Origin of the sequence: Noviherbaspirillum sp. (assembly GCF_036563305.1) — a bacterium.
In the GTDB taxonomy this organism is placed as follows: Bacteria; Pseudomonadota; Gammaproteobacteria; order Burkholderiales; family Burkholderiaceae_D; genus Noviherbaspirillum.
Window position 1 is genome coordinate 503,503 of sequence record NZ_DATCMQ010000016.1, and the last position, 55,460, is coordinate 558,962.

58 protein-coding genes and 1 tRNA gene (2 of these 59 only partly in view) are annotated in these 55,460 nt (G+C 62.9%); 32 read left to right on the top strand and 27 right to left on the bottom strand.

The genetic code is table 11. From position 1 onward, the window contains the following. From VIM12_RS18795 to xseA, 7 genes are all read right to left on the bottom strand, one after another. Positions 1–85: the 5' portion of a phosphotransferase gene (locus VIM12_RS18795; protein WP_331943519.1), read on the bottom strand. It extends 992 nt beyond the left edge of the window; 85 of the gene's 1,077 nt are visible here — the first part of the coding sequence; it begins with the start codon at positions 83–85; its stop codon lies off the left edge, out of view. Between the two features lie 70 nt (positions 86–155). After that, complete coding sequence (locus VIM12_RS18800; RefSeq protein WP_331943521.1) at positions 156–929, bottom strand: SDR family oxidoreductase; 774 nt, start codon at positions 927–929, stop codon at positions 156–158. A 24-nt stretch (positions 930–953) separates the two neighbouring features. Then, entirely contained in the window at positions 954–2,132 is a 1,179-nt protein-coding gene (locus VIM12_RS18805; RefSeq protein ID WP_331943523.1) for an acetyl-CoA C-acyltransferase, read from the bottom strand. Positions 2,133–2,145: 13 nt separating this feature from the next. Next, positions 2,146–4,236, bottom strand: coding sequence for a 3-hydroxyacyl-CoA dehydrogenase NAD-binding domain-containing protein (locus VIM12_RS18810; RefSeq protein ID WP_331943525.1), 2,091 nt, complete (start codon positions 4,234–4,236; stop codon positions 2,146–2,148). Between the two features lie 289 nt (positions 4,237–4,525). Then, positions 4,526–5,335, bottom strand: coding sequence for an IclR family transcriptional regulator (locus VIM12_RS18815; RefSeq protein ID WP_331943527.1), 810 nt, complete (start codon positions 5,333–5,335; stop codon positions 4,526–4,528). A gap of 141 nt (positions 5,336–5,476) precedes the next feature. Continuing rightward, positions 5,477–6,055 (bottom strand): superoxide dismutase [Fe], encoded by a 579-nt coding sequence (gene sodB / locus VIM12_RS18820; protein ID WP_331943529.1) that lies wholly within the window; start codon positions 6,053–6,055, stop codon positions 5,477–5,479. Between the two features lie 110 nt (positions 6,056–6,165). Continuing rightward, on the bottom strand, positions 6,166–7,521 hold the full coding sequence (gene xseA / locus VIM12_RS18825; protein WP_331943531.1) for an exodeoxyribonuclease VII large subunit: 1,356 nt from the start codon (positions 7,519–7,521) through the stop codon (positions 6,166–6,168). Positions 7,522–7,837: 316 nt separating this feature from the next. Here xseA and VIM12_RS18830 point away from each other — a divergent pair, with 316 nt between their 5' ends. The 10 genes from VIM12_RS18830 (at position 7,838) to VIM12_RS18875 (ending at position 18,198) form a co-directional block, all read left to right on the top strand. After that, entirely contained in the window at positions 7,838–8,443 is a 606-nt protein-coding gene (locus tag VIM12_RS18830) for a MotA/TolQ/ExbB proton channel family protein (protein WP_331943533.1), read from the top strand. Between the two features lie 9 nt (positions 8,444–8,452). Continuing rightward, entirely contained in the window at positions 8,453–8,887 is a 435-nt protein-coding gene (locus VIM12_RS18835) for a biopolymer transporter ExbD (RefSeq protein WP_331943535.1), read from the top strand. After that, entirely contained in the window at positions 8,884–9,900 is a 1,017-nt protein-coding gene (lpxK, locus tag VIM12_RS18840; protein WP_331943537.1) for a tetraacyldisaccharide 4'-kinase, read from the top strand. Before VIM12_RS18835 ends, lpxK begins: the two co-directional genes overlap by 4 nt. Beyond that, the gene (locus VIM12_RS18845) at positions 9,881–10,075 is read left to right on the top strand and encodes a Trm112 family protein (RefSeq protein ID WP_331943539.1); all 195 of its coding nucleotides are present in this window, start codon (positions 9,881–9,883) and stop codon (positions 10,073–10,075) included. Before lpxK ends, VIM12_RS18845 begins: the two co-directional genes overlap by 20 nt. Positions 10,076–10,110: 35 nt before the next feature. Beyond that, entirely contained in the window at positions 10,111–10,884 is a 774-nt protein-coding gene (gene kdsB / locus VIM12_RS18850) for a 3-deoxy-manno-octulosonate cytidylyltransferase (protein WP_331943541.1), read from the top strand. Positions 10,885–11,005: 121 nt separating this feature from the next. After that, positions 11,006–11,662, top strand: coding sequence for an adenylate kinase (gene adk / locus VIM12_RS18855; protein WP_331943543.1), 657 nt, complete (start codon positions 11,006–11,008; stop codon positions 11,660–11,662). A gap of 302 nt (positions 11,663–11,964) precedes the next feature. Beyond that, positions 11,965–14,109, top strand: coding sequence for a sodium-translocating pyrophosphatase (locus VIM12_RS18860; protein ID WP_331943545.1), 2,145 nt, complete (start codon positions 11,965–11,967; stop codon positions 14,107–14,109). A gap of 122 nt (positions 14,110–14,231) precedes the next feature. Beyond that, positions 14,232–14,990, top strand: coding sequence for a 3-hydroxyacyl-CoA dehydrogenase (locus tag VIM12_RS18865; RefSeq protein WP_331943547.1), 759 nt, complete (start codon positions 14,232–14,234; stop codon positions 14,988–14,990). Between the two features lie 119 nt (positions 14,991–15,109). Continuing rightward, a complete protein-coding gene (gene ggt, locus VIM12_RS18870) occupies positions 15,110–16,903 on the top strand; it encodes a gamma-glutamyltransferase (RefSeq protein WP_331943549.1) in 1,794 nt (597 codons plus the stop codon). Positions 16,904–16,959: 56 nt separating this feature from the next. Next, positions 16,960–18,198, top strand: a complete 1,239-nt coding sequence (locus VIM12_RS18875) for a patatin-like phospholipase family protein (protein ID WP_331943551.1) — start codon at positions 16,960–16,962, stop codon at positions 18,196–18,198. A gap of 53 nt (positions 18,199–18,251) precedes the next feature. Here the strand turns inward: VIM12_RS18875 and VIM12_RS18880 are convergent, their stop codons facing one another. Beyond that, the gene (locus VIM12_RS18880; protein WP_331943553.1) at positions 18,252–18,602 is read right to left on the bottom strand and encodes a hypothetical protein; all 351 of its coding nucleotides are present in this window, start codon (positions 18,600–18,602) and stop codon (positions 18,252–18,254) included. Between the two features lie 243 nt (positions 18,603–18,845). Between VIM12_RS18880 and VIM12_RS18885 the strand changes: the two genes are divergently transcribed. The 6 genes from VIM12_RS18885 (at position 18,846) to VIM12_RS18910 (ending at position 24,314) form a co-directional block, all read left to right on the top strand. After that, entirely contained in the window at positions 18,846–19,223 is a 378-nt protein-coding gene (locus tag VIM12_RS18885) for a ribonuclease (RefSeq protein ID WP_331943555.1), read from the top strand. A 64-nt stretch (positions 19,224–19,287) separates the two neighbouring features. Beyond that, positions 19,288–19,686 carry a barstar family protein gene (locus tag VIM12_RS18890; protein WP_331943890.1) on the top strand — a complete coding sequence of 133 codons (399 nt, stop codon included), beginning with the start codon at positions 19,288–19,290 and terminating at the stop codon, positions 19,684–19,686. An 85-nt stretch (positions 19,687–19,771) separates the two neighbouring features. Further along, positions 19,772–20,413 (top strand): phosphoribosylglycinamide formyltransferase, encoded by a 642-nt coding sequence (purN, locus tag VIM12_RS18895; protein WP_331943557.1) that lies wholly within the window; start codon positions 19,772–19,774, stop codon positions 20,411–20,413. Further along, positions 20,410–21,666 (top strand): RsmB/NOP family class I SAM-dependent RNA methyltransferase, encoded by a 1,257-nt coding sequence (locus VIM12_RS18900; protein ID WP_331943559.1) that lies wholly within the window; start codon positions 20,410–20,412, stop codon positions 21,664–21,666. The genes purN and VIM12_RS18900 overlap by 4 nt, the downstream gene beginning before the upstream one ends. A gap of 48 nt (positions 21,667–21,714) precedes the next feature. After that, a complete protein-coding gene (locus VIM12_RS18905; RefSeq protein WP_331943561.1) occupies positions 21,715–23,052 on the top strand; it encodes a mechanosensitive ion channel family protein in 1,338 nt (445 codons plus the stop codon). A 74-nt stretch (positions 23,053–23,126) separates the two neighbouring features. After that, the gene (locus tag VIM12_RS18910; protein WP_331943892.1) at positions 23,127–24,314 is read left to right on the top strand and encodes a DesA family fatty acid desaturase; all 1,188 of its coding nucleotides are present in this window, start codon (positions 23,127–23,129) and stop codon (positions 24,312–24,314) included. 157 nt (positions 24,315–24,471) lie between these two features. Here VIM12_RS18910 and rpmG read toward each other — a convergent pair whose 3' ends face one another. From rpmG to radC, 3 genes are all read right to left on the bottom strand, one after another. After that, entirely contained in the window at positions 24,472–24,639 is a 168-nt protein-coding gene (rpmG, locus tag VIM12_RS18915; protein ID WP_220810504.1) for a 50S ribosomal protein L33, read from the bottom strand. A gap of 22 nt (positions 24,640–24,661) precedes the next feature. Beyond that, complete coding sequence (gene rpmB, locus VIM12_RS18920) at positions 24,662–24,898, bottom strand: 50S ribosomal protein L28 (protein ID WP_026075705.1); 237 nt, start codon at positions 24,896–24,898, stop codon at positions 24,662–24,664. A 124-nt stretch (positions 24,899–25,022) separates the two neighbouring features. After that, positions 25,023–25,697: a RadC family protein gene (radC, locus tag VIM12_RS18925; RefSeq protein ID WP_331943569.1), complete on the bottom strand. Its 675-nt coding sequence runs from the start codon at positions 25,695–25,697 to the stop codon at positions 25,023–25,025. 127 nt (positions 25,698–25,824) lie between these two features. Between radC and VIM12_RS18930 the strand changes: the two genes are divergently transcribed. From VIM12_RS18930 to maiA, 8 genes are all read left to right on the top strand, one after another. Continuing rightward, positions 25,825–26,277 carry a peptidylprolyl isomerase gene (locus tag VIM12_RS18930; protein WP_331943571.1) on the top strand — a complete coding sequence of 151 codons (453 nt, stop codon included), beginning with the start codon at positions 25,825–25,827 and terminating at the stop codon, positions 26,275–26,277. Between the two features lie 29 nt (positions 26,278–26,306). After that, positions 26,307–27,248, top strand: a complete 942-nt coding sequence (gene ispH, locus VIM12_RS18935; protein WP_331943573.1) for a 4-hydroxy-3-methylbut-2-enyl diphosphate reductase — start codon at positions 26,307–26,309, stop codon at positions 27,246–27,248. A gap of 629 nt (positions 27,249–27,877) precedes the next feature. After that, complete coding sequence (locus tag VIM12_RS18940; RefSeq protein ID WP_331943575.1) at positions 27,878–28,807, top strand: branched-chain amino acid ABC transporter permease; 930 nt, start codon at positions 27,878–27,880, stop codon at positions 28,805–28,807. 22 nt (positions 28,808–28,829) lie between these two features. Continuing rightward, entirely contained in the window at positions 28,830–30,050 is a 1,221-nt protein-coding gene (locus VIM12_RS18945) for an ABC transporter permease subunit (protein ID WP_331943577.1), read from the top strand. 9 nt (positions 30,051–30,059) lie between these two features. Further along, positions 30,060–30,830 carry an ABC transporter ATP-binding protein gene (locus tag VIM12_RS18950; protein ID WP_331943579.1) on the top strand — a complete coding sequence of 257 codons (771 nt, stop codon included), beginning with the start codon at positions 30,060–30,062 and terminating at the stop codon, positions 30,828–30,830. Continuing rightward, on the top strand, positions 30,830–31,555 hold the full coding sequence (locus VIM12_RS18955) for an ABC transporter ATP-binding protein (protein ID WP_331943581.1): 726 nt from the start codon (positions 30,830–30,832) through the stop codon (positions 31,553–31,555). The genes VIM12_RS18950 and VIM12_RS18955 overlap by 1 nt, the downstream gene beginning before the upstream one ends. Positions 31,556–31,717: 162 nt before the next feature. Beyond that, positions 31,718–32,413, top strand: coding sequence for a fumarylacetoacetate hydrolase family protein (locus tag VIM12_RS18960; protein WP_331943583.1), 696 nt, complete (start codon positions 31,718–31,720; stop codon positions 32,411–32,413). A gap of 17 nt (positions 32,414–32,430) precedes the next feature. Beyond that, positions 32,431–33,075, top strand: coding sequence for a maleylacetoacetate isomerase (gene maiA / locus VIM12_RS18965; protein WP_331943585.1), 645 nt, complete (start codon positions 32,431–32,433; stop codon positions 33,073–33,075). Positions 33,076–33,093: 18 nt separating this feature from the next. On the opposite strand, the gene VIM12_RS18970 is transcribed toward maiA, so the two are convergent. After that, a complete protein-coding gene (locus VIM12_RS18970; RefSeq protein ID WP_331943587.1) occupies positions 33,094–33,945 on the bottom strand; it encodes a fumarylacetoacetate hydrolase family protein in 852 nt (283 codons plus the stop codon). A 74-nt stretch (positions 33,946–34,019) separates the two neighbouring features. Further along, positions 34,020–34,187, bottom strand: a complete 168-nt coding sequence (locus VIM12_RS18975; RefSeq protein WP_331943589.1) for a hypothetical protein — start codon at positions 34,185–34,187, stop codon at positions 34,020–34,022. 413 nt (positions 34,188–34,600) lie between these two features. On the opposite strand from VIM12_RS18975, the gene VIM12_RS18980 reads away from it, so the two are divergent. Together VIM12_RS18980 and VIM12_RS18985 are read left to right on the top strand one after the other, a co-directional pair. Continuing rightward, positions 34,601–34,921, top strand: coding sequence for a DUF3135 domain-containing protein (locus tag VIM12_RS18980; RefSeq protein ID WP_331943591.1), 321 nt, complete (start codon positions 34,601–34,603; stop codon positions 34,919–34,921). A gap of 22 nt (positions 34,922–34,943) precedes the next feature. Beyond that, the gene (locus VIM12_RS18985) at positions 34,944–35,429 is read left to right on the top strand and encodes an MgtC/SapB family protein (protein ID WP_331943593.1); all 486 of its coding nucleotides are present in this window, start codon (positions 34,944–34,946) and stop codon (positions 35,427–35,429) included. Between the two features lie 77 nt (positions 35,430–35,506). Here VIM12_RS18985 and VIM12_RS18990 read toward each other — a convergent pair whose 3' ends face one another. Both VIM12_RS18990 and VIM12_RS18995 read right to left on the bottom strand, forming a co-directional pair. After that, complete coding sequence (locus tag VIM12_RS18990) at positions 35,507–36,703, bottom strand: HAMP domain-containing sensor histidine kinase (protein ID WP_331943595.1); 1,197 nt, start codon at positions 36,701–36,703, stop codon at positions 35,507–35,509. 320 nt (positions 36,704–37,023) lie between these two features. After that, a tRNA-Arg gene (locus VIM12_RS18995) sits at positions 37,024–37,098 on the bottom strand. Positions 37,099–37,236: 138 nt separating this feature from the next. Here VIM12_RS18995 and VIM12_RS19000 point away from each other — a divergent pair. Next, positions 37,237–39,150: an ATP-binding cassette domain-containing protein gene (locus VIM12_RS19000; protein ID WP_331943597.1), complete on the top strand. Its 1,914-nt coding sequence runs from the start codon at positions 37,237–37,239 to the stop codon at positions 39,148–39,150. A 9-nt stretch (positions 39,151–39,159) separates the two neighbouring features. Here the strand turns inward: VIM12_RS19000 and VIM12_RS19005 are convergent, their stop codons facing one another. Continuing rightward, positions 39,160–39,999, bottom strand: coding sequence for a SirB1 family protein (locus VIM12_RS19005; RefSeq protein ID WP_331943599.1), 840 nt, complete (start codon positions 39,997–39,999; stop codon positions 39,160–39,162). 65 nt (positions 40,000–40,064) lie between these two features. Beyond that, positions 40,065–41,618, bottom strand: a complete 1,554-nt coding sequence (gene murJ, locus VIM12_RS19010) for a murein biosynthesis integral membrane protein MurJ (protein ID WP_331943601.1) — start codon at positions 41,616–41,618, stop codon at positions 40,065–40,067. A 175-nt stretch (positions 41,619–41,793) separates the two neighbouring features. Between murJ and rpsT the strand changes: the two genes are divergently transcribed. Next, positions 41,794–42,057 carry a 30S ribosomal protein S20 gene (gene rpsT / locus VIM12_RS19015; RefSeq protein WP_331943603.1) on the top strand — a complete coding sequence of 88 codons (264 nt, stop codon included), beginning with the start codon at positions 41,794–41,796 and terminating at the stop codon, positions 42,055–42,057. Positions 42,058–42,220: 163 nt separating this feature from the next. Here the strand turns inward: rpsT and VIM12_RS19020 are convergent, their stop codons facing one another. Both VIM12_RS19020 and VIM12_RS19025 read right to left on the bottom strand, forming a co-directional pair. Beyond that, positions 42,221–42,649, bottom strand: coding sequence for a DUF192 domain-containing protein (locus tag VIM12_RS19020; protein WP_331943605.1), 429 nt, complete (start codon positions 42,647–42,649; stop codon positions 42,221–42,223). 71 nt (positions 42,650–42,720) lie between these two features. After that, positions 42,721–43,305: a pseudouridine synthase gene (locus VIM12_RS19025; RefSeq protein ID WP_331943607.1), complete on the bottom strand. Its 585-nt coding sequence runs from the start codon at positions 43,303–43,305 to the stop codon at positions 42,721–42,723. A gap of 277 nt (positions 43,306–43,582) precedes the next feature. Here VIM12_RS19025 and icd point away from each other — a divergent pair, with 277 nt between their 5' ends. Then, positions 43,583–44,836 carry an NADP-dependent isocitrate dehydrogenase gene (gene icd / locus VIM12_RS19030; RefSeq protein ID WP_331943609.1) on the top strand — a complete coding sequence of 418 codons (1,254 nt, stop codon included), beginning with the start codon at positions 43,583–43,585 and terminating at the stop codon, positions 44,834–44,836. Between the two features lie 55 nt (positions 44,837–44,891). Here icd and VIM12_RS19035 read toward each other — a convergent pair whose 3' ends face one another. The 3 genes from VIM12_RS19035 to VIM12_RS19045 form a co-directional block, all read right to left on the bottom strand. After that, positions 44,892–45,521 carry a response regulator transcription factor gene (locus VIM12_RS19035; protein ID WP_331943611.1) on the bottom strand — a complete coding sequence of 210 codons (630 nt, stop codon included), beginning with the start codon at positions 45,519–45,521 and terminating at the stop codon, positions 44,892–44,894. A 5-nt stretch (positions 45,522–45,526) separates the two neighbouring features. Beyond that, positions 45,527–46,882, bottom strand: coding sequence for a cache domain-containing protein (locus tag VIM12_RS19040; RefSeq protein ID WP_331943613.1), 1,356 nt, complete (start codon positions 46,880–46,882; stop codon positions 45,527–45,529). A 174-nt stretch (positions 46,883–47,056) separates the two neighbouring features. Next, positions 47,057–47,260, bottom strand: a complete 204-nt coding sequence (locus tag VIM12_RS19045; protein ID WP_220810224.1) for a cold-shock protein — start codon at positions 47,258–47,260, stop codon at positions 47,057–47,059. Positions 47,261–47,591: 331 nt separating this feature from the next. Between VIM12_RS19045 and clpS the strand changes: the two genes are divergently transcribed. Both clpS and clpA read left to right on the top strand, forming a co-directional pair. Then, positions 47,592–47,900, top strand: coding sequence for an ATP-dependent Clp protease adapter ClpS (clpS, locus tag VIM12_RS19050; RefSeq protein ID WP_331943615.1), 309 nt, complete (start codon positions 47,592–47,594; stop codon positions 47,898–47,900). After that, positions 47,897–50,194 carry an ATP-dependent Clp protease ATP-binding subunit ClpA gene (clpA, locus tag VIM12_RS19055; protein WP_331943617.1) on the top strand — a complete coding sequence of 766 codons (2,298 nt, stop codon included), beginning with the start codon at positions 47,897–47,899 and terminating at the stop codon, positions 50,192–50,194. Before clpS ends, clpA begins: the two co-directional genes overlap by 4 nt. Positions 50,195–50,271: 77 nt before the next feature. Here clpA and VIM12_RS19060 read toward each other — a convergent pair whose 3' ends face one another. From VIM12_RS19060 to aat, 4 genes are all read right to left on the bottom strand, one after another. Continuing rightward, a complete protein-coding gene (locus tag VIM12_RS19060) occupies positions 50,272–51,315 on the bottom strand; it encodes an aldo/keto reductase (RefSeq protein ID WP_331943619.1) in 1,044 nt (347 codons plus the stop codon). 31 nt (positions 51,316–51,346) lie between these two features. Continuing rightward, a complete protein-coding gene (locus tag VIM12_RS19065) occupies positions 51,347–52,387 on the bottom strand; it encodes a quinone-dependent dihydroorotate dehydrogenase (RefSeq protein ID WP_331943621.1) in 1,041 nt (346 codons plus the stop codon). A gap of 93 nt (positions 52,388–52,480) precedes the next feature. Further along, positions 52,481–53,215 carry an arginyltransferase gene (locus tag VIM12_RS19070; RefSeq protein WP_331943623.1) on the bottom strand — a complete coding sequence of 245 codons (735 nt, stop codon included), beginning with the start codon at positions 53,213–53,215 and terminating at the stop codon, positions 52,481–52,483. Between the two features lie 83 nt (positions 53,216–53,298). Then, positions 53,299–54,021 carry a leucyl/phenylalanyl-tRNA--protein transferase gene (aat, locus tag VIM12_RS19075; RefSeq protein ID WP_331943625.1) on the bottom strand — a complete coding sequence of 241 codons (723 nt, stop codon included), beginning with the start codon at positions 54,019–54,021 and terminating at the stop codon, positions 53,299–53,301. 181 nt (positions 54,022–54,202) lie between these two features. Here aat and VIM12_RS19080 point away from each other — a divergent pair, with 181 nt between their 5' ends. Continuing rightward, positions 54,203–55,405, top strand: a complete 1,203-nt coding sequence (locus VIM12_RS19080) for an ammonium transporter (RefSeq protein ID WP_331943627.1) — start codon at positions 54,203–54,205, stop codon at positions 55,403–55,405. Between the two features lie 20 nt (positions 55,406–55,425). Here VIM12_RS19080 and VIM12_RS19085 read toward each other — a convergent pair whose 3' ends face one another. Then, on the bottom strand, positions 55,426–55,460 hold the 3' end of the coding sequence (locus VIM12_RS19085; protein ID WP_331943629.1) for an NUDIX hydrolase. 538 nt of this gene lie beyond the right edge of the window; 35 of the gene's 573 nt are visible here — the last part of the coding sequence; the start codon falls outside the window, past its right edge; its stop codon occupies positions 55,426–55,428.

Here is a 55,460-nt window from a genome sequence, read left to right on the forward strand (position 1 = left end):
ACTTCGCAAGGCTGGCGACATCGAAAGCATGCTGCGGGGCGACGGGACGGGTGCCGACGAAGCGGTCTTGGTAGGTTTGGCTCATGATTCAGGCTCAATTGTGATGGGTTGGCGCGGCTTCCGCGCCCTCGCCGGCAATAGGGGAACGCGCAGGCTCAAACCGCGCTGACGCCCCCGTCGACCGCGATCGCCTGGCCGGTGATGTGGCGCGACGCTTCCGACGCGAGGAAGACGACGGTGCCCTTCAGGTCCTCGTCGCTGCCGATCCGGTGCAGCGGCGCGCGCGCGATGATCGCCTCGCCCACCTTCTCCAGCAGGCCGGCCGACATCTTCGACGGGAAGAATCCGGGACAGATCGCGTTGACGTTGATGTTGTACTTGCCCCATTCGGAGGCCAGCGCCCGGGTGAAGTTGACCGCCGCGCCCTTGGAGGTGTGGTACGCGATGGTGTTGACGTTGGTGGCGCTGCCGCGCAGTCCGGCGACCGAGGCGATGTTGATGATCTTGCCGGTCTTGCGCGGGATCATCGTCCGCGTCGCCACTTCGCGCGACAGGAAGAACACCGAGTCGACGTTCAGGCCCAGCACCTTGCGCCAGGCCGCATCCGGATATTCCTCGGCCGGCGCGCTCCAGGTGGCGCCGGCATTGTTGACCAGGATGTCGATGGCGCCGAAGCGCTGCAGCACCTGGTCGACCAGCGCCGGGATCTCGTCCGTCTTCAACAGGTCGTTGACGACAGTGAGTACCTCATGGCCCATCTTCTCCAGGTGCGCCTTCGCCTCGGCGAGTTCGTCCGCCTTGCGCGCGCTGATGGCCAGCTTGCAGCCCATCTCGCCCAATGCTTCCGCCATCTGCAGGCCGAGCCCGCGCGAGCCGCCGGTAATCAGCGCGACCTTGCCGTCGAGCTGGAACAGTTGTTTGACGCTCATTGCGATGTCTCCTCTTGTCGTGTTTCAGCAGACCTCGAACAGGCCCGCCGCACCCTGGCCGCCGCCGATGCACATGGTCACCACGACGTACTTCGCGCCGCGGCGCTTGCCTTCGATCAGCGCATGGCCGGTGAGGCGCGCGCCGCTGACGCCGTAGGGGTGGCCGACGGCGATCGCGCCGCCGTTGACGTTCAGCAGCTCGTCCGGGATGCCGAGCTTGTCCCGGCAGTACAGCACCTGGCAGGCAAACGCCTCGTTCAGTTCCCACAGGCCGATGTCGTCCATCTTCAGGCCGTTGCGCTCCAGCAGCCGCGGAATGGCGTAGACCGGGCCGATCCCCATCTCGTCCGGCTCGCAGCCGGCGACGGCAAAGCCGCGGAAGATGCCTAGCGGCTGGATGCCGCGCTTTTCTGCCAGCCGGCCGTCCATCACCACGCAGGCGGAGGAGCCGTCCGAGAACTGGCTGGCGTTGCCCGCGGTGATCACGCCGCCCGGCATCGCCGAACGGATCTTCGATACGCCCTCGAGCGTGGTGTCGGGACGGATGCCTTCGTCGGCGGCGATCGTCACTTCGCGGCGGGTGATGCGGCCGCTTTCCTTGTCGACCACGCCCATCACCGTCGTCATCGGCACGATCTCGGCATCGAACCTGCCGGCGGCCTGTGCCGCCGCCGCGCGCAGCTGGCTGCGCACGCCGTATTCGTCCTGTGCTTCCTTGGAGATGTTGTAGCGCTTGGCCACGGTCTCGGCCGTCTGCAGCATGCTCCAGTAGATCTCCGGCTTGTGCTCCACCAGCCACGGGTCCTGCCGCATGTGGCGGTTGGTCTCGTTTTGCACGCAGGAGATCGACTCCACGCCGCCGGCGACCATCACCGGCACATGGTCGACCATCACCCGCTGCGCCGCCATCGCAATCGCCTGCAGGCCGGAAGAGCAGAAACGGTTGATGGTGACGCCGGCAGCCGTGACCGGCAGGCCGGCGCGCAGCGCGATGGCGCGCGCGACATTGCCGCCCGTGGTGCCTTCGGAAAGGCTGCCGCCCATGATGACGTCCTCGACCTCGGCCGGGTCGACGCCGGCGCGCTCGACGGCGGCGCGTACGGCATGCGCGCCGAGCGTCGCGCCGTAGGTCATGTTGAATGCGCCCTTCCAGGACTTTGCCAGGCCGGTACGCGCGGTGGATACGATGACAGCGTCATTCACGATCGACTTCCTCCTAGTTGAACGATTCGCCGGACTTGGCGAGGCAGACCAGCGACGGCGCCGGGGCCCAGAACGCGGCGTCGCCGCCCGGCTGACCGGCAAACCTGCGCATCTTCTCGACCACATTGGCCAGGCCGAGGGTTTCCGCGTACAGCATCGGACCGCCGCGGTGGGCAGGGAAGCCGTACCCGTGCAGGTAGACCATGTCGATATCGGAGGCGCGCTGCGCGATGCCTTCCTCGAGGATGCGCGCGCCTTCGTTGACGAGCGCGAAGATGCAGCGTTCGACGATTTCGTCGTCGCTCACCTTGCGCGCCTCGATGCCGGCCTCCGCCCGCGCCGCGGCAATGATCTCGTCGACCTCCGCATCGGGCAGCGCGTCGCGCTTGCCTGCCTCGTAGCGGTACCAGCCCTTGCCGGTCTTCTGGCCGAAGCGGCCGAGCTCGCACAGGCGATCGGCGATCAACGAGCGCTTCATCGCCGGGTTCTCCGCGTAGAGCCGCTTGCGGATCGACCAACCGATGTCGAGCCCGGCAAGGTCGCCCATGCGGAACGGCCCCATCGCCATGCCCCATTTCTCGAGGGCGCGGTCGATCTGCAGCGGCGATGCGCCTTCCTCGAGCAGTTCGTTGGCCTGGTTGCGGTAGAACTTCAGCATGCGGTTGCCGATGAAGCCGTCGCATACGCCCGAGACCACGGCCACTTTCTTGATCTTCTTCGCCAGCTGCATGACCGTCGCCAGCACGTCTTTCGCCGTCTGGTCCGCGCGCACCACTTCCAGCAGCTTCATCACGTTGGCGGGACTGAAGAAGTGCAGGCCGACCACGTCCTGCGGACGCCTGGTGAACGAGGCGATGCGGTTCATGTCGAGCGTCGAGGTATTGCTGGCCAGGATCGCGCCCGGCTTCATTACTTCATCCAGCTGGCGGAACACCTGCTCCTTCACGCCCATGTCCTCGAATACGGCTTCGATCACCAGGTCCGTGCCGCCGATGCCCGCGTACGACAGCGTCGTTTCCAGCAGCGCCATGCGCTTGTCGAGCTTGTCCTGCGTCAGCTTGCCCTTCTTGAGCGAGTTCTCGTAGTTCTTGCGGATCGTCGCCACGCCGCGGTCCAGCGCCTCCTGCTTCATCTCCAGCAGCACCACCGGAATACCGGCGTTCAGGAAATTCATCGCAATGCCGGCGCCCATGGTGCCGGCGCCGATCACCGACACCCGCTCCACCTTGCGCAGCGGCGTATCCGAGGGCACGTCGGGAATCTTCGCCGCCGCCCGCTCGCCCAGGAAGGCGTGGCGCAGCGCACGCGACTCCGGGGTATTCATCAGCCACAGGAAAGCCTCGCGCTCGATCTTCATCCCTTCGTCGAAGGGCTTCGTATATGCCGCGGCTACCGCTTCCACGCACTTGAGCGGGGCTGGGAAATGCCGCGCGGCCGCCGCCACGGTATTGCGCGCAAACTGCAGGTAGGCCTCGCCGTACGGATCCTGGATACGCACGTCGCGCGCCCGCTTCAGCGGACGCTTCTGCGCCACCGCCTGCAACGCAAAATCCACTGTCGCTGCGCGCAGGTCGCCGTCCACGATCGCATCGAACAGCGCCGTCTGCTTGAGCTGCAAGGCCGGCACGACATTGCCGGACACGATCATGTTCAGGGCGGTGTCGAGGCCGACCAGGCGCGGCAGGCGCTGCGTGCCGCCGGCGCCCGGCAGGATGCCCAGTTTCACCTCCGGCAGCGCGATCTGCGCATCCGGCAACGCGACCCGGAAGTGGCAGCCGAGCGCCAGCTCCAGCCCGCCGCCCATGCAGGCGCCGCCGATCGCCGCCACCACCGGCTTGGCCGACGACTCGACCGCCCGGATGACCGTCAGCAGGTTGGGTTCCTGTCCCGATTTCGGCGTGCCGAATTCCTTCACGTCCGCGCCGCCCGAAAACGCGCGGTCGGAGCCGATCAGGACAACGGCCTTGACCGCGTCGTCGGCGCCCGCCTGCTCCAGCAGCGCAATCAACGCGCGGCGCAGCGCCAGTCCGAGTCCGTTGACCGGCGGGTTGTTGAGGGAAATGACGGCAACGCCGCGATCGATTTCGTAGAGTGCGCTTTCCATTGGATGTCCTGCTGGTGAGGAGGAGGATGAAAGATGGCCGGTAGTTCTGCAGAGTGAAACATCGTTTCACTTATGTCGCCGGACGATAGTAGCAGGGCGAGCAGGCTGTGTAAATGGCAAGAACGCCGTAACGGAAGAGGAAAGAAGAACGAGAAGTAAAGAATGAGAAGCGGAGCGAGAACGGCAGGCGCAGGTGTGAAGCGGCTTCGCAACCGCCCCATGCAGGGCCGCGATGTTTTAAATCGAGTCGAGAATGTTTCGCTAAGCGAAACATTCAGGGCGGGTCAGGTCAGGGGAGTGCCGAGCTTTCCAGGCGCCGGGCCAGCGCCAGCAGGCGCGGCCGCACATCCTCGAGCAGGAATTCCCGTGACAGGCTGGACGAGGGGCCGCCGCAATTCATCACGTGCACGCCCGCGCCCGGGGCGCGGAAGGTGACCGCAATGCCATTGACATCTCGCTGCCACTCCCCGAACGAGGTTGCGCAGCCGTATTGCTGGTAGTCCTCGAAGCCGCGCCGTATGCCCTCGCGCACCGCGTCGGCCGCCGATTCGTCGAGATCGTTGGCGAGCCGCAGGATGGCATTGCGCTCCTGCTCGGAGGCGCCGGCGAGATAGGCGCGGCCGATCGCCGAGCTGGCGATCGGAATACGCGAGCCGACCTGCAGGCTGAGGGTAAGCGTGGCCATGCTGCGCACCACCTCGGTGTAGATGATGGAAAGCCGGTCGCGCACGCCGAGGGCGAGGGTGGCGCCGGCGAAGTCCGCGACTTCCTGCATCAGCGGGCGCGCGTACTGCCGGATGTCCATGCGCGCCAGCATGGAGCTGCCGAGCGACAGGGTGGCGCTGCCCAACGCATACCGTCCGCCCTCGATCTGCGTCAGGTAGCCGCGTTTGGACAGGGTGTAGACGATGCGGGTCACCGTGGATTTCGGCAGGCCGCAGCGCTCGGAGATCTGCTGGTTGCTGAGGGAGGTATCGCCGGAACGGAAGCACGCGAGCACATCGAGCCCGCGCGACAGGGCGGTGATGAAGTAGCGGTCTTCACCGCTCCTCGGCAGGTCGGGCTGCGGCATCGTGGTATCGCGTTTAGTGACGGTCATTGCTCGGGGCTGGACAGGTTGGGCGGCGCAGGCGCCATTCTAGCCCAGCGAGGCCGGCCGGCAACGCATTTTGACGGCGCGGCGGAAGCAGGCATGAAAAAGCCCGCGATGTCGCGGGCCTTGGGCAGAGCGGGAGCGGGATCAGGCGAAATTCTTCGCGACGAAGTCCCAGTTGACCACGTTCCAGAATGCCTCGACGAACTTCGGGCGGGCATTGCGGTAATCGATGTAGTACGCGTGTTCCCAGACGTCGCAGGTCAGCAGGGCCTTGTCGGCGCCGGCCAGCGGCGTGTGCGCGTTCGAGGTGTTGACGATGTCGAGCGCGCCGTCGGCCTTCTTCACCAGCCAGGTCCAGCCGGAGCCGAAATTGGTGACGCAGGACTTGGTGAACTCTTCCTTGAACTTGTCGAAGGAGCCCCACTTGGCATTGATGGCGTCGGCCAGCGCACCGGTCGGCGCGCCGCCGCCGTTGGGCTTCATGCAGTTCCAGAAGAAGGTGTGGTTCCAGACCTGGGCGGAGTTGTTGAATATGCCGGCGGAGGACTTGCGCACGATGTCCTCGAGCGACGCGTTTTCGAATTCGGTGCCCTTGATCAGGTTGTTCAGGTTGGTGACATAGGCCTGGTGGTGCTTCCCGTAGTGGAACTCCAGCGTTTCCTTGGAGATGTGCGGCTGCAGTGCATCCATTGCATAGGGCAGGGGCGGCAGGGTGTGTTCCATGGTCTTCCTTTCGGTTCTCGCGGTTGATGTTGTTTTCGAAAGACGTCAATTGTATGTCGGATGCGCCGGCGATGCATGCGCGGCGTCAGAACGCGAGGCCGGCCCGCCGGCTACTCCAGCGCCTTCTGCACGCTGGCGATCCCGACTTCCGCACTTCCCGCGGCAAGCCGTATCGTCACCGTCTGGCGCGGCTGCAATTCGTCGGGCGCCCGGAGGATGCGCCCCTTCGCGTCGGTCACCATCGCGTAGCCGCGCTCCAGGGTGCGCTGCGGATTCAGCAGCTCCAGCTGCGCCGCGAGGGCCGCAAGCGACTGCCGTCGGGTGGCGGACGCTCCGGTCATGCGCAAGGCAAGGCGTTGCGCATCCCGGGCCAGGCGCAGCCTCGCGGCGCCGGTATCCGGCAACCGGGCGCCAAGCCGTGTCTGCAATTGCACGACCGCATGCCTGGCCTGCGCGAGCGGTGTCCTGGCGGCGTGGCCGAGAGCGACATGCATCGTGCGCAGGCGCAGCCGCTCGTGGCCGATGTGGGCAGACGGGCTGACCAGCCGCCGCGACATCCAGTCCAGGGTCTGCGACTCTTCCGCCAGCCGGCGGCGCAAAGCGCGGGTCAGGTCGCCGGCGTGCGCGGAAAGCATGGCCATCCAGTCCGCGCGCGGCGCCGCAGCCATCTCCGCGGCCGCTGTCGGGGTCGGGGCGCGCAGGTCGGCGGCAAAATCCGCGATCGTAAAATCGGTTTCATGCCCGACGCCGGAGATGACCGGGATCGCACACCCGGCAATGGCGCGCGCCACCACTTCCTCGTTGAAGGACCACAGGTCCTCGATGCTGCCGCCACCCCGGCAGACAAGCAGCACGTCGCATTCGGCACGCGCCGACGCCGTCGCGACCGCCTGCGCGATTCTTGCCGCCGCGGCTTCGCCCTGCACCGGCGTCGGGTAAAGGATGACGCGCACGTGCGGCGCGCGACGCCGGAGCGTTGTCAGCACGTCGCGCAGGGCAGCGGCCTGCGGGCTGGTGACGATGCCGACGGTGCGCGCGAACAGCGCAAGCGGGCGCTTGCGGGCGGGATCGAACAGCCCCTCGGCGTTCAGCCGGTCCTTCATCCTCAGGAAGGCTTCGTACAGGTTGCCGACACCGGCCCGCCGGATCGCCTCGACGCTCAGCTGATAGTCCCCGCGGGGCGCGTACAGCGTGACCAGGGCGCGCACCTCCACCTTGTCGCCTTCGCGTGGCATGAAGCCGGCATGCTGCGCGCGGCCGCGGAACATCACGGCGCGCACCTGCGCGGCGTCGTCCTTCAAGGTGAAATACCAGTGGCCCGACGCGGCGCGGGTGAAGTTGGAGATTTCGCCCGATACCCAGGCCAGCGGAAAGCTGCGCTCCAGCAGGCGCGACACCGCCTGGTTGAGCGCGGAGACCGTCAGCACCTGTTGACCGCCGGTCGACGCTGCGCCGGACACATCCATGTTTTTACCTCTTTACGAAAGCTGTCCACAGTGCGCAACCGCCGTCACTGGGACGTCACAATTTATTACATGCTGTAAGAAGAAGTGCTAAGTCCTTGATTTACTTGACAAATACCTTATCGGAGGTTTTCCGGTAAGAAAATAAAAACCGTTAAGAATCAAGTACTTTGCGACATGCTCACAGACTTGCCCACAAAGTTATCCACAGGGTTGGGCCATGTCGGCTTGCCATCGCCGGGGCGGAAGGGCGCTTGCTCGCGCAGTCTCAACACGATACATTCTGCATCCCGACTGAAACCAATCCCAGGAGTCTGTTTTGCTCGCCATTATCCAAGCTGCCGGATGGCCCATCTGGCCGCTGCTGATCGCATCCGTTATCGGCCTGGCACTGATCATCGAGCGGCTATTGTACCTGCGCCGTTCCCGCATTCTGCCGCCCGACCTCCTCGACGAGGTCATCCGGGTCTACCACAACGGCAAGATCGGGCCAGAAGTGATCACCAACCTCGAACAGAACTCGCCGCTCGGGCGTGTGCTCGCCGCCGGCCTGCGCAACGTCAACTCGCCGCGCGACGCAATGAAGGAGTCGATCGAGGAGGCCGGCCGCGGCACCGCGCACGACCTGGAGCGCTTCCTCACGACGCTCGGCACGATCGCCACGCTGGCCCCGCTGATGGGCCTGTTCGGCACGGTGGTCGGCATGATCGAGATCTTCGGCTCGCAGAACGCCGGCGGCACCAATCCCGCCCAGCTCGCCCACGGCATTTCGGTCGCCCTCTACAACACCGGCTTCGGACTCGCGGTCGCCATGCCGGCACTGGTGTTCTACCGCCATTTCCGGGCCCAGGTCGACAGCTTCATCGTCGACATGGAGCAGCAGGCGGTTCGCTTCGTCGATACCGTGCACGGCAACCGCAAGTAAGGATCACCGATGGACTTCCGCAAAGGCACCCGCCGCGACGATCCGGATATCAACCTGATCCCGTTCATCGATGTGCTGCTGGTGATCCTGATCTTCCTGATGGTCACGACGACCTACAGCAAGTTCACGGCCCTGCAGATCACCCTTCCGACCGCGGACGCCGAAAAGGCGATGGAACAGCCGGCCGAAATCAACGTCGCGGTTGACGCCCAGGGCCGTTATGCACTGGACAATCGCCAGACGGCGGCGCGCGATGCCGCGGCGCTGGCCGAGGAACTCAAGTCCGCCGTCGGCAATCGCGGCCAGGGCGGCAAGGATGCCGTCGTGATCATCAACGCCGACGCCATGGCCGCTCACCAGTCGGTCATCAACGTGCTCGAAGCGGCACGCATCGCAGGACTCGAAAAAGTCACCTTCGCCGCCCAGACCAGCGGCAGGAAATGACGGGCAGCGCGGAGCTGCGGCTGGCCCGCGCCTGGTTGCGTCGCGGGCCGCTAGCCTGTGCGCTGTGGCCGCTGTCACTGCTGTTCGGCCTGCTCGCAGCACTGCGCCGCACGCTCTATCGTTTTCGCCTGCTTCCCGTGGAGAGGCTGCCGGTGCCGGTCGTCGTGGTCGGCAACATCTTCGTCGGCGGCACCGGAAAGACGCCACTCACCATCTGGCTGGTCGAGGAATTACGCCGCGCCGGATTCCGGCCCGGCGTCATCTCGCGCGGCTACGGTACCGCGCAGTCCCGTCCACTTGCCGTCGAAGCCGGCGCTCCCGCCGCCGCGGTCGGCGATGAGCCGGCGCTGATCGCGATGCGCGCACGTTGCCCCGTGGTTGTCGGCCGGGACCGGGTCGCGGCGGCACGCCTGCTCCTTGCGCTGCATCCCGACGTCGACCTGGTCCTGTCCGATGACGGCCTGCAGCACTACCGGCTGGGGCGCGACGTCGAGATCGTCCTTTGCGACGACCGCGGCAACGGCAACGGCTGGCTGCTCCCGGCAGGACCGCTGCGTGAACCCGGGCGTCGCCAGCGCGACTTCACCGTCGTAAACGGCAGCGCCATTCCAGCCGGAATTCCGGCGGACGCGTGGCAAATGCAGCTGGCGGGGGAGGTCGCGCATGCACTGAACGACGGCGCGAAGCAGTTGCCGCTGGCGGCGCTGGCGGGTCGGAAGCTGGTCGCATCGGCAGGGATCGGCAATCCAGGCCGCTTCTTCGCCATGCTGCGCGACGCCGGCCTGGCATTCACTGAACTGCCGCTGCCCGACCACTACGACTTTTCCGTCAATCCTTTCGCGCGGGTGGACGCCGAGATCATTCTGGTGACGGAGAAGGATGCAGTAAAATGTATGCACATTGATACGATCAGGAACGATCCGCGCGTGTGGGTGGTTCCGGTGGCGGCATGCATCGATCGCATGCTCGCACAACGAATAGTGGAGAAATGTCGTGGACGCCCGACTGCTTGATATCCTGGTTTGCCCGCTTTGCAAGGGCCCGCTCGACTACGACAAGGCCGCGCAGGAGCTGATCTGCAATCCGGACAAGCTGGCCTTCCCGATCCGTGACGGCATTCCCATCATGTGGGCCGACCAAGCGCGCGACCTGAACGCGCCGTCCGACGGCGTTCCCGCCACCCCGTAGTTGCCGTCGACGTCCGCTGCCGCTCCGTCCTTCCCATGTCCTTCACCGTCATCATTCCGGCGCGTCTCGCATCCACCCGACTGCCGCGCAAGCCGCTTGCCGACATCGGCGGCAAGCCGATGGTTGTGCGCGTCGCCGAGCGAGCTGCTGCCTCAGGTGCCGAACGCGTCGCCGTTGCGACCGACCACGCGGATATCGAAGCCGCCTGCCGGGCGCACGGTATTGCCGTGCATTTCACGCGCACCGATCATCCATCCGGAACCGATCGCATCGCAGAAGTCGCGGCCGCCATGGCGTTGCCGGCGGACGCGGTGATCGTCAATGTGCAGGGGGACGAACCGCTCATTGCGCCCGGGCTGATCGCGGCGGTGGCGGCGAAGGTGGGGTCCGGCGTGCCGATGGCAACCGCGGCCCACCCGGTCGCCGACGCCGCGGATCTGTTCAATCCCAACGTGGTGAAGGTCGCGCTCGACAAGGCCGGCCGGGCACTGTACTTCTCACGGGCGGCGATTCCGTGGCATCGGGACGCGTTCGCCGCCTCGCGCGACCGCTTCCCGCCGGGCTACCAGCCCTTGCGGCATATCGGCCTGTACGGTTTCCGCAACGATTTCCTCCAGGCCTATCCGCGCCTGGAAGTGTCGCCGCTCGAGCAGATCGAGGCGCTGGAGCAGCTGCGCGTGCTGTGGCATGGCTACCCGATCGCCGTGCATGTCAGCGAGGACGCCCCGGCGCCCGGCGTCGACACGCCGGAAGACCTCGCGCGAGTGCAGCAGATCTTCGATCAACAAAACCGGAAGAAAACCGACTGAAGCATCGAAGCACGCGGAATCTGTGGTAAGTTTCATGCAATGTTATTGTGATAAAAAGCAGGTCTCTGGGGCAAACCCCCGCCGCTGCAAACAAATTTAAAACCAAGTCTAGGAAAACTCCATGCGCCTCATCCTTCTAGGAGCGCCAGGTGCCGGCAAGGGCACGCAGGCGAATTTCATCAAGGAAAAGTTCAACATCCCCCAGATCTCCACCGGGGACATGCTGCGCGCCGCCGTGAAGGCCGGCACGCCGCTGGGCCTCGAAGCGAAGAAGGTCATGGATGCGGGCGGCCTGGTATCGGACGACATCATCATCGGACTGGTCAAGGATCGCCTCAAGCAGCCGGACTGCGCGAACGGCTACCTGTTCGACGGCTTTCCCCGCACCATTCCGCAAGCGGACGCCATGAAGGAAGCCGGCGTGGGCATCGACTACGTGATCGAGATCGACGTGCCGGACGACGCGATCATCGAGCGCATGAGCGGTCGCCGCGTCCATCCGGGCTCCGGCCGTACCTACCACGTCACCTTCAATCCACCGAAGACCGCAGGCAAGGACGACGTGACGGGAGAGGAACTGATCCAGCGCGACGACGACCGTGAAGACACCGTCAAGAAGCGCCTCGCGGTCTATCATGACCAGACCGAAGTGCTGGTTGACTATTACAACAAGTGGGCGGTTTCCGGGCAGCCCGGCGCACCGAAATACAGGAAGATCGCCGGCGTAGGTCCGGTCGAGACGATCCGGGACAAAGTCTTCGCCGCGCTGGCGGGGTAAAACAAAAAGCGGACCGTGTGTCCGCTTTGTTGTTTCTGGCGAAAGCGATTGAACAGGACGACGGATGCCGGCAGCGCCGGCAGCAGGGAGAAAAGCGAAGACGGCCGAACAATGCAGACGGGCAGCCCGGGGCTGCCAGTGCGAGTGCTTCAGGTAGTAGCGAATAAGTGTTGCAGTGCGTAGTACGGGAGGGTATTCCTCCGGAGACGACGACAGCAGGGAAGTAGCCCACCCGGGCAGCCATCGACGCCTCCAATACTCGTGTGTTTCAACTTGGTCGTGAACAACATGGAGGAGTCGATATGGCAGCAGCCCTGTGGTTCGCCGTCGCTTGCGGCGTGATTGCCGTCATCTACGGATTGGTGTCCCGCGCCTGGATCCTGAAACAGGACCCGGGGAATGCCCGCATGCAGGAAATCGCCGCCGCGATCCAGCAAGGCGCAGGCGCCTATCTCGCCCGGCAGTACAAGACGATTGCGCTGGTCGGCGTGATTCTCGCCGTCCTGATCGGCATCTTCCTTGACGTCGATACCGCCGTCGGCTTCCTGATTGGCGCGGTGCTCTCCGGGGCATGCGGCTTCATCGGGATGAACGTCTCGGTGCGCGCCAACGTACGTACCGCGCAGGCGGCCACGCACGGCATCGGCCCGGCACTCAACATCGCATTCCGGGGCGGCGCCATCACCGGCATGCTGGTGGTGGGACTCGGCCTGCTCGGCGTGACACTGTTCTTCTGGTACGTCAGCGCGGACGGCAACGTCGACGCGGCTACCCTGAAGCCGCTGCTCGGACTGGCTTTCGGTTCTTCCCTGATTTCGATCTTTGCACGGCTCGGCGGCGGCATTTTCACCAAGGGCGCGGATGTGGGGGCCGACCTGGTCGGCAAGGTGGAAGCCGGGATACCCGAAGACGATCCCCGCAACCCGGCCGTCATCGCCGATAACGTCGGCGACAACGTCGGCGACTGCGCCGGCATGGCGGCCGACCTGTTCGAGACCTATGCGGTGACCCTGATTGCAACGATGACGCTGGGCGCACTGATGGTGACCGGCGCACCCCTGAATGCGGTGATCTATCCGCTGCTGCTCGGCGGCGTTTCGATCATTGCTTCCATCATCGGATGCGCCTTCGTCAAGGCCAGCCCCAGCATGCGCAATGTCATGCCGGCCTTGTACAAGGGCCTGATCGTGGCCGGCGTGATATCGCTGGTGGCGTTCTACTTTGTCACCCGCTGGCTGTTCCCCGAGGCCGTCGCGGTTGCCGACGGCAGGGCCATCAGTGCCAATGCCCTGTTCGGCGCCTGCGTTGTCGGTCTTGCGCTGACGGCCCTGATGGTCTGGATTACCGAGTACTACACCGGCACCGATTACAAGCCGGTGCAGCATGTGGCGCAGGCATCCACTACGGGACATGGCACCAACATCATCGCCGGCCTTGGCGTCTCGATGAAGTCCACCGCCTGGCCGGTGCTGTTCGTCTGCGTTGCAATTGGCGTTGCCCACATGCTCGGTGGCCTGTACGGCATTGCGGTGGCGGCAACGGCAATGCTGAGCATGGCGGGCATTGTGGTCGCGCTCGACGCTTATGGCCCGATCACGGATAACGCCGGCGGCATCGCCGAGATGGCTGACCTGCCCGAGAGCGTGCGCGACATCACCGATCCCCTCGATGCGGTCGGCAATACCACCAAGGCAGTGACTAAGGGCTATGCCATCGGGTCGGCCGGCCTTGCCGCGCTGGTCCTGTTTGCCGACTACACCCATGCCCTTGAGGCACGGGGCATGCACCTGCGCTTCGACCTGTCCGACCACATCGTGATCATCGGCCTGTTCATCGGGGGATTGATTCCCTACCTGTTCGGCGCAATGGCGATGGAAGCGGTCGGCCGCGCGGCGGGCAGCGTGGTCGAAGAGGTGCGACGCCAGTTCCGGGACATCAAGGGCATCATGGAAGGAACCGGCAAGCCGGAGTACGGACGTGCGGTCGACATGCTGACGTCCGCGGCGATCAAGGAAATGATCGTGCCATCGCTGCTCCCGGTCGTCGTGCCTATCCTGGTCGGCCTGCTGCTGGGACCGGCCGCACTCGGGGGCATCCTGATGGGTACCATCGTTACCGGCCTGTTCGTCGCCATTTCGATGTGTACCGGCGGCGGGGCCTGGGACAACGCCAAGAAATACATTGAAGACGGCCATCACGGCGGCAAGGGTTCGGACGCGCACAAGGCGGCCGTCACCGGCGATACGGTGGGCGATCCGTACAAGGACACGGCAGGACCCGCCGTCAACCCGCTGATCAAGATCATCAACATCGTTGCGCTGCTGATCGTGCCGTTGCTGCCCGTGGTGCCGAATACAGCCGCCGCCGGTCCGGGGCAGACCTTGCCGGCAGCCGGGACGCCGGCGCCGGCACAGAATGGGTTGCCGGCGCCCGCCGCCAAACCCTGACGGCGGCCATCCGGAAGAGGGCGGCCGACGCAGCCCTCTTCCACACTTCCTTTGCGCGTGCGTGGCAATGTTGGCTACAATGGTCAGGCTTTACGTTTACGTTAACGTCATAAGAGGAAGGCATGCAAATCCAGAACAATGTATTCGTCATCACCGGCGGCGCGTCGGGTCTCGGTGCAGCGACTGCCCGAATGATCGTCGATGCCGGGGGCCATGTCGTGCTTGCCGACGTGCAGGTTGAAGCGGGCGAGAAACTGGCCGCGGAACTCAAGGGCAAGTTCGTCAGATGCGACGTCACTTCCGAAGCCGACGGCATGGCTGTCATGGAGGCGGCCGCAACGATGGGTACCTTGCGTGGCCTCGTCAACTGTGCCGGCGTGGCGCCCGCGATCAAGACCGTCGGCAAGGACGGTCCCCATCCGCTGGACGTATTCCAGCGCGTCGTCAACATCAACCTTGTCGGCACCTTCAACATGGCCCGCCTGGCGGCCGACGCAATGGCGAAGACCGAGCCTGGCGATTCCGGTGAGCGCGGCGTGATCATCAATACCGCCTCGGTCGCCGCATATGACGGGCAGATCGGCCAGACTGCTTACGGCGCATCGAAGGCGGCAGTGGTTGGCCTCACGCTTCCGATGGCGCGCGACCTTTCACGCAACGGCATCCGCGTGATGACGATTGCCCCCGGCATCTTCGAGACTCCGATGCTGCTCGGCATGCCGCAGGAGGTGCAGGATTCGCTCGGACGCATGGTGCCGTTCCCGTCGCGGCTCGGCAAGCCTGCCGAATACGCGCAGCTGGCCAGGAGCATCATCGAGAACCCCATGCTCAACGGCGAGACCATCCGGCTCGACGGGGCGATCCGGATGCAGCCCAAGTAAGCGCAAGGGTGATCAAGCGCAAACCGGTGCGTGATAGCGTCCGGCGCATGCTTTGGCGCCAGCATATCGACCTAAACTATGACGGGCCACGTGCCCGTCTTTTTTTTTGGAGCAAGCCCATGACCGTAAAACGCATCAGCGCTGCTGCACTCCTGGCCTTTCTGCTTGGCGCATGCGCGTCACCCCAGCAACAGCAACCGCCGCAGGCCGCCGCCGGCATGCAGGCGCCGGAGCGTGCCACCGGCTACGAGGAGAAGCCGGGCTGGCTGGCGAAATCCCGCATGGTTGCAGCAGCCAACCCGCTTGCAACCGAAGCCGGTTACCAGATCCTGAAGGCGGGTGGCAGTGCCCTCGACGCGGCGATCGCGGTACAGATGGTGCTGACACTGGTCGAGCCGCAATCCTCCGGTATCGGCGGCGGTGCGTTCATGTTGCACTTCGACGGCCGCCGGGTGCAGGCATTCGATGGTCGCGAGACCGCGCCGTCCGCCGCCGGCGAAAACCTTTTTGCAGGCACCGGCGGCAAGCCGATGAGCTTCCATGAAGGCGTGGTGGGTGGCCGTTCGGTGGGCGCGCCTGGCGTGCTGCGCATGCTGGAACTGGCGCATCGGGAGCACGGCAAGCTGCCATGGGCCGACCTGTTTGCCCCGGCGATCCGGCTTGCCGAGGAGGGCTTCGCCGTCAGTCCGCGTCTTGCAGCGATGCTCGGCAGTGAGCAGTTCCTGAAACGCGACCCGGCGGCGGCGGCGTACTTCTATGATGCGAGCGGCAATCCGTGGCCGGCCGGGCACCGTTTGAGAAACCCCGAACTCGCCGGCGTGCTGCGCGAAATCGCGCGCGGCGGGGCAGATGCCTTTTACCGCGGACAGATCGCCCGCGACATCGAAGCCAAGGTACGTTCGCATCCCGCCAACCCCGGCCTGCTCAGTGCCGCCGATATTGCGGCGTACCGACCCAAGGTTCGCGAGCCCCTGTGCACGCCGTACCGCCAATGGATTGTCTGCGGCATGCCGCCGCCGTCTTCCGGTGGCATCGCCATCGCGCAGATGCTCGGCATACTCGAGACACGGGACATGCGCGCGCTGGCGCCGATCGACGGCGTGCCCGGCGCGGACGCGATCCACCTGTTCTCCGAGGCTGGAAGGCTCGCATACGCCGACCGGGGACGCTATGTCGCCGATACCGATTTCGTTCCGCTTCCCGGCAACAGCATGCGACCGCTCGTCAGCAGGGATTATCTCGCCCAGCGCGCCGCGCTGATCACCGACCGCTCGATGGGCACGGCCAAGTTCGGCGTTCCACCCGCGACGGCCGTGGCCGGGGGTGTCGACCAGTCTCCGGAACTGCCGTCCACCTCTCATATCTCGGTCGTCGACGGCCTCGGCAACGCGATCTCGATGACCACGACGATCGAGGACGCTTTCGGCTCGCGCCAGATGGTCCGCGGTTTCCTGCTCAACAATCAGCTGACCGACTTCTCCTTTGCCGCCAGCGACGCCAACGGCCTGGTCGCCAACCGGGTGCAGCCCGGCAAGCGGCCGCGCAGTTCGATGGCGCCCACCCTGGTATTCGACCGGTCCTCTGGCCGCCTGGTGCTCGCGACGGGATCACCAGGCGGCTCGGCCATCATCAACTATGTGGCCAAGGTCCTGGTCGGGACCCTCGACTGGGGGCTGAACGTGCAGCAGGCGATCAGCCTGCCCAACTTCGGCAGCCGCAACGGCCCGACGGAACTTGAGCAGGGCAGGGTGCCGGCGACCGTCGCCGATCAGCTTCGCGCCAGGGGTCATGACGTGCGCATGATGGAGCAGACATCGGGGCTGCAGGGAATCATGCGGATGAACGTGCACGGTGAGGAGATGTGGTTTGGCGGCGCCGATCCGCGCCGTGAGGGCGCCGTCAGGGGGGACTGAGCGAATCGCGCACTGCATGCGTTCCCGCGGCGCCCGCGTCCTGCTAATCTCTGCTCATGGAAAAGCAGGGAAAAACGGGACTGGTGCTCACGGGGGGCGGAGCTCGCGCGGCCTATCAGGTCGGCGTGCTGGTTGAGGTCGGGGCCATCCTGGCGGAGGCCGGATGGCCGGCCGCAAGCAACCCCTACGAGATCATTTGCGGGACCTCCGCCGGCGCAATCAATGCGACCGCGCTTGCCTGCCACGCCGATGATTTCGACACTGGTCTGCGCAAGGTGCGGCAGGTCTGGGAAGGCTTCGCGGCCGAACAGGTTTACCGCGCCGACTCGCTCGGCGTGCTGCGCTCCGGCGCGCGCTGGCTGTCGCTGCTGTCCTTCGGCTGGCTGCTGCGCCAGTGGAAGGCGAACCCGCCCAACTCCTTGCTCGACAACACGCCGCTGGTGACCTTGCTGCACAGGATGCTCGATTTTCCGCGGCTGGACGGCGCGCTGCGGGATGGCGCGCTGCATGCGCTGGCGGTCACGGCTTCCTCCTACACCAACAGCCGGCATATCACCTTCTTTCAGTCGGAGGCGGATATCCCGCCGTGGTCGCGATCCCAGCGGCTGGCGCTGCGAACCCAGATCGGCATCGAGCACTTGCTGGCGTCCTCGGCAATTCCCCTGATTTTTCCAGCCACGCCATTGTTCTGCGAAGGACGGAGAGAATACTTCGGCGACGGATCGATGCGGCAATTGGCGCCGATATCGCCCGCCATCCACCTCGGCGCCGCCCGCGTGCTCGTGATTGCTGCCGGCCGGTTGTCGGAGCCGGCGGGCGAGCAGCGCGAACAGGCGCAATACCCGACCCTGGCCCAGATCGGCGGTCATGCGCTGTCGAGTATTTTCCTGGATAGCCTCGCGGTCGATATCGAACGCATGAAGCGTGTGAATCAGACGCTTTCGATCCTTACCCCCGCCCAGCGCACGCTGACGGGGCTGCGAAACGTCGACATGCTGGTGATTGCACCCTCGGAGCGCCTGGATGAAATTGCCGCGCGCCATGTGCACTCCCTGCCGCGCCCCGTCCGGATGCTGCTTTCCGCCATCGGCGCCACGGACGTGCGCGGCGCTGCACTCACGTCATACCTGCTTTTTGAGTCAGCCTACACGACCGAGCTGATTGCCCTCGGACGCAAGGACGCGCGGGGACGTTGCGACGCCGTGCGTGCCTTCTTCGGCTTGTCCCGCGACGTCAGCGCGCCGTCCAGCGGATTTTGTCCTGCACAGGGAGAGCAGGGACTTTTTGAACGCTGAAACAAAAAGCCCGGCATCTGCGTGCCGGGCCTGATGGATACTGCGTCTGGAAGTCAATGCCGGTAGTAATGGTGACGGTCGCCCCGATGCCCGCGGTGATGACCATGGTGATGGTCATGCTTCCAGTGATGGTGCCGCATGTGCGGCCGCGGGGCTTCCACGTAGTAGTACGGCTGTCCATACTGAACCACGGGTGCGGGATGGACGTAGACCGGGCGCGGACGAACGTAGTGCGGGCGCGGAGCGACATAGACGACGGCCGGCGGGGTGTGAACGTAGGCGCCGGCGTATGGTGTGCCGACCGTCACGGACCAGTTGACTTCAGAGGCTGCCGCGGAAGTGGCGGCAAAGGCGAGCGCCGCTGCGGCGGCAATCTTGAACGTGGTTGCGAGTAGGGATTTCATACCTGTTCTCCATGTATTCCTGTCGCTATTAAACGCTAGCCGCCCTGGAAATGGCTACAACTGAAAAGAATCGCTCCGTATCTATTTGCAACCGTTTGTAAGCCACGTCTGGAAGCAGCCGGACGCGATTGCAGCTTGCGTGGAGAAGTATGACTCCGGAGCCCTTGCTTCCTGTTTTGCAAGGGGGTACCCTAATGCATTCGGAACATTGTTGCTATATTTGCAATAGCTTAAGTGAGAGTCATGCGGCGCGTCGGAGCGGTTCATCATTGGTTGTTTTTTATTCTTGCCCTGGCGCTTTCGTTCGCCGTAATGGCAAGAGGGCATGATGGCCTCAAGACCATTTCAGTCCGCGACTTGCCTGCGGAAGCTCGCCATACCCTGTTGCTGATAAAGCAAGGCGGTCCCTTTCCCTATGCAAAGGACGGTCGCGTTTTCGGCAACTATGAAGGGGTTTTGCCCCGGCAAAAGCGCGGGTATTATCACGAATTCACGGTGAAAACCCCCGGCGCGCGCAATCGCGGCGCGCGGCGGATCGTATCAGGCGGAGAACCGGCTACCTCCGGCGAATACTATTACACCGACGACCATTACGCGACTTTCAGGCGCATACAAGAGTAATCCAATGCGAATCGAGCCTACGCACACCGAACCTGCCAATTTCATCGCGCACGTCGAGGAAGACATGAGCTTGTTCAAGACCGTTCCACCGAACGTGGTGCAATCCATTCGCGCTTTTCGTGTGCCGGACTTGCAGGAGGAAGCCGCGCGCCTGGGCCAGCATTTCCTTTATGCGTATTGCGCGGATGCCGTGACGAAGCAGCAAGTGCTCGGGCGTATTGCCGCTGCTTTCCATTTCCCGAAGCATTTCGGAAAGAATTTCGATGCGTTGGAGGACTGCCTTACCGACCTCGCTTACAAGGCCGGCCCGCAGCCCGGTTTCCTCGTCGTCATCGAGCAGCTGCCCAATACGCCCAAGTTCGACAAGGAAGCGCGTGAAACGCTGCTCGACGTATTCCGCGATGCCGCGGACTTCTGGGCCGATAAAAAAGTTGCGTTCCGGGTGTTCTACTCGTTTCAGTAATCCTGTCGAACGCCAGAGGGGCCGGCCTTCGGGGTCGGCCTTTTTTGTTTCGGGCGGGACAAAGGGCTACGGTACAATGCGCGCCATGAAAAATATCGTCATCCTGATTTCCGGCCGCGGCAGCAACATGCAGGCGATCGTGCGTGCGGCGGAAGCCGAGCGCTGGCCTTGCAGAATCGCGGCAGTCATCAGCAACCGGGCGGATGCGGAAGGACTTGCGTATGCGGCCGCGCGGGGGATCCCGACTGCGGTGGTGCCTAGCAAGGCCTACTCCAGTCGTGACGACTTCGACGCGGCACTGCGACAGGAAATCGACGGCTTCCAGCCCGACCTTGTCGTGCTGGCAGGGTTCATGCGTATCCTGACGCCTCCCTTCGTCGAGCATTACAGCGGACGCATGCTGAATATCCACCCGTCGCTGCTGCCCAGTTTCCCCGGACTGGCCACCCATCGCCAGGCGCTCGCCGCCGGCGTGAAAGTCCATGGCGCGACGGTGCACTTCGTCACTGCAGAACTGGACCACGGACCCGTGGTCGCCCAGGCCGCGGTGCCAGTCCTGCCCGGTGATTCCGAGGAAAGCCTGGCGGAGCGCGTCCTGGCGGAAGAACATCGCATCTATCCGCTGGCCGTCCGCTGGTTCGTCGAGAGGCGGCTGAGGATTGATCAAGGCGTGGTGCACATTGACCATCCTGCAGCCCCACTGCCTGAAACTGAAAGAAATCGATGAGACTGCATCCTGCCGTGGCAACCCACCTCGAAGAAGTCCTGCGCGAGGTACTGCGTTTCACCGGGCCGGCCGACGTGGTCGTCTCGCGCTATTTCCGCGAGCATCCGAAGCTCGGGCCGCGTGAGCGCGGCGCGGTTGCGGAGGGGGCGTTTGCCGTGCTGCGCAACAAGCTGTCCTACGCCAGTTTTGCCGAATCCGGGACCGGCTCCCTGATGCGGCGCCTCGCGCTTTTGGGGCTTGCCGACGTGGCGGGCATCGATGCGCTCGCCGGCCTGACGACGGAAGAGAACGACTGGCTGCAACGCATTGCCCGCATCGACCGCAGCAGCCTGCCGCTGGCCATGCGTGCCAATCTGCCGCCATGGTTGCTGGAGAAGCTGGTGCAGCAGGACGGCGAAGAGGCGACCCTTGCCCTTTCCGACGCGCTGAACCGGCCTGCGCCGCTCGACCTCCGGGTAAATGCCCTCAAGGCGAAGCGGGAGGACGCGCTGGCAGGACTGGCCGAGGCCGGGATCACGGCCGAGCCGACCCCGTTTGCGCCGCTCGGTATCCGTGTCCCCAAGAAGCCGGCCCTGCAGAACATCCCGATGTTTCGGGAGGGACTGATCGAAGTACAGGACGAAGGCAGCCAGCTGCTGGCCCAGATCGTCGCTGCCCGGCGTGGCGAGATGGTTGTCGACTTTTGTGCCGGGGCCGGCGGGAAAACGCTGGCCTTGGGAGCGGCGATGCGCAATACCGGCCGGCTGTATGCCTTCGACGTGTCGGAGAAGCGGCTCGCCAAGCTCAAGCCGCGGCTGGCGCGTAGCGGCCTGTCGAACGTGCATCCGGGCGTGATCGCCCACGAGAACGACACCAAGGTCAAACGGCTGGCCGGCAAGGTCGACCGGGTCCTGGTCGATGCTCCCTGCAGCGGACTGGGGACCTTGCGGAGGAATCCCGACATGAAATGGCGGCAGACCATGGATTCGGTGGCCGAGCTGAACGCGAAGCAGGCAGCCATCCTGGACAGCGCCGCCCGCTTGCTCAAGGCTGGCGGACGTCTGGTGTATGCAACCTGCAGCCTGCTGCCCGAGGAGAACGAAGCCATTGCGTCGGCATTTCTTGCCAAGCATGCCGACTTCATGCTCGTGCCCATGCGGGAGGTGCTGGCCGAGCAGAAGATTCCGCTCGAGATGCAGGATTACCTGAAGCTGCAGCCGCACGTGCACCAGACCGACGGTTTTTTCGCGGCGGTCTTCGAGCGGCGGAAATAAGGGGAGGGCCCGGGCAAGGGCGCCCTGGCCGGTCAACACAAGAAGAATATGGCACAGAACCTGGTCAACGACCTATTGATCGATCTCGGGAAGGACTTGCATGATGCCCGGCTGCTCTGGCAGGTGGGGGCACTGGTGGTCGCGTTCGTCGCCGGTACTCTGCTTGCCCGCGTATTGCGCGGACAACTGGCGGCCCGGGATGTACAGCGTCGGGTGATACGCCTTGGTGTGGAAAGTTTCGCGCCGGTCCTGGCGCCACTGCTCACACTCGGCTTCATTGCGCTCGCCAGGCTCGTGCTCGGTCAATGGATGCCGGTCAGGCTGCTGCAATTCGCATTGCCTCTTGTGGCCTCGTTCGCGCTGATCCGATTTGCGTTCTATGTGCTGCGACGTGTCTTCGCGCGGGAAGGCGCAACAGGCGCCTTCCTGCAATCGGCGGAGAAGCTGGTCGCCGTCCTCGTGTGGATGGGCGTCGCGCTCTATGTCACCGGGCTGTGGCCGGGACTGCTCAACCTGCTCGAGGAGACCGTCGTGCCCGTGGGCAGGCACAAAGCCTCGCTGCTGGTGATCGTGCAGGCGGCAGCCTCGGTCGTCGTCACCCTGATGGTCGCGCTATGGGCCGGCACCGCGTTGGAAGAACGCCTGATGCGGATGGACGGCATGCATTCCTCGTTGCGTGCGGTAATGGCGCGCAGTGCCCGCGCCTTGCTTATCCTGATGGCGGTGCTGGTCAGTCTCTCGCTGGTCGGAATAGACCTTACGGTACTATCGGTGTTCGGCGGCGCATTCGGCGTCGGCCTCGGCCTCGGCCTGCAAAAAATTGCGAGCAGCTACGTCTCCGGTTTCGTGATTCTGTTCGAGCGCAGCCTCGCCATCGGTGACGTGGTGACCGTCGACAAGTTTGCCGGGCAGGTAACCCAGATCAACACCCGCTACACGGTGATTCGCGGCGGTGATGGTATCGAGACGGTCGTTCCAAATGACATGCTGGTGTCGGGGCCGGTGCAGAATTACTCGCTGACCGATCGTACGTTGCGTCTCTCGACGCGTGTCACGGTGGCATACAGCGTTGACGTCGAGCAGGTGCTGCGCCTCCTGCAGCAGACTGCGGCGGCGGTGCCTCGCGTGGTCAGTGAACCGGCGCCGCAAGCCCTGCTTGCGCGGTTCGATCCGGATGGTTTCGAACTGGAGGTGGGCGTCTGGATCGCCGACCCCGAGAACGGGCGAGCGAATGTGTTGTCTGACGTGAACCGGGCGTTGTGGAAGGTACTGCAGGAACACCAGATCAGCGTGCCGTATCCGCAGCGCGAGGTCAGGATCATCAACGCCGGCGCACCCGCTCAGCCACCGCTTCCCAAGCCCCTTCGGACCGCCGAGACACTTTAAAACAGCGTACAATCTGCGCGGGTCGGGCGTCGCCCTTCGGCCAACCAACTGGATAATGAATGTTTGATAATACTATGCTTGACGCGGTTCTGAGTTTTCTCGCCAACGGCCTCACCGGAGCGAGTACGTGGGAAATCGCCGCGTACGCGCTGATCGTGACGCATATCACGATCGCCAGCGTCACGATCTACCTGCACCGTTGCCAGGCGCACCGGGCACTCGACCTGCATGCCATTCCCAGCCATTTCTTCCGCTTCTGGCTGTGGCTTACCACCGGCATGGTGACCAAGGAGTGGGCAGCCATTCACCGCAAGCACCATGCGAAGTGCGAGACGGAAGAAGATCCGCACAGCCCGGTGACCCGCGGCATTAAGAAAGTATTGCTGGAAGGTGCAGAGCTGTACCGCGCCGAGTCGAAGAACCTGGAAACGATGGAAAAGTACGGCCATGGTACGCCGGACGACTGGGTCGAGCGGAATATCTATACCAAGTACTCCTGGCAGGGAGTCGGCCTGATGCTGATTATCGACGTGCTGCTGTTCGGCGCGGTCGGCTTGAGTGTCTGGGCGGTGCAGATGCTGTGGATCCCGATTACGGCCGCCGGCATCATCAACGGCATCGGGCACTTCTGGGGCTATCGCAACTACGATTGCGCGGACGCGGCAACGAATATCTTCCCGATCGGTATCTTGATTGGCGGCGAGGAACTCCACAACAACCACCATACCTTTGGTACTTCCGCCAAGCTGTCTTCCAAGTGGTACGAGTTCGACATCGGCTGGCTTTATATCCGGATCCTGGAAACAGTGGGTTTGGCGAAGGTGAAGAAGGTTGCCCCGGCACCGAAGTTCGTCCGTGAAAAAACGGTGGCGGATTTTGATACCCTGCAATCGGTGATTGCCAACCGCTACGATGTGATGGCCAAGTATGCCAAGTCAGTCAAGCGAGCCTGGCACGACGAAGCCGAGCACCTGAAGGCACGGCTCGAATCCAAGTATCTGAAGTCTGCGAAGAAGTTGCTGCAGCGCGAGCCGGCCAAGCTGGAGGCGCCGCAGAAGCAGCAACTGTCCGAGCTCTTTGCCCACAGCAAGGTATTGCAGACCATGCATGAGATGCGCGTCGAGCTGGGCGCGATCTGGGAGCGCTCGACGAACAGTCGCGAACAGTTGCTACATCAGTTGCAGGACTGGTGTGCAAGGGCCGAAGCTTCCGGTATCAAGTCACTCCAGGAGTTCTCGATGCGACTGCGCAGCTACGCGTAGTAGCGCAGCAATCCCTGCACAGGAACCCAAGCGGCCCCGGAAACGGGGCCGTTTTTTTTTAGCGAGCGAAATCGACACGAAAAAGCCCGGGGAAACGGAACGTTGCGGAAAAAGAAAAAGCCCCGCGATGCGGGGCTTTTGTCGAGAGAGCCGGAGCTTACTTGATCTTGGTCTCTTTGTATTCCACGTGCTTGCGTGCCTTCGGATCAAACTTCATGATCGTCATTTTTTCAGGCATGGTGCGCTTGTTCTTCGTGGTGGTGTAGAAGTGGCCGGTACCAGCGGTCGATTCCAGCTTGATTTTGTCGCGGTTAGATTTTGCCATGATATTTTCCTAGAGAGTCGGCTCAGATTTTCTCGCCGCGTGCACGCATGTCGGCGAGGACGGCGTCGATGCCGATCTTGTCGATCACGCGCAGTCCGGCATTGGACACGCGCAGGGAAACCCAGCGATTTTCGGATTCAACGAAGATGCGGCGGTTCTGCAGGTTCGGCAGAAAGCGACGCTTGGTCTTGTTGTTGGCATGGGAAACGTTGTTGCCGACCATCGGCCCCTTCCCGGTCACTTGGCAAACACGTGCCATGGTTTACTCCTTGATGAGTCCAAAATTTGGAAAACCGAGAGTATAGACAGAAAAATTAAGTATTTCAACGACTTGCGAAAAATAAGTGTGTCTTACATATGCCAGCAGATTTAACAATCCGCTGCTATAGCTCGCCGTGCTCGGCAAATGAATAGGTGCTGGTGCCGGCAATGACGACATGGTCCAGTACGCGAACGTCCATCAGCTCCAGCGCCTGCTTCAGTGCCTGCGTCAGGTTGCGGTCCGCAGCGCTCGGCTCCGGGGAGCCGGAAGGATGGTTGTGCGCCAGGATCACGCTCGCGGCATTGCGGGCGAGGGCAGCCTTCACCACCTCGCGAGGGTAGACGCTGGCATGGGTCAGCGTGCCACGGAACAGCTCCTCCGCCGCTATCAGCCGGTTGCGCGCATCAAGGAAAAGGACGACAAATGCTTCATGTGCCTTCGTCGCGAGCGTAAGCTGGAGGTAATGTTTGACGGCGCCAGGGGATGACAGCGCTTCGCCGCTGCGAAGCTCTTCCGCCAGTGCGCGGCGCGCCAGCTCCATCACCGCCTGGAGGTGCGCATACTTGGCAGGACCCAGGCCATCGATGCGGGAGAAGTCTTTCAGCGGGGCGGCGAACAGCGCGTTGAGGGAGCCGAACCTTTCGATCATCTCCCTGCCGAGGTCGACGGCGCTTTTCCCGCTCACGCCTACACGCAGGGCTATTGCCAGCAACTCGGCATCCGAGAGGCCCTTTGGTCCGCCGCAAATCAAGCGCTCGCGCGGGCGCTGGTCCTCCGGCCACTGGTTGATTGGCATCGTCCGTGTCCTCATTGGTGCGGGACGATGATTATAGCCGCAGTAGTTGTAACATTGGCAATTCCGGGGCGCGGCGGCAGGACGCAAGCTCGATTACAATGTCGGGTTACCTCTGAATAGCAAAGCCATGTCCGAAGCACAGCCCGTCGTCACCCCAACAGCCTATCTGACGCTGCATTACCGCCTTGCGTCGAAGGACGGTGCAAATATCGTGAGCACGTTTGAAGAAATGCCCGCTACGCTGCAGCTGGGAATGGGCCAGCTGGCCCCGTTTCTCGAAGCGTGCCTGCTCGGCTTGCCGGAGGGCGCGCACCAGACGTTCGATCTGGCGCCCGAACAGGCTTTCGGTCCGCGCAATCCCGAACTGGTGCAGCGGATCTCCCGCGCCACTTTGGCGGAGAATTCGCAGATGGGGGAGGAATACACCGTCGGCGACCTCGTCGAATTCAACGCGCCTTCGGGTGGACGCTTCGCAGGCGTGCTTCGCGCCATCGACAGCGAGGGGGCATTGTTCGATTTCAACCATCCGCTTGCCGGCCAGCCGGTAAAATTCGAAGTGAAGATCATCGGCATCCTCTAAGCGCCGCCCATCACAAGGATCGTCCCAGCATGGACAAGGAAATACTGCTCGCCCAACCACGCGGCTTCTGCGCCGGGGTGGACCGTGCAATCGACATCGTTGAACGCGCGCTCGAGGCCTTCGGTGCGCCGATCTACGTTCGCCACGAGATCGTCCACAACGCTTACGTCGTCGAAGACCTGCGACGCAAGGGCGCGGTTTTCATCGAGGAACTGGAGGACGTCCCGTCCGGCAGCACGGTCATCTTCTCGGCGCACGGCGTATCGAAGGCCGTGCAAGCGGAGGCCGAGTCGCGCGGGCTCCGAATCTTCGACGCGACCTGTCCCCTGGTGACGAAGGTGCACGTGGAAGTGGCGAAGATGCGGCGCGAAGGACGCGAGATCATCATGATCGGGCATGACGGCCACCCGGAAGTCGAAGGCACCATGGGGCAGGCGGACAACGGCATGCACCTGGTCGAGACCGTGCAGGATGTCGAGGCGCTGCAGGTCGACAACCCGGACCTGCTTGCCTATGTATCCCAGACCACGTTATCGGTCGATGACACGGCCGACATCATTGCGGCGCTGCGTCGACGCTTCCCGAACATCGCCGAGCCGAAGAAGGGCGATATCTGCTACGCCACCACCAACCGCCAGGAAGCGGTCAAGTTCATGGCACCGCAAGTCGACGTCGTGATCGTGGTAGGCAGCCCCAACAGCTCCAATTCCAATCGTCTGCGCGAAGTGGCGGAAAAGAAGGGGACTCCCGCCCACATGGTGGACAACGCGGGGCAGATCGACCCCGCCTGGATCACCGGCAAGCATCGGGTCGGCGTTACGGCGGGCGCCTCGGCGCCGGAGGTCCTGGTGCAGGCCGTGATAGACCGTCTCAAGGCCCTCGGCGTCAGCAGCGTCCGCGCCCTTCCCGGGGTGGAAGAAAACGTCACTTTCCCGATGCCGAAGGGATTGACCTCGTCCCGCGCCGCCTGAGGCCGGGACGCCATCGGCCCTGGTCACCGCTCGGAATTAAATTTCGGGTGCGCTTCTTTTTTCCATGAATTGTTTTTTCCCTAAATCGTTATGATTGCTGCCAGCCGTGACCGGGCGCACACAACCGCTGCATAAGCGCGGCAAGCATGCGCAAGGCCGCTGCGGGAATTGAAAATGTCGGGACTTCCTCTCTTTTACATATAAAGTAAAGGTGCCCGTTCGAAAGCGAGGGGGGGCAGGAACCCCGCCGGGCAGGGCGATGCAGATCAACCGCATCAGCCGTCGAAAAAGGCGGAAAACGCAACAAATGGGTAAATCCCAAGGTTTCCATTCGGAACATGTCCGGTATAATGCCGCGCGGTTCGGGTGGGGCCCATAAGGCGACACAAACTAAAAAAGTTTTTACCAGAGACGAAATCAAGGAGACACGAGATGCAGATCACCCACGCCTTCGCGACACGAATAATTGCGGCGGGCCTGTTTCGGTAAGGATGGCATACGTCAGACGGCACCCCATGAAGCAGAAGGGTGCCGTTTTTGTTATTCGAAACGGGTTTGCTGCAACGCACGCCGAGCGCGAATCAAAGTTGTACAACGATTTGAACGATCTTTATAGAGAGTAGGCAAACATGGATACATTTATCCAACAAATCATTAATGGGCTGGTGCTAGGCAGCATGTATGCACTGGTGGCGTTGGGCTATACGATGGTCTACGGCGTGCTGAACTTGATCAACTTCGCGCATGGCGACGTGCTGATGGTCGGCGCGATGACGGCGATCACGATCCTGAACATCGTCCAGGATGTTGCGCCCGATCTCCCCGGGTTCGTCAAGCTCCTGATTGCGATCCTCGGCGCCATCCCTGTTTGCGTGATCGTCAACATCATCATCGAGCGGGTCGCTTACCGCCGGCTGCGCAATGCGCCGCGCCTGGCGCCGCTGATCACCGCAATCGGCGTCTCGATCCTGCTGCAGACTTTCGCAATGATGATCTGGGGTCGCAGCCCGATCCCGTTCCCGCAGGTGATGCCTCCTGAATCGTTCAACGTCGGCGGTGCGCTGATTTCATCGACACAGGTGATGCTGCTGGTGCTCGCGACGATCGCCATGGTCGGCCTGGTGCTCCTGGTCGAACGTACCAAGATGGGACGTGCCATGCGCGCCACTGCCGAGAACCCGCGGGTGGCCGGCCTGATGGGCGTCGACGCCAACAAGGTCATCGTGCTGACCTTCGCCATCGGTGCGGCGCTCGCTGCGGTGGCCGGCGTGATGTGGGGCGCCAACTATTCGTCGGCGCAGTTCGCAATGGGCTTCGTTCCCGGTCTGAAGGCATTCTCGGCCGCTGTCCTCGGCGGTATCGGCAACATCTATGGTGCGATGGTCGGCGGCATCCTGCTCGGTCTGATCGAGAGTCTCGGTGCCGGCTATATCGGCGACCTGACCGGCGGCTTCCTGGGCAGCCATTACCAGGACATCTTCGCGTTCGTCGTCCTCATCATCGTCCTCACACTGCGTCCGTCCGGCATCATGGGCGAGCGGGTTGCCGACCGCGCCTGAGCGGAAAGAGAAGGAGTTCAACATGTCCACACTATTCGACGTCAAACATCACCCGCGCAAGGCGTACACCAGCTTTGCCATCCTCGGCATCGCGCTGCTCGCGTTTCCATTCATCGCGGCCAACTTCGGCAATTCCTGGGTCCGCATCATGGACCTGGCGCTGCTGTACATCATGCTGGCGCTGGGCCTGAACATCGTCGTCGGCATGGCCGGCCTGCTCGATCTCGGCTATATCGCGTTCTACGCGCTCGGCGCCTACATGACCGGCCTGCTCGCTTCACCGCAGTTCGCGTCCGTGCTGGAATCCTTCGTCAACCAGTATCCTGCGATAGGGGAGACCCTGAGGTGGATCGTCGGCGAGGAAGCGGCGAAGAACGGCATTCACCTGTCCGTCTGGCTGATCGTTCCGCTTGGCGCCGCACTGGCGGCCTTCTTCGGCGCGCTGCTCGGCGCCCCGACCCTGAAGCTGCGCGGCGACTACCTCGCGATCGTCACGCTCGGCTTCGGCGAGATCATCCGCATCTTCATGAACAACCTGAACGCGCCGGTCAATATCACCAACGGCCCGCAGGGCATCAATATGATCGATCCGATCCGTATCTTCGGCGTCTCGCTCGCCGGCGAGCCGGGATCGAACGCCACGGTGCAAATCGGCTCGTTCTCGATGCCGTCCGTGAATGCCTATTACTTCCTGTTCCTGACGCTCTGCGCGATCATCATCTTCATCTCGATCCGCCTGCAGCATTCCCGCCTCGGCCGGGCGTGGATCGCCATCCGCGAGGACGAGATCGCCGCCAAGGCAATGGGCATCAACACCCGTAACGTCAAGCTGCTGGCCTTCGGCATGGGCGCGTCCTTCGGCGGCGTCGCCGGCGCGATGTTCGCTTCGTTCCAGGGTTTCGTCTCCCCCGAGTCCTTCTCGCTGATGGAATCGATTGCGGTGCTGGCGATGGTCGTCCTCGGCGGCATCGGTCACATCCCTGGCGTGGTGCTCGGTGGTGTGATCCTCGCGGCGCTGCCGGAAGTGCTGCGCCACGTGGTCGAACCGGTGCAGCGCAACCTGTTCGGGACTGTCCTGATCGACGCGGAAGTGCTGCGTCAGCTGCTGTACGGCCTGGCGATGGTCGTCATCATGCTGTACCGCCCGTCGGGCCTGTGGCCCGCACCCCGGCATGAGGACCGGATGGACGCGAACGCTACCAAGCGTCTCGACGAAAAAGAGCCGGCTGCCCTGGCTGCATAAGGAAAATCCATGAGCGAACAAGTCATTCTCAATATTGCGGGAGTCAACAAGCGCTTCGGCGGCCTGCAGGCGCTTTCCGACGTCAGCGTCAAGATCATGCGAGGCCAGATCTATGGCCTGATCGGCCCGAACGGCGCCGGCAAGACGACGTTCTTCAATGTCATTACCGGTCTGTACCAGGCCGACTCCGGCACCTTCGAACTCGGCGGCAAGCCGTATTCGCCGTCGGCGCCGCATGAGGTCGCGAAGGCAGGCATCGCCCGTACCTTCCAGAACATTCGCCTGTTCGGCGAGATGTCGGCACTCGAGAACGTGATGGTCGGCCGCCATGTGCGCAGCCACCAGGGCGTGTTTGGCGCGGTGTTCCATCACAAGGCGGCACGTGAGGAAGAGGCGTCAATCAAGCGCCGCGCGATGGAGCTGCTCGATTTCGTCGGCATCGCGCAGTTCGCGCACCGTACGTCGCGCCATCTCTCCTACGGCGATCAGCGTCGCCTCGAGATCGCACGCGCGCTGGCGACCGATCCGCAACTGCTGGCGCTCGACGAGCCTGCCGCCGGCATGAATGCGACCGAAAAGCTGGCCCTGCGCGAACTGCTGGTGAAGATCAAGGCGGAGGGCAAGACCATCCTCCTGATCGAACACGATGTGAAGCTGGTGATGGGCCTCTGCGACCGCCTGACGGTGCTCGATTACGGCAAGCCGATCGCGGAAGGCGTGCCGGCCGAGGTGCAAAGCAATCCGGCAGTGATCGAGGCCTACTTGGGAGGTGGCCACTAATGAGCGACAACATTCTGAAAATCAGCGGTCTGAAGATCGCGTACGGCGGCATCCAGGCAGTCAAGGGCATCGACCTGGAAGTCAACAAGGGCGAACTGGTCACGCTGATCGGCGCCAACGGCGCCGGCAAGACGACTACCCTCAAGGCGATCACCGGCACGCTGCCCGGCTGCAAGGTCGAAGGCCAGATCACGTACATGGGCAAGCCGATCCAGGGCGCAAAGTCCTTCGACCTGGTCAAGAGCAAGCTGGCAATGGTGCCGGAAGGCCGTGGCGTCTTCACCCGCATGAGCATCCTCGAGAACCTGCTGATGGGCGCCTTCATCCGTGACGACAAGGCCGGTATCGAGGCGGACATCGAAAAGTGGTTCGGCGTGTTCCCGCGCCTGAAGGAACGCTCCTCGCAGCTGGCCGGTACCCTCTCGGGCGGCGAGCAGCAGATGCTGGCGATGGCCCGCGCGCTGATGAGCCATCCCGACCTGTTGCTGCTGGACGAGCCGTCGATGGGCCTGTCGCCGATCATGGTCGAGAAGATTTTCGAAGTCGTGCGTGCGGTTTCCGCGCAGGGCGTGACCATCCTGCTGGTCGAGCAGAACGCAAAGCTGGCGCTGCAGGCTGCCCACCGCGGATACGTGATGGATTCGGGCCTGATCACGATGACAGGCAACGCCGGCGACATGCTCGACGACCCCAAGGTGCGCGAAGCGTATCTCGGCGAAGGCTGAACGCGGCAACGACCGCCACCGCAAAACGCCCCGCGCGAACTGCTCGCCCGGGGCGTTTCTCATTGCAGCCGACGTCCGGCGAGGCAAGGGCGCCAATGGCATAATCTGACAACGCCGTGCCGCGCCAGCGGCAGCCGTCACCATCTTAAAAAGGAGCATCCGATGCAGTTCGCCATTCCGCCCGCCGCCATTGCCGCTGTACCCGTTGCAAACAGCGATGCCTATTTTCCTGTTCACCGCATCTACTGCGTCGGCCGCAACTACGTCGAGCATGCGAAGGAGATGGGGGCGACCGGCCGCGAAGCGCCGTTCTTCTTCATGAAGCCCGCGGATGCGGTTTTGCCGGTGCCCGCCGGAACCACGGGCGAAATGCCTTATCCGCCGATGACCGCCGACCTTCATCATGAGATCGAACTGGTCGTGGCGATCGGCAAGGGCGGCAGCAATATTACCGCCGCCGACGCCTTGCAGCACGTCTGGGGTTACGCGGTCGGCCTGGACATGACGCGGCGCGACCTGCAGGGAGAAGCAAAGAAGCTGGGCCGGCCGTGGTGCACCGGCAAGGGTTTCGACTATTCGGCGCCGATCGGGCCGATCTTCCCGGCGCAGGAAGCGAAGCTCGCGGGGAACGCCAGGATCAGCCTGGTCGTCAATGGCGCGCCGCGGCAGGGCAGCACGATCGACAAGATGATCTGGAACGTTGCTGAAACCATCGAGCATCTTTCGAAGTTCTACACCCTGCAGCCTGGCGACCTGATCTTCACCGGCACGCCGGAAGGCGTCGGTGCGGTCCAGAAAGGCGACCAGCTGGAGGGAGCGGTCGAAGGCCTCGGCCAGCTCCGCGTCAAGCTGGTTTGAGGACGCGGGAGAACCGGATGAAACTCTACAGCTACTTCCGCAGTTCAGCGTCCTACCGGGTCAGGATCGCCCTCAACCTGAAGGGGCTCGACTACGAAACCGTGCCGGTGCATCTGCTGAGAAATGGCGGCGAGCAGCTGTCATCCGAATACCGGCGGATCAACCCGGATGGCCTGGTTCCGGCGCTGGAGGTGGACGGCACGGCGCTCCAGCAGTCGCTCGCAATTATCGAATACCTCGACGAGGCCTATCCGGAGAAGCCGCTCCTGCCGCCCGCCCCGCTGGACCGGGCCTTCGTACGGGGGATCGCGCTGTCGATCGCGTGCGACATCCACCCGATCAACAACCTGCGCGTGCTGCGTTACCTGGTGCGTGACCTGAAGGTCAGCGAGGAAGACAAGAACGCCTGGTACCGCCATTGGTGCGAGCAGGGCCTGGCCGCGGTCGAGACGACGCTTGCGCGGGACGCCCGCGTCGGCACCTTCTGCTTCGGGGACACACCCACGCTGGCCGACTGCTGCCTGGTGCCGCAGATCGCCAACGCGCGCCGGCTTGAGTGCGACCTGTCGGCAATGCCGACCATCCTTCGCATCAATGATGCCTGCCTCGCACTCGAGGCGTTCGCCCGGGCCGCGCCGGGACAGCAGCCCGACGCGGAGTAGGAAGCGACCGGAGCCGCTTCAGGTCGCCGTGTAGGAGATGACTTCCTGGCGCTGTTCCCCCAGGCCGGCAATACCCGTCACCAGGGAATCGCCGCGCTTGAGGAAGCGTGGCGGCTTCATGCCCATGCCGACGCCGGGAGGCGTGCCAGTGGTGATGATGTCGCCGGGCATTAGGGTCATGAAGCGGCTCACGTAGCTGACGATCTTTGCGACCGAAAAGATCATCGTGCGGGTATTCCCCGACTGCACGCGCTCCCCATTCAGTTCCAGCCACAGCTCCAGCCGCTGCGGATTCGGCACTTCGTCCCGGGTCACCAGCCAGGGACCCACCGGTCCGAACGTATCGCAGCCCTTGCCCTTGTCCCACTGGCTGCCACGCTCGAGCTGGTATTCCCGTTCCGAGACATCGTTGACCACGCAGTAGCCGGCAACGAAGTTCAGCGCATCCTTCTCGCTCACCGACCTGGCCACGCCGCCGATCACCACGCCGAGTTCGACTTCCCAGTCGGTCTTCTTTGAGCCGCGCGGCAGCATGATGGGATCATTTGGTCCGCACAGCGAAGACGTTGCCTTCATGAAGATGATCGGCTCCTTCGGCACCGGCATGCCGGCCTCGGCAGCATGGTCCGAGTAGTTGAGACCGATCCCGATGAACTTCCCGACGCTCGCCACGGGCGCGGCGATACGCGGAGTGCCGCGGACCAGGGGCAGGGCGGTCGTGTCCAGCTTTGCCAGCTTCTTCAGCACCTTGTCCGACAGCTCCGCCGGCCCGATGTCGGCGATGACGGACGAAAGGTCGCGCAACCTGCCGTCCTGATCCAGCAGTCCCGGTTTCTCCTTGCCGACGCGGCCGTAACGCAGCAACTTCATGCACTCTCCTCTTCTATGCCATTGGTTAACCGGGCCAATATAAACGAAGAATGCAATGGTCGCAGACGCGCCGATCAGGGGGCGGATCGCGGAATGATCAGCTTGCCGAGCAGGTGCAGGCGGGTGGCGACTTCGGACTGGTGCGCGGGCGGCATTGCCTCGTCATCGTCAGCACTGTCCGACTCCTGCATGGAAAGGTCCGGCAGTCCAGGATCAAGCTTCTCATCGTGTGGCTTCGGCATCGGGCACTCGCATGGTTATCAAATTGACTTCATCGTACACAGGCGCCGCACTTGGCTCCTTGAGCTTGATCATTCTCATCAGGTGAACAAATTCCGACAAATTCCCCACTTACTTTCGTAATCGCGCAACGCCAGACCCGCATCGCTTCGCTGAAATGCATAGGGCAACCCGGCCTATTCGTGGAGGACGCAAAAATGATCAGTGCAATGGTTACCTTGCTTGCCGTGCTGGGCGGAGGCGCAATCGTCGCCACCTGCATCGATGTGCTCCTGCAACTGGAGGACAACGGCAACGGCTGAGCTCCGGCGATTGCGCATCGACATGCCGGTTTGTCCGGCGGGTTGAGGGGCGACAAGCGCAACCCGTCCGCTTACCGATATACATGTCATATCGACATCAAAAGGAGTGCGCCGTGAGTGTAGACCTGCCAGACTTCGACGCCCTGCTCGCCATCCACCGGGAGGACCCGGAGGCGTTCGAGCATTTCCGGCGCCATCTCCTGCGGGAGGCAGTCGATGCCGCCCCGCCTGCGCACCGTCAGTCGCTGGAGGAACTGCTCGTGCGCATCGAGGCCGCGCGCGCGAGTGCGAGGGATCCGGTCGAAGCTGCTGCGATCGCCTTTCGCCTGATGCGCGCGTCCGTGGAACGGTTGCAGGATTCCTGGGATCACGCGCTCCTCGCCGTGTCGGGCCTGCAGGCCCGCGTGGCAATCGAGCAGGCGCGCGCCGCCTGACGCGATTCCGGCTGCACAGGGCATGGAGAATGTTGCTGCAATACTGGTAGCGGGCCTCCACGGCGAGCTGCCGACTTTTTCCGACGCGGCTTCCGGGGTGCGCTCCGCATTCCGGCTCCTTGTCGCCGTTGTGCTGGGCGCGGTTCTCGGGTACGAGCGCGAGGTACGGGGCACGGGCGCCGGCCTTCGGACGCACATGCTGGTCGCCCTGGGCGCAGCATTGTTCGTCGTTGTTCCGCTGAATGCCGGGATGGAGCTCGACGAGATCAGTCGCGTCCTGCAGGGACTCATCTCCGGCATCGGTTTCCTCGGCGCCGGCGCCATCATCAAGCTGTCCGCAGACAAGGAAGTCAGGGGGCTGACGACGGCCGCCAGCGTGTGGCTGACCGCCTCGATCGGCGTGTCCGCAGGAATGGGGCAGCCGCTCACAGCCATCTTCTCCACGGTGCTTGGATTCTTCATCCTGAAACTGTCGCACCCGCTGGCGCGCAAGGGACGCGGGGACTGATCAGGCAGCACGGTGAGCCGTCGACGGCTTGCGCCGTCGAGCCTCGTCCGTATCCAGGCAGCCTGCGTGCTTGTGCCTTACCCGCTTTTTCCAGGACTGCCTTCCGCGCCTTCCGGGCCGGCCTTCCCTTCCTCCAGCACCGGCGCGTTCTGGAATCGCCTTGCATCGAGCGGAATATCGATTGCAAAGGTCGTGCCCCGTTCGTCCGCGCTGTCGACGCCGATGCTGCCGCCGTGACTTTCGGCCACGCTGCGCACGAAGGGCAGTCCGATGCCCCAACCCTTTGCCTCGCCTTCCTTCGCCAGCTTGGCGCGTTGAAACACCTGGAATACGGATTCCAGCTGTTCCGTCGGAATGCCGCAACCCGCATTGTGCACGCTCAGTACCAGACGCTCGCTATAGGTGTCGGTGCGGATGCTGATCGGCGTGTCGGAAGCCCCGTACTTGACCGCGTTTTCCACCAGGTTTTCCAAGGCTCGCTTGAGCTTCTCCCGGTCCCACCAGCCGCCCACGGATCTTCCCTCGATGCGGATGCGATGGCCGAAGGCGATGTTCTGCGACCGCACCTCTTCCGCGAGGTCGAGTGCGTCGAAGTACGTCGGCCGGAGCTGCTGCCGCGCGCCGCTATGAAAGACTACGGCGTCGAGCAGGTCATGCAGCATGCCGTCCATGCGCTTGACATTCGATTGCACCTGGCCGGCAATGGCATGCACCTTGTCCACGTCCTTGTTGGCCGCGATCAGTTCGGCCAGCAATGAAATGGCGCCAAGAGGCGTGCGCAGATCGTGGACCAGTGCAGCGACAAACCGTTCGCGGAACACGGACTCGGCCAGGGCGAACGCGGTGACAGACTCCTTGATCGTGGCGTCGAAGACGGCGGTGATGACCGAGTGCTCTTCTTCGCTGAGGGGGACATCCCGCTGCTTCAATGTCTCCAGCAGCGTGGAGCGCAGCAGTTGATACTCGGTGATCACTGCGCCAACGTCGTAGTCCGTCAGCCGCGCCCGTTCATTGCCGTGCTCGGCCCCCACCGAGGCTGTCGGCACAGCCGCACTGTTGCGCAGGTGACAGACCGAGACGGCCTGGACTAGATCGTCGTAGAAGAGCGGCAGGCTGTCGGCGAGGATGGGCCTGGACAGTTGCCGCGCCTGCTTGACTTCGGCGCGTACCCGATCGTCCCATCTCGCTATCACTGTTTCGCGCAAAGCAAGCATCCGTTGCGCAGTCTGCGAAAGTTGTCCGGGGGTCTTGTCCTGGTCCGTGGAGAGGGTCATGAATGGCAAGCTGAGCGTGTTCACGAAATTCTAGTAAGCAAATTGCGACCAGCTATAGACCTGGGTCAGGGAAAAGTGTTCTCGTGCACAGGGGTGCGGCGGACGCAGGGCGCAGCGGGCTGCGGGTATCGCGGAGGCTGCGGCGCGGAAGACCAGCCGCCGCCCGCAAGGAGAGACGCGCGCAGCGCGGCCATGATCAGCCTTTTGCGATGTGGCGGCGACAGGGGAGGGATGACGGAATCGGGGAACGCGGCCTTCCCGGGCACGCCCGGATCTCCGGGGGCGGAACGGATGCTCATCGTTCCATCTTCATCCGGTGATGGTCCCGCCGACAGGAATCGAACCTGTATCTAGCGCTTAGGAGGCACTCGTTCTATCCATTGAACTACGGCGAGACGCTGGACGCAGCATGGGGGCACCATGCCGAGACCGAGATTATAGCCGAGACCTTGCGGGAAATAACTCCCTGTCATCCACAATCGGTACAATGCGTGCTTCCGCAGTCGATCCGCACATCCAGACAGGTTCCTTCCATGGCAGTCATCTCACTCAGCGACGCCCAGCTGGCGTTCGGCCACGTTGCCTTGCTCGACCATGCCGAATTCGCGCTCGAGGCATCCGAGCGCGTCGGCCTGATCGGCCGCAACGGCACCGGCAAATCCTCGCTGCTGAAGATCATCGCCGGACAGTCAAGGCTGGACGACGGGCTGCTGGTGATGCAGCAAGGCGTCAAGATATCGTACGTGCAGCAGGAACCGCATTTCCCGCCGGAGATGTCCGTGTTCGACGCGGTGGCGTCAGGGATGGCGGCCCTGCAGCAGATGCTGAACGAGTACAACGCGCTGGCGGCGCGCCTCGGAGGCAACGAGGACGACGCCATCATGGATCGCATGCACCGGCTCCAGGAGCTGCTCGACGCGAGCGACGCGTGGTCGCTCGGCAACCGCGTCGACGCCATCCTCGACCGGCTCGTCCTCGACCGCGATGCCCTGATGGGTACGCTTTCGGGCGGCACGCAGAAGCGGGTGGCACTGGCGCGGGCCCTCGTCAGTGCGCCGGACGTGCTGCTGCTGGACGAGCCGACCAACCACCTCGACTTTACCGCCATCCAATGGCTGGAAGGCTTGCTGCGCGAGTTCAAGGGCAGCATTCTGTTCATCACGCACGACCGTTCCTTCCTCGACAATGTCGCCACCCGCATCGTCGAGCTGGACCGCGGGCGCCTGCTTTCCTTCCCCGGCAACTTCAGCGCGTACCAGAAGCGCAAGGCGGAGCAGCTGGAGGTCGAAGCAGTCGAGAACGCGAAATTCGACAAATTCCTCGCGCAGGAGGAAGTCTGGATTCGCAAGGGCGTGGAAGCCCGACGCACCCGCAACGAAGGCCGGGTCAGGCGGCTGGAGGAGCTGCGCCGCGCGCGCAGCGCCCGGCGGGAGCAGCAGGGGCAGGTCAAGCTGGACGTTGCGGCCGGCGAGCGTTCCGGGAAGATCGTTGCGGAACTGACCGACATCGGCAAGCGCTATGGCGAGAAGACGATCGTGCGCGACTTCAGTGCCATCATCATGCGCGGAGATAAGATTGGTTTGATTGGCCCGAACGGCGCCGGCAAGACCACGATGCTCAAGCTGATCCTCGGCGAGGAAGCCCCGGACACCGGCAGCGTGAAGCAGGGCGCGCGCCTGCAGGTGGCTTACTTCGACCAGATGCGGGCGCAGCTCAACGATGAAGCCAGCCTGGCGGACACGATCTCGCCCGGCAGCGACTGGGTGGAAATCAATGGCCAGCGCAAGCATGTGATGACCTACCTGAGCGATTTCCTGTTTGCTCCCGAACGGGCGCGCTCCCCGGTGAAATCCCTGTCGGGCGGCGAGCGCAACCGCTTGCTCCTCGCGCGCTTGTTCGCAAAGCCGGCAAACGTGCTGGTGCTCGACGAGCCGACCAACGATCTGGACATCGATACGCTGGAACTGCTCGAAGAACTCCTGGAAGAATATACGGGCACCGTGTTCCTGGTCAGTCATGACCGGATGTTCCTCGACAACGTCGTCACCCAGGTCATCGTCGCGGAAGGCGGGGGCGTCTGGCGCGAGTATGTCGGCGGGTACTCGGACTGGGAGCGGGTGCGCGCGGCGACCCAGTCTCAGAAGGCAGCGACCAGGGCAGAGGCGAAGAACGAGTCCAGGCCGGCACCAAAGGAAGCCGCCCCGGCTTCCGCCAAGGGCAAGAAGCTGAGCTACAAGGAACAGCGCGAGCTGGACGCACTCCCGGAGCTGATCGCCGGCCTGGAAGCGGAGCAGAAGGCGATCTCCGAAAAGCTGGCCGACTCCGAGCTGTACCGCACCCAGCCGGACGAAGTGCATAAGCTCAACGAACGCTACGCCGAGATCGATCTGCTGCTGCTCGAGAGCCTCGAAAAATGGGAAGCAATCGAGGCCCGTGCCAAGGGCTGAGCCCGCGGTTCAGTTGAGGCGCCTGCTCGCCTGCCGGAGCTCCGGCAGCTTGTCCCGCAGCACGCCGGCGTCGGCGGCATGGGGCCTTTCCTTCAGATAGGCTTCCAGGTCCTCCAGCGCCGAGTTCGGGCACTCCAGGTTGGCATACGCAAGACCGCGATCGCGGCGTTCAGCGATGTCGTCAGGCAAAAGAATCATCAACCGTTGCTGCACGGCGAGCAGTCGCTCCCAACGCATCCGTTCCACGAACAAGGCCTTCAGGTTGCGCAGCATGCGCACCAGGATTTCCCGCGGATGCGCCGCATGCAGGTAGTAGGCGAGCGGAATCGCACCGGGGTAGCTTTGCTGTTCGAAATAGGGTTCGAGCCGCTCTTCCAGTTCTTCGCGCGACAAGCTCGCCCCATTGAATGGGTCGAGCACGATGTCGCCCGACTGCACCGACAGTTTCATCAGGAAGTGGCCCGGAAACGAAACGCCCTTGACGTTCAGCCCGATCTGCTGCGCCAGTTCCATGTACAGCACGGCGAGCGAGATGGGAATGCCTCGCCGGGTAGTCAGCACCCGATGGAGATAGCTGTTGTCCGGATCGTAGTAGTCGTTGACGTTGCCCGCGAAGCCCAGCTCCCGGTAGAAGTAATGGTTGAGCAGGCGCAGCTTCTGGATGCTGGAGGCATCAGGCGCCAGGCGGCGCATCAGGCGGGCCGCCAGCGTATCGACCTGGGCCTGCGTTGCCGCCAGGTCCAGTTTCGGGTCGACGTCCTGGGCGATCAGGAGCGCGGCTTCGAACAGGGGGATGGAGTCGTCCTGCTGAACCAGGGACGCAAAATAATCGAGGCTATTGATGACCATACAACAACCATCATAAACCATCGCGCCGCAGATGAAAGGTTGGCAGGCGGCGTATGCCGCCCTTCTCAAACCGATACGCGCTTGAAGTCCCGGAAGCGGAACCCCATCAGCAGCAATGCGCCGAAGTAGACGGTCCCGGAGGCACCGAGCACCAGCGCCAGGGCGCCGATGCGGACAAAGGGCGCGCTCTTCATGGCCAGCCAGTCGAAATGTCCGGCTGTCCACATTGCGACGCCGGCCAGGAGGAACAATGCAGCGACCAGGCGCACAAGGAACAAGGTCCAGCCCGGCCGGGCGACGTACAGGCCGCGGCGGCGCAGCCCGAAGAACAGAAAGACCGCATTCAGGCAGGCCCCGATGCCGATCGACAGCGCGAGGCCGGCGTGGGCGACCAGCGGCACCAGCACGATGTTCAGCAATTGCGTCACGACCAGCACGCCCACCGCGATTTTCACTGGCGTGCGTATGTCCTGTTTCGCATAGAAGGCAGGAGCCAGGATCTTGACCAGGATGAATCCGATCAGGCCAACACCGTACGCCACCAGCGCGCGGGCAGTCATCGCCACGTCGTACGCGGCGAACTTGTCGCCATAGTGGAAAAGCACGGCGGTCAATGGCTCGGACAGGACTGCCAGGCCGACCGCCGAGGGGAGCGCGAGCAGAAAAGTCAGGCGCAGACCCCAGTCGAGCAGCGCGGAGTACTCGTCGGCATCGCCGGCGGAATGCGCCTTCGACAGGCTGGGCAGCAGGATGGTACCGAGCGCGACGCCGAGCAGCGCCGTCGGGAATTCCATCAGGCGGTCGGCGTAGCCGAGCCACGACACGCTGCCCGTCTTCAGGTGGGAGGCGATATTGGTATTGATGATCAGGCTGATCTGGGCCACGGAAACACCGAAGAGTGCCGGTGCCATCTGTCGCAGCACGCGTTGCACGCCGGGATCGCGCAAGGCCTGCCTGGGATTCAGGCCGAGCCGGGGCAGCATGCCGACGCGCCGTAGGGCAGGCACCTGCAGGGCCATTTGCAGGATGCCGCCGACGACCACGGCCAGCGCCAGCGCGTACACCGGCTGTTCCATGTGGGGCGCCACCAGCAGGGAGGCGCCGATGAAGGACAGGTTCAGCAGCACGGGCGTAAAGGCCGGCACCTTGAACTGGCGCCAGGTATTGAGGATGCCGCCGGCAAGCGCAACAAATGCCATGAAGGCGATGTACGGGAACATGATGCGGGTCATCGTCGTCGCCATCGCGAAGGTATCCGGCTGCTCCTTCAGCCCGGAGGCCATCAGGAACACCACGACGGGCGCGCCTGCGACACCGACGATGCAGGTCAGCAGCACCGCCCAGACCAGGACCGTCGCCACCCGGTCGATCAGTTCCTTGGTGGCGTCGTCGCCTTTTTGGGTCTTGTATTCGGCAAGAATGGGCACGAAGGCCTGCGAGAAGGCGCCCTCGGCAAACAGGCGGCGCAACAGGTTGGGGATCCGGAAAGCGATGATGAAGGCGTCGGTATAGGCCGAGGCGCCGAAGGCGCGCGCGATCAGTACTTCGCGGAGCAGGCCGGTCACCCGGGACAGCATTGTCATGCCGGAGACGGTGGCAAGCGTTTTGTGCAGATTCATGGGCGGCAATTATAGCCGCGGCATTGCCGGTCCCGTCGCAACCCGCTAGGCAAGTGGCGGGAGCAGAGAAAACTGCCGCTCCGATTGATCGTTTCCCAAAAAAACGATATAATCCACGGCTTTACTGAATTCCCGTCTCTTCGCAGACCGTCCGATTTCGTTTTAGGAAACATACATGGCAAATACCGCACAGGCGCGCAAGCGCGCCCGCCAAGCAGTCCAGCTCAACGCTCACAACTCCAGCCAGCGCTCCACGCTGCGCACGGCAATCAAGGCCGTCCGCAAGGCGATCGACGCAGGCGACAAGGCTGCAGCTACGCAAGTGTTCCAGGCTTCGGTCTCGACCATTGACCGTATCGCCGACAAGAAGATCATCCACAAGAACAAGGCTGCGCGCCACAAGAGCCGCCTCGCCGCTGCCCTGAAAGCACTGGCCTAAACTGTTCCTGCCGGTGGCCCGCCATCGGACGACTGCGAAATTGCAAAACCCGCTCGGCAGCGCCGCGCGGGTTTTGTCGTTTCTGCAAGGTCTGTGCACCGGCCGACGCGACTTCTCCCTCTAAAGGCGGTCGCAGCAACAACGGCGCAACGCAGGGACTGACTTACTTCGGCAGCCCTCCAATCACCGCACCCGGCTTGATGTTCTTCTGCCGGAACCATCCCTGGTTCATTTCGAGCGCATACCGTGCTGGGCCGCGAGCGCAATGCGAGTCCGTCGTCTGCGGCTGCATGTCCTCGATGTTCAGGATGCTGCCGCGCTCATCGATGAAGGCGACGGAAAGAGGAATGAGGGTGTTCTTCATCCACATGCAGACTTGCGCCGGGCCGTCGAAAACGAAGACCATCCCCTCGTTCGGGCCCATCTTTTCGCGATACATCAGCCCCTGCTGGCGCTCGCTGTCTTTCGCCGCGAGCTCCGCCTTGACAAGGTGCATGCCCGCACTAAGGGTGATGACCGGGAGCCGGGCCTGCTGCGCGGAGGCTGTTGCGGCGCCGAGGACGAGGGAGCAGGCGAGCAGGGTGGAGCGCATCGATGACAGTTGCATGAGACAGACGGAATGAGTGCTGGGTCGCAAAGCTTAACGCATGCAAAGGGAAAAAGTCACGACACCGGGGAGCGGTCCTTCGCAACGCCGAACTCGCCCGGGTCCACCTCTCGCCATTCCCCCGGCAGCAGCGGATGCGAGGCCAGCGAGAAGCCTCCGATGGCGATACGCACCAGCCGCAGTGTTGGCAGGCCGACCGCGGCGGTCATCCTCCGCACCTGACGGTTCTTGCCTTCCGAAAGGGTCAACGCCAGCCACGCCACCGGTATGGCCGCGCGGGCCCGGATGGCCGGCTCCCGTTGCCACAGCCAGTCGGGCGCTTCGATCTCCCTGGCCTCGCAGGGGCGGGTGACGAAATCACCGAGATCAAGCGGACCGCGCAACCGGGAAAGCGCGTCTTCGCTCGGGCTGCCCTCGACCTGGGCAATGTAGGTTTTGGGTTGCTTGCTGTCGGGATGGCTGATCCGTTTCTGCAGCATCCCGTCGTCGGTGAGCAGCAGCAGACCCTCGCTGTCAGCATCGAGGCGGCCGGCCGGATAGACCCCCGGAACAGAGAGGTAATCGGCCAGCGTCCGGCGCGAGGGGTGCGATGAGAACTGGCACATTACCCCGAATGGTTTATTGAACAGAATGAGCGTCATGTACTCAAAATGTGCGCCGGCACGGGCAGGGCACGGCTTTCCAAAGGGCCGTATTCTACGCGTTGAACCAGTGTGCTTCGCCAGCTAAGCTAGAGACGACGTGTTCGCGCCGCGCTATACGCGTATTGCCTGCCGTAAAAAGGATGGCATCACGTAAAATACTAGTGCATAATACGAAATTCAGTCTTGTGTCTTATATAAGACCGTCACTGCGCTTTAAAACAAAAATTTGGAGCAAAACGGTCTTTTCCTTTCCTCCCTAACCCCGGAGCCTACGATGTATCAACATATCAAAGTCCCCGCCGACGGCAAAAAAATCACCGTAAACAGCGACTTCTCGCTGAGCGTCCCGGACAATCCCATCATTCCTTACCTCGAGGGCGATGGCACCGGCGTCGACATTTCCCCGGTGATGATCAAGGTGGTGGACGCAGCCGTGGCGAAGGCCTACGGTGGCAAGCGCAAGATCAGCTGGATGGAGATTTTCGCTGGCGAGAAGTCCACGAAGGTGTACGGACCCGATGTGTGGCTGCCGGAAGAGACCCTGCAGGTACTGAAGGAATACGTCGTCTCCATCAAGGGACCCCTGACCACGCCGGTCGGCGGCGGCATCCGCTCGCTGAACGTCGCGCTGCGCCAGGAACTCGACCTCTATGTCTGCCTGCGCCCGGTCCGCTATTTCAAGGGCGTTCCCTCGCCGGTGCGCGAGCCGGAAAAGACTGACATGGTGATCTTCCGCGAGAACTCCGAGGACATCTACGCCGGCATCGAGTGGGCTGAAGGCTCCGATGGCGCCAAGAAGATCATCGATTTCCTGATCAAGGAAATGGGCGTCAAGAAGATCCGCTTCCCGCAGACTTCGGGAATTGGCGTCAAGCCGGTGTCCCGCGAAGGCACCGAGCGCCTGGTCCGCAAGGCGATCCAGTACGCAATCGACAACGACAAGCCCTCGGTGACCCTGGTCCACAAGGGCAACATCATGAAGTACACCGAAGGTGGTTTCCGTGATTGGGGTTATGCTCTGGCGCAGAAGGAATTCGGCGCGGAGCTGATCGACGGCGGCCCGTGGTGCAAGTTCAAGAACCCGAAGACCGGCAAGGAAATCACGATCAAGGATTCGATCGCCGACGCCTTCCTGCAGCAGATCCTGCTGCGCCCGAACGAGTACAGTGTGATCGCCACGCTCAACCTGAACGGCGACTACATCTCCGACGCGCTCGCGGCACAGGTGGGCGGCATCGGCATCGCGCCGGGCGCCAACCTGTCGGATTCCGTGGCCATGTTCGAAGCCACCCACGGCACCGCACCGAAGTACGCAGGCAAGGACTACGTGAACCCGGGTTCGCTGATCCTGTCGGCTGAAATGATGCTCCGCCACATGGGCTGGACCGAAGCGGCAGACCTGATCATCAGCTCGATGGAAAAGTCGATCACCTCCAAGAAGGTGACCTACGATTTCGCCCGCCTGATGGAAGGGGCGACGCAGGTTTCCTGCTCGGGCTTCGGCGAGGTCATGATCGCCAACATGTAATACGCGCGACGCACAAAAAAAGGCCGGATTGCTTCCGGCCTTTTTTGTTTCGCGTTCAGCGAATCTGGGTCTGCTCCAGGGCAAAGCGAATCAGGTCGGCCTGTCCCTCGATCCCCAGCTTGCGCTTGATGTTCAGCCGGTGCGTCTCGACCGTGCGCACGCTGAGATTCATGTCCCGCGCGATGTGCTTGTTCGACTTGCCGGTCGCAATGCATTGCAGCACCTCGCGCTCGCGCGGGGTAAGCAACAGCGCCGGCGGCATTGGCCGCGCCAGTTGCCTTGCCAGCCCGGCGCTGTAGTAGATACCGCCTGACATCACCGTATCGATAGCCGAGATGATGTCCTGCGCGGGCGCATCCTTGAGCACGTAGCCGCGCGCCCCCGCCTGTATCGCCTGCATCACGTATTCGGCCTTGTCATGCATGCTCAGCATGAGCACCGCGATCTCGGGATGCAGCGCGTTGAAACGCCCCGTCAGTTCGATGCCGTTCATCCCCGCCAGGTTGATATCCATCAGGGTCAGGTCGATCGTCTGCGTTGCTGCGTGATGGAGGGCTTCATCAGCAGTACCTGCTTCGGCAACGACCGTGAAATGCGGAATTGTTTCGAGCCGCGCGCGCAGCCCGTCGCGCACCAGCGGATGATCGTCGACGAGCAGGATGTGGACGTAGGGTGGGGTCGGCATGATATTCAGGATCTTGGTAATGTTGCAGTGACTTTTGTGCCGTCGGCCGAGGACACCAGCTCGAGCTTTCCACCGACCGCACTTGCGCGTTCATGCATGTTGCGCAGGCCGATGCCGCGCTTCGGATGCTGCGCGACGCCGGCAACGTCGAATCCGACGCCGTCGTCATGGATTGCCAGCATGACGCCATCCCTGGTGCCGCGCAACTGGACCACGGCGCTGGACGCGTTGGCATGCCGTTTGATGTTGGTGAGCGCCTCCTGGGCAATCCGGAAAAGCACGGTATTCCCGACATCAGAGAGGCCGTCTGCCTCGCCCCTGGCCTCGAAGGTCGTCCGGATGCCGCTGCTTTCCCCGAACTCCTGCGTGAGGTGGTCCAGCGCCGCAGCAAGGCCGAGATCGTCCAGCAAGGCAGGGCGGAGGTCATGGGAAATCCGTCGCACCTCGCCCAATACGTCGTTCAGCTGCCCCGTTGCACGATCAAATGACGCACGCGCCAGCTCTGGTCGACCGGCATGTGCGGTCAGTTTGGCAATGCCGGATTCGACCTGCAGCTTGATCGAGACCAGCCACTGGCTGATGCCGTCATGTAGGTCGCGCGACAGGCGGGCCCTCTCGTCCTCCTGCGACCGCACGACCCGCTGCGCCAGTTCGCGCAGCTTGGCGTCGGCGACCCTGTACTCGCTGATGTTGAGCGCGAGGCCAGAGAGTGCGACTACGAGCGCGCTGGCGATGGCAATGGCGGCAATCCACAACATCGTGCTTTGGATATTGCCCGAGATCTGCGCGTCGATCTTGGTCAGTGCGTTGTCCACGTCGTCAAGGTACAGGCCGGTGCCCAGCATCCATCCCCAGCGGTCGAGTGCGACGACATATCCCAGCTTTGGGGCGACCTTGCCGGAGGACGGTTTTTCCCATAGGTAGCGTACCAGTCCGCCGCCTTCCTTGGCCTTGGCGATGAGCCGTTGTATCGTAGGGCTCCCCTCCATGTCCCGCAGGTTCCACAGGTCGCGTCCGACGAGATCGGGCTGCCGCGGATGTACCAGGCTGGTCCCGTTCAGGTCATACAGAAAGAAATAGCCGTCGTCGCCATAGTCCAGCGTGGCAAGTATGGCCTTCGCCTCGTCGCGTGCCGCCTGGTCGTCGCGGCCCGAGTCATACAGATGGGCGATCGAGCGGCTTGCGAGGGACACGTAGTGCTTGAGTTCGGCCTCCTTGCTTGCAACATAGGCGGCTTCCACGGTGGCCCGCTGCTGGTGGGCCAGTAGTCCCGCCTGGTAGCGAACGGCAACCGCAATTGCAAGCAATGCGACAATGAGCGGCGTGATGGCAAGGAGCAGGATCTTTTGTCTCAGCTTCATGGGCCGCTACTTTACCGCTAATTGCTTCCGTTCATGCGGTTGTGATGCATTGAGGTAACGCTTTCAAGGCTTATCCGCTGGGACGACGGAAGCCGCACGTAGGGTTGTTTTCATCCGGGCGAAAAAAAACCCCGCGTTGGCGGGGTTCTTCCTGCTCTTGCTACTTCGACGTGATTAGGGCGCCTGGATATTCGAAGCCTGCTTGCCCTTCGGGCCCTGCGTGACTTCGAACGAGACCTTTTGCCCTTCTTTCAGGGTCTTGAAGCCTTGCATCTGGATTGCGGAGAAGTGGGCGAACAAATCTTCACCGCCGTCATCCGGAGTGATAAATCCGAAGCCTTTGGAATCGTTGAACCACTTGACGGTACCTGTTGCCATAAAAGCGTCTTTCATTTAATAACTAATCACACGAGCCGTAAAAGCAAGAAGCCTCGCGACACGCTGCCCCCTCTTATAACCTGCTCACTTCTATTGACAATACTATAATGTCAAGCATGTCAATAAATACCATTGTTCCTGCAAAAAATATAAAAGTCAAGGAAGTGCGACCAGACTTTTTGAGTTTTAGCAAGCGATATACCGAATAGAATTCTTGAAATCTGCGCCCGGGGCATCATCTGCGAGACATCCGGAATCGGCGTAATATCAAGAGGAAGTCGTGTCGGCATGTGCAGCACCGACGCAAGATTGAACGTCACAAAATAAAACAATGGCAACTCAGCATGAAAACGGTACGGTAATTGCTAGGCAAGAGCAGAAGCTCAAGCCGCCGCCCATGTACCAGGTCTTGCTTCTTAACGATGACTACACGCCGATGGAGTTTGTCGTTGCAATTATTCAGGAGTACTTCAACAAGGATCGGGAAACCGCGACGCAGATCATGCTCAAGGTACATCGAGACGGAAAAGGTATGTGTGGCGTCTATCCAAGGGATATCGCGTCCACTAAAGTAGAATTGGTTTTAACCCACGCGAGAAAGGCAGGACATCCCCTGCAATGCGTGATGGAGGAAGCATGATTGCGCAGGAACTTGAAGTTAGTTTGCACATGGCTTTTGTCGAGGCCCGTCAGGCCCGCCACGAGTTCATCACCGTTGAGCACTTGCTGCTCGCGCTGCTCGACAACCCGTCGGCGGCGGAAGTGCTGCGCGCATGCGCAGTGAATATTGAAGATCTGCGCAAGACGCTGGCGAATTTCATCAGCGACAATACGCCGACCGTGCCGGGGACGAGTGAAGTCGATACCCAGCCGACTCTCGGTTTCCAGCGTGTGATCCAGCGGGCGATCATGCACGTGCAGTCGGCGTCGAACGGCAAGAAGGAAGTGACCGGCGCCAACGTGCTCGTCGCGATCTTCGGCGAAAAAGATTCCCATGCCGTGTATTACTTGCACCAGCAGGGCGTGACCCGTCTGGACGTGGTGAATTTCATTTCGCACGGCGTGCGCAAGGATCAGCAGGTCGACTCGCAGAAGGCGCCCGAAGGCAGCGACGAGGCACAGGCCGAGGGTCAGCAGAAGGAAAGCCCACTCGACCAGTACACGCAGAACCTGAACAAGATGGCTGCGGAAGGCAAGATCGATCCGCTTATCGGACGCGAATCCGAGGTCGAGCGCGTGATCCAGACGCTGTGCCGGCGGCGCAAGAACAACCCGCTGCTCGTCGGCGAGGCAGGGGTCGGCAAGACTGCGATCGCGGAAGGGCTGGCATGGCGTGTGACCCAGGGCGACGTGCCGGAGGTACTGCAGAATGCAGTGGTCTATTCCCTCGACATGGGCGCGCTTCTGGCTGGCACCAAGTACCGGGGCGATTTCGAGCAGCGCCTGAAAGCGGTGCTGAAGCAATTGCGCGAAAACCCGAACGGCATTCTGTTCATCGACGAGATCCACACCATCATTGGTGCCGGATCGGCCTCGGGCGGCACGCTTGACGCGTCCAACCTGCTCAAGCCTGCACTGTCGAGCGGGCAGCTGAAGTGCATCGGGGCGACGACCTATACCGAGTTCCGAGGCGTGTTCGAGAAGGATCACGCCTTGTCCCGGCGCTTCCAGAAGATCGACGTCAACGAGCCGACGGTCGAACAGACGGTGCAGATCCTGCGCGGACTGAAGTCGCGCTTCGAGGAGCATCACGGCGTGAAATATTCGTCGTCGGCGCTGACCTCCGCTGCCGAATTGGCCGCACGCTTCATCAACGACCGTCATCTGCCTGACAAGGCAATCGACGTGATTGACGAAGCGGGCGCCGCCCAGCGTATCCTGCCGAAGTCCAAGCAGAAGAAGACGATCGGCAAGTCCGAGATCGAGGACATCATCTCGAAGATCGCTCGGATCCCCCCGCAATCGGTCAACCAGGACGACCGCACCAAGCTGCAGACGATCGACCGCGACCTGAAGAACGTGGTATTCGGCCAGGACCCGGCGATCGAGGCGCTCGGTTCGGCGATCAAGATGGCGCGCGCGGGCCTCGGCAAAACCGACAAGCCTATCGGTTCCTTCCTGTTCTCCGGCCCGACCGGTGTCGGCAAGACCGAGGTGGCCAAGCAGCTGGCCTTCATCCTCGGCATCGAGCTGATCCGCTTCGACATGTCCGAGTACATGGAACGCCACGCGGTGAGCCGCCTGATCGGCGCACCGCCGGGGTATGTCGGGTTTGACCAGGGCGGGCTGCTGACGGAAGCCATCACCAAGAAGCCGCATGCGGTGCTGTTGCTGGACGAGATCGAGAAAGCCCATCCGGATATCTTCAACATCCTGCTGCAGGTGATGGACCACGGCACGCTGACTGACAACAACGGACGCAAGGCCGATTTCCGCAACGTGATCATCATCATGACCACCAACGCGGGGGCGGAGAGCTTGCAGAAGCGGTCGATCGGTTTCACCGACAAGAAGGAAGCAGGCGACGAGATGGCGGACATCAAGCGGATGTTCACTCCCGAGTTCCGCAACCGTCTCGATGCGATCATCAGCTTCAGGCCGCTGGATGAGGAGATCATCCTGCGCGTGGTTGACAAGTTCCTGATGCAGCTTGAAGAGCAGTTGCACGAAAAGAAGGTGGAGGCGATTTTCAGCGAGAACCTCCGCCGCTTCCTCGGACGCAAGGGCTTCGATCCGCTGATGGGCGCACGGCCGATGTCGCGCCTGATTCAGGACATGATCCGCAAGGCGCTTGCAGACGAACTGCTGTTCGGCAAACTGGTCAACGGGGGCCGTGTCACGGTCGACCTCGACGACAAGGAGCAGATCAAGCTCGACTTTGCAGAAGGCGACGCGCCGCCGGCCACACCGGAAGAGACCCTCGAAGTCGAGTAAGTCCTGTACCGACGCCCGTTCGACGAAAAGCCCGGATCCGCAGTGCGGACCCGGGCTTTTTTCATGGTGTGCTGCGATTACTGCGCGGGATTGGTGAGTGAGCGATGAATGAGGTTGACCTGCTCGACCACCTCGGGTGACAGCCTGGTCGACCAGGCATCGATATTCTCGGCCAGCTGGGAAAGGCTGGTGGCGCCGATGATGGTGGACGCAACAAACCATCGCGTGTAGCACCAGGCGAGCGCTAGCTGTGCCGGGGACATGTTGTTCGCCTTTGCCAGCGTCGCATACTGCCGCGCCGCATTGACGACAGACGGGCGCAGGTAGCGCGGACTCCAGGTAGGCGGAAAGAGGGTCAGACGACCGGGTGCCGAAGGATTCTCCAGGTACTTTCCGCTCAACTGGCCGAAGGCGAGCGGGCTGTACGCGAGGAGGCTGACGCGCTCCCGGAAGCAGACCTCGTCGAGACCGGCTTCGAAGCTGCGATTCACCAGGCTGTACGCATTCTGTATCGAGGCGATGCGCGGCAGGCCTTTTGCCTCCGCCTGCTTGATAAATTCCGCCACACCCCACGGCGTTTCATTCGATACTCCCACGTGGCGGATCTTGCCTTCCCGGACCAGGCCTCCCAATGCATCGAGGGTCTCCTCGATCGCAACGTGCGGATGCTCCTTTTCCGGATCGAAGGCAATCTGTCCGAAGATTGGCGCGTTCCTGCTTGGCCAGTGCAGCTGGTAGAGGTCGACATGATCGGTCTGCAGCCGGCGCAGGCTTCCTTCGACGGCCTGCCGCAGGCTCTTTGCGTCGAAATCCGTCTTGCCGTCGCGGATCCATCGCATCCCACGGGAAGGGCCGGCGGCCTTGGTCGCCAGGACGACCTGGCTGCGCTTGCCCGACTTTTTCAGCCAGCTGCCAATGTACTCCTCGGTGCGTCCCTGGGTTTCGGCGCGCGGCATTACCGGGTACATCTCTGCGGCGTCAATGAAATTGATGCCGCGTTCGAGGGCAAAATCAAGCTGGCTGTGCGCTTCGCTTTCGGTGTTCTGTTCGCCGAACGTCATCGTGCCCAGGCAGATTCGTGAAACTTCCAGGCTGCTGCTGCCGAGTGTGATCTTTTCCATGTTCCTCAACTCCAACGGGTGAAAGGGGACGCTACCGCTTAGCGTGCAAGGCTGCCGCGCATTCCGCAACGAGTCCCGGGCCGCGATAGATCAGGCCGGTGTAGATCTGCACCAGCTGGGCACCGGCATCAATCTTCGCCTTCGCGTCCTCGCCGGACAGGATGCCGCCGACCCCGATGATCGGCACGGCATCGCCGATTTCCGATTTGAGGGTGCGCACGACGGCAGTCGAGGCGCTGAATACGGGTGCGCCGGACAGACCTCCCGTTTCTTCTGCATGAGGCAGTCCTTGCACGGCGTCGCGGCTGATCGTGGTGTTGGTGGCAATGACGCCATCGATTTCGTGGCGGAGAAGGGCGGAGGCGATTGACTTTGCCTGCTCGTCGTCGATGTCCGGCGCGATCTTGAGGACGAGCGGTACGTAGCGCTTGTGCTGGTCGGCCAGCCGGCGCTGCTCGAGCTTCAGGGTCGAAAGCAGGGAGTCGAGTTCGGAGGCTCCCTGCAGCTGGCGCAGGTTCTTGGTGTTCGGCGACGAAATATTGACGGTGACGTAGCTTGCATAGGGATAGACCTTCCCCAGGCAATGCAGGTAATCGTCCACCGCCCGTTCGATCGGCGTGTCGGCGTTCTTGCCAATGTTCAGGCCGAGCACGCCCTGCCTGTCCTGATAAAAGCGGGAACGCTGCACATTGGCGACGAAAGCGTCGACGCCGCCATTGTTGAAACCCATGCGATTGATGACCGCCTGCTTCTGTGGCAGACGGAAAATCCGGGGCTGCGGATTGCCCGCCTGCGGCCGCGGGGTTACGGTCCCGACCTCGATAAAGCCGAATCCGAGCGCCGCGAGACCGTCAATATAGGCGCCGTCCTTGTCCAGCCCGGCACCAAGTCCGACCGGGTTTGCGAAGTGCAGGCCCATGCAGGTGCGCGGATCGGGCGCCGGCTTGCGCAGCCCGGCGGTCAGGCCGAGCGCGGCGGCGCGCCGCAGCGCGGGCAGGGTGAGATGGTGTGCGGTTTCGGGATCCAGCGAGAACAGCAGGGGCCGGGCGAGGGCATACAGAAAATCGGACATGGGCGTGGCGACGAGGACGGAAAGCCCGGCACGAACGCGTGTCGGGGAGGCCCGTATTCTACCCTTGCGCCAAGCCAACAGGGACTGTGGCGCTTACAGGTCTGCCTGCCACGCTTCCCATTTGCCGTTCACCAGCGCTTCCAGCGGCTGGAAATTCACCTTGTAGGCCATTTTTTGGCTGTGGCGGATCCAGTAACCGAGGTACACGTAGGGCATCTGCAGGCGGCGCGCCTGTTCTATCTGCCACTGGATGTTATAGGTCCCGTAGGAGGCGCCCGGGACGTCGGGATCGTAGAACGTATAGACCGACGACAGGCCGTCGCTGAGCACGTCGATGATGCTCACCATGCGCAGGATGCCTCCTTCATCCCGGAATTCGACGAGACGGGTATTCACCTTGCTCTGCAAGAGGAACTGCGCATATTGGTCGCGACTGTCCTGGTCCATCCCGCCGCCTGCATGGCGCGCGGCCTGGTAGCGCAGGTAAAGGTCGTAGTGCTCGGGGACGTAGGCGAGCGTGGTGACCCATGTCTCAAGATTCGCATGTCTGCTCCACGCACGACGCTGGCTGCGATTCGGCGCAAATTCCGCGGTGCGTACGCGCACCGGAATGCAGGCGCGGCATCCGTCGCAATACGGGCGATAGGTGAAGATGCCGCTCCGCCGGAAACCATTGCGCACGAGTTCCGAGTAGACGTCGGCATTGATCAGGTGTGAGGGTGTCGCGACCTGCGAACGTGCCTGACGCCCGTCAAGGTAACTGCAGGGGTAGGGCGCAGTCGCGTAGAACTGCAGTGTTTCGAATGGCAGGTCCTTCAGATGGGTCATCTTCGTTATCCTGACTGCGATACGTTTGCTGTTAATTTACACCGTCTGGCTGCCGTCGATGAGTGGATTTTCGCCTGCACCTTTCAAAACGCGCTGATCGGCGTCCAGTCCGTGATCGGTGGCTTGGCGACTGCGTCCCGCAGGCGCGCCAGGAATTCGGCGCGGGGAATCGGCGCGGCGCCGAGCGAAGCAAGGTGCGCGGTCTCCTGCTGGCAGTCGATCATGCCGACGCCGTGTTCCCTGAGAAACCGCACAAGATAGGCGAGCGCGATCTTCGACGCATCCGGTACCCGGGCGAACATCGACTCACCGAAGAACATGCGCCCGATACATACGCCGTAGGCGCCGCCTACGAGCCGGCCGTCAAGCCAGACTTCCGACGAGTGCGCATACCCCATCCTGTGCAGGCCGCAGTATCCGCGCATGATGTCACCCGAAATCCATGTACCGGACGCCCCCGCACGCGGCGCTGCGCAGGCCTGCATCACCTGTTCGAACGCGGAGTCGAAGCGTACCTCCCAGGGGCCTCCGCCGGCCATGCTCCGTTCGGTACGTTTCAGACTTTTTTTCAGACTGTGCGAAATGACGAACCGTTCCGTGAACAGCACCATCCGCGGATCGGTGCTCCACCAGAGGATAGGCTGTCCCTCGGAGAACCAGGGGAAGATCCCCTGCCGGTAGGCGTCAAGCAGCCGCTGCGGCGAGAGGTCAGCGCCGGCCGCCAGCAAGCCCGGTGCGCCGTCCGCCTCGGTCAGCGCAGCCGTGACGGGCGGAAACGGGGTCTGTGCGCCCAGCCAGGGGATCATTGACGCTCCCCATTCCGGATCATGCCATTGCACCTGGCCGGTGCGGCGGTCGCAACCTCCTTCTTCATATCCGGATTTTCCCCCTGTCTATCAATGAGTTGCACTTGCGCACCAAATTGGAATGGATATTGCTTCCGATGCCGCCACGAAATAAAACGCACTTTAACAGGGAGATCTTCAGATGGACACGCTAAAAAACGGCGCCGACGCCTCATTCATCCTGCTCGGCGCCATCATGATTCTCGCCATGCACGCGGGTTTCGCCTTCCTGGAGCTCGGCACGGTCCGCAGAAAGAACCAGGTGAACGCCCTGGTCAAAATCTTAGTCGATTTTGCCGTCTCGACGATCGCGTATTTCTTCGTTGGTTACAGCATTGCGTACGGCGTCGACTTTTTCGCCGATGCGTCGACGCTCTCTCAGCGGAATGGCTACGAACTCGTCAAGTTCTTTTTCCTTCTCACGTTCGCCGCCGCGATTCCGGCCATTGTGTCCGGCGGCATTGCCGAGCGCGCCCGGTTCCATCCCCAGCTTGTCGCCACCGCGCTTCTCGTCGGCCTCGTATATCCCCTGTTCGAGGGAATCGCCTGGAATCGCGCCTTCGGCATCCAGGCGTGGCTGCAGGAGGCGTTCGGCGCAGAATTTCACGACTTCGCCGGCTCCGTCGTGGTGCATGCCGTCGGCGGCTGGGTCGCGCTGCCTGCCGTGTTGTTCCTCGGCGCCAGGCGTGGACGCTATGCGAAGGACGGGGGCATGGCGGCGCATCCGCCTTCGAACATTCCGTTCCTGGCGCTGGGCGCATGGATCCTCACGGTCGGCTGGTTCGGTTTTAACGTGATGAGCGCGCAGACGCTGGACAAGATGAACGGACTGGTGGCGCTGAATTCGCTGATGGCGATGGTGGGCGGCACGCTTGCTGCCGTTCTGCTCGGCCGCAATGATCCAGGCTTTGCCTACAATGGGCCGTTGGCCGGACTGGTCGCGGTCTGTGCAGGGTCCGACTTGATGCACCCGATTGGCGCTCTTGTCGCTGGAGGGATGGCCGGGGCGGTTTTCGTCTGGATGTTCACGCTGACGCAGAACAAGTGGAAGATCGACGACGTCCTCGGGGTATGGCCGCTTCACGGACTCTGCGGCGCATGGGGAGGCGTTGCAGCGGGCATCTTCGGCCAGCCGGCGCTGGGTGGAATCGGCGGCGTCTCCTTGATGTCGCAGATCATCGGAACACTGCTCGGCGTACTTATCGCTACCGCAGGCGGTACGCTGATTTATGGCTTGCTCAAGGCGACCGTAGGTATCAGGCTCGACCCGGAACAGGAGTTTGACGGCGCGGATCTGTCCATCCACAAGATCAGTGCGACCGCAGAGCGCGAAACCAGTTGGTGATGCGGGCGCAACGTCCGCGACTAAGCCTGTCGCATCGGCTTGCGAATGTCGCGGG

Bases quoted from the DNA above. Each gene is read 5' to 3' on its own strand.
- VIM12_RS18880 (WP_331943553.1), bottom strand. From the start codon at position 18,602: ATGAAATCCCTACTCGCAACCACGTTCAAGATTGCCGCCGCAGCGGCG.
- VIM12_RS18860 (WP_331943545.1), top strand. From the start codon at position 11,965: ATGGCAGCAGCCCTGTGGTTCGCCGTCGCTTGCGGCGTGATTGCCGTC.
- VIM12_RS19045 (WP_220810224.1), bottom strand. From the start codon at position 47,260: ATGGCAACAGGTACCGTCAAGTGGTTCAACGATTCCAAAGGCTTCGGA.
- VIM12_RS18810 (WP_331943525.1), bottom strand. From the start codon at position 4,236: ATGGAAAGCGCACTCTACGAAATCGATCGCGGCGTTGCCGTCATTTCC.
- VIM12_RS18905 (WP_331943561.1), top strand. From the start codon at position 21,715: ATGGCACAGAACCTGGTCAACGACCTATTGATCGATCTCGGGAAGGAC.
- xseA (WP_331943531.1), bottom strand. From the start codon at position 7,521: ATGGATGTGTCCGGCGCAGCGTCGACCGGCGGTCAACAGGTGCTGACG.
- VIM12_RS18890 (WP_331943890.1), top strand. From the start codon at position 19,288: ATGAGCTTGTTCAAGACCGTTCCACCGAACGTGGTGCAATCCATTCGC.
- VIM12_RS18970 (WP_331943587.1), bottom strand. From the start codon at position 33,945: ATGAAGTTGCTGCGTTACGGCCGCGTCGGCAAGGAGAAACCGGGACTG.
- VIM12_RS18875 (WP_331943551.1), top strand. From the start codon at position 16,960: ATGGAAAAGCAGGGAAAAACGGGACTGGTGCTCACGGGGGGCGGAGCT.
- VIM12_RS18930 (WP_331943571.1), top strand. From the start codon at position 25,825: ATGTCCGAAGCACAGCCCGTCGTCACCCCAACAGCCTATCTGACGCTG.
- icd (WP_331943609.1), top strand. From the start codon at position 43,583: ATGTATCAACATATCAAAGTCCCCGCCGACGGCAAAAAAATCACCGTA.
- VIM12_RS19070 (WP_331943623.1), bottom strand. From the start codon at position 53,215: ATGACCCATCTGAAGGACCTGCCATTCGAAACACTGCAGTTCTACGCG.
- kdsB (WP_331943541.1), top strand. From the start codon at position 10,111: ATGTCCTTCACCGTCATCATTCCGGCGCGTCTCGCATCCACCCGACTG.
- VIM12_RS18985 (WP_331943593.1), top strand. From the start codon at position 34,944: ATGGAGAATGTTGCTGCAATACTGGTAGCGGGCCTCCACGGCGAGCTG.
- VIM12_RS18900 (WP_331943559.1), top strand. From the start codon at position 20,410: ATGAGACTGCATCCTGCCGTGGCAACCCACCTCGAAGAAGTCCTGCGC.
- maiA (WP_331943585.1), top strand. From the start codon at position 32,431: ATGAAACTCTACAGCTACTTCCGCAGTTCAGCGTCCTACCGGGTCAGG.
- VIM12_RS19060 (WP_331943619.1), bottom strand. From the start codon at position 51,315: ATGGAAAAGATCACACTCGGCAGCAGCAGCCTGGAAGTTTCACGAATC.
- VIM12_RS18910 (WP_331943892.1), top strand. From the start codon at position 23,127: ATGCTTGACGCGGTTCTGAGTTTTCTCGCCAACGGCCTCACCGGAGCG.
- VIM12_RS18885 (WP_331943555.1), top strand. From the start codon at position 18,846: ATGCGGCGCGTCGGAGCGGTTCATCATTGGTTGTTTTTTATTCTTGCC.
- VIM12_RS19080 (WP_331943627.1), top strand. From the start codon at position 54,203: ATGGACACGCTAAAAAACGGCGCCGACGCCTCATTCATCCTGCTCGGC.
- VIM12_RS19025 (WP_331943607.1), bottom strand. From the start codon at position 43,305: ATGACGCTCATTCTGTTCAATAAACCATTCGGGGTAATGTGCCAGTTC.
- VIM12_RS19005 (WP_331943599.1), bottom strand. From the start codon at position 39,999: ATGGTCATCAATAGCCTCGATTATTTTGCGTCCCTGGTTCAGCAGGAC.
- clpS (WP_331943615.1), top strand. From the start codon at position 47,592: ATGGCAACTCAGCATGAAAACGGTACGGTAATTGCTAGGCAAGAGCAG.
- VIM12_RS18950 (WP_331943579.1), top strand. From the start codon at position 30,060: ATGAGCGAACAAGTCATTCTCAATATTGCGGGAGTCAACAAGCGCTTC.
- lpxK (WP_331943537.1), top strand. From the start codon at position 8,884: ATGACGGGCAGCGCGGAGCTGCGGCTGGCCCGCGCCTGGTTGCGTCGC.
- VIM12_RS18815 (WP_331943527.1), bottom strand. From the start codon at position 5,335: ATGACCGTCACTAAACGCGATACCACGATGCCGCAGCCCGACCTGCCG.
- VIM12_RS18835 (WP_331943535.1), top strand. From the start codon at position 8,453: ATGGACTTCCGCAAAGGCACCCGCCGCGACGATCCGGATATCAACCTG.
- purN (WP_331943557.1), top strand. From the start codon at position 19,772: ATGAAAAATATCGTCATCCTGATTTCCGGCCGCGGCAGCAACATGCAG.
- VIM12_RS18800 (WP_331943521.1), bottom strand. From the start codon at position 929: ATGAGCGTCAAACAACTGTTCCAGCTCGACGGCAAGGTCGCGCTGATT.
- aat (WP_331943625.1), bottom strand. From the start codon at position 54,021: ATGATCCCCTGGCTGGGCGCACAGACCCCGTTTCCGCCCGTCACGGCT.
- radC (WP_331943569.1), bottom strand. From the start codon at position 25,697: ATGCCAATCAACCAGTGGCCGGAGGACCAGCGCCCGCGCGAGCGCTTG.
- VIM12_RS19065 (WP_331943621.1), bottom strand. From the start codon at position 52,387: ATGTCCGATTTTCTGTATGCCCTCGCCCGGCCCCTGCTGTTCTCGCTG.
- VIM12_RS19020 (WP_331943605.1), bottom strand. From the start codon at position 42,649: ATGCGCTCCACCCTGCTCGCCTGCTCCCTCGTCCTCGGCGCCGCAACA.
- murJ (WP_331943601.1), bottom strand. From the start codon at position 41,618: ATGAATCTGCACAAAACGCTTGCCACCGTCTCCGGCATGACAATGCTG.
- VIM12_RS18945 (WP_331943577.1), top strand. From the start codon at position 28,830: ATGTCCACACTATTCGACGTCAAACATCACCCGCGCAAGGCGTACACC.
- clpA (WP_331943617.1), top strand. From the start codon at position 47,897: ATGATTGCGCAGGAACTTGAAGTTAGTTTGCACATGGCTTTTGTCGAG.
- VIM12_RS19000 (WP_331943597.1), top strand. From the start codon at position 37,237: ATGGCAGTCATCTCACTCAGCGACGCCCAGCTGGCGTTCGGCCACGTT.
- VIM12_RS18940 (WP_331943575.1), top strand. From the start codon at position 27,878: ATGGATACATTTATCCAACAAATCATTAATGGGCTGGTGCTAGGCAGC.
- VIM12_RS19040 (WP_331943613.1), bottom strand. From the start codon at position 46,882: ATGAAGCTGAGACAAAAGATCCTGCTCCTTGCCATCACGCCGCTCATT.
- rpmB (WP_026075705.1), bottom strand. From the start codon at position 24,898: ATGGCACGTGTTTGCCAAGTGACCGGGAAGGGGCCGATGGTCGGCAAC.
- VIM12_RS18975 (WP_331943589.1), bottom strand. From the start codon at position 34,187: ATGCCGAAGCCACACGATGAGAAGCTTGATCCTGGACTGCCGGACCTT.
- VIM12_RS18990 (WP_331943595.1), bottom strand. From the start codon at position 36,703: ATGACCCTCTCCACGGACCAGGACAAGACCCCCGGACAACTTTCGCAG.
- VIM12_RS18955 (WP_331943581.1), top strand. From the start codon at position 30,830: ATGAGCGACAACATTCTGAAAATCAGCGGTCTGAAGATCGCGTACGGC.
- adk (WP_331943543.1), top strand. From the start codon at position 11,006: ATGCGCCTCATCCTTCTAGGAGCGCCAGGTGCCGGCAAGGGCACGCAG.
- ggt (WP_331943549.1), top strand. From the start codon at position 15,110: ATGACCGTAAAACGCATCAGCGCTGCTGCACTCCTGGCCTTTCTGCTT.
- sodB (WP_331943529.1), bottom strand. From the start codon at position 6,055: ATGGAACACACCCTGCCGCCCCTGCCCTATGCAATGGATGCACTGCAG.
- VIM12_RS18960 (WP_331943583.1), top strand. From the start codon at position 31,718: ATGCAGTTCGCCATTCCGCCCGCCGCCATTGCCGCTGTACCCGTTGCA.
- rpsT (WP_331943603.1), top strand. From the start codon at position 41,794: ATGGCAAATACCGCACAGGCGCGCAAGCGCGCCCGCCAAGCAGTCCAG.
- ispH (WP_331943573.1), top strand. From the start codon at position 26,307: ATGGACAAGGAAATACTGCTCGCCCAACCACGCGGCTTCTGCGCCGGG.
- rpmG (WP_220810504.1), bottom strand. From the start codon at position 24,639: ATGGCAAAATCTAACCGCGACAAAATCAAGCTGGAATCGACCGCTGGT.
- VIM12_RS19035 (WP_331943611.1), bottom strand. From the start codon at position 45,521: ATGCCGACCCCACCCTACGTCCACATCCTGCTCGTCGACGATCATCCG.
- VIM12_RS18865 (WP_331943547.1), top strand. From the start codon at position 14,232: ATGCAAATCCAGAACAATGTATTCGTCATCACCGGCGGCGCGTCGGGT.